This is a genomic window from Nitrosospira multiformis ATCC 25196 (assembly GCF_000196355.1).
Lineage (GTDB): Bacteria > Pseudomonadota > Gammaproteobacteria > Burkholderiales > Nitrosomonadaceae > Nitrosospira > Nitrosospira multiformis.
In genome coordinates this window covers 2,997,344-3,055,014 of record NC_007614.1, presented here as the reverse complement: position 1 = coordinate 3,055,014, position 57,671 = coordinate 2,997,344, and the positions used below count along the sequence as shown (strand labels likewise).

Sequence of the window (57,671 nt, the reverse complement as noted above, 5' to 3'; positions counted from 1 at the left end):
AAGCTCGAGGCCAAGCGCAAGGCAAGCCTGTTCGACCTTGACAGCAGCGAGAAGCTCTCGCTTGGCGGTCTGGGTGGCGGCATGCTGCTAGCTGGCACGCTTGCCCTGGCAGGCTGGCGCCGGCGCGAGAAAAGCGAGCGTCAGTAAGCACTATCAGCACTGAAGGTTAGATAACAAGTTTGACAGCCTCAACTTCCAGCCGCGCCGCTGCCCCCACCCCGGGGGCGCGGCCTGGCTCTAAACTCCTCCCCTCACTGGGCATTCTCCTGGTGGCGGGAGGAATTCTTTTGCTCCTGTGGTTTGCCTGGGCATGGTTCAATCCCGGGCCTGCCCCCTACCGCTACCAGCTGGCGGAAGAAGGCAGCGCAGACAAATTCCCGCAGCTTGGACTGGGCAAGTGGCCGGACCTTTCCATTGCCCGGTATGAAGTCTTTGCCGAAGACATTCCCCAGCCGCTGGCGGTGCTGCATGCGGCACGTCAGGCCAATGGCCCGCAGGTGAGGCTCGACTGGGAAAACCGCACGAGTGAGCTGCTGCTCACGACCGATCTCAAACTCAACGAACTGGCCACTCTGGCTGCCGCCATCGACAAGTACGCGGGCAAGGATGCGCTGGTGCTTGGCTGGTGGGACACCTCGCGCCAGCTCAAGCTTCTCTCGAAGCGCGACACCCTGTTCAGCGGACAGTTCTCCGATTACCTCGTCATACCGACGCCGTGGCAGAAGCAGGCTGACGCCATCCGCAAATACGAAGACGACTTCTGGGGCGGCAAGGCAGGACGGGAAGAAGAGCAGAAATTCGAGCGCTTTGCCGATGCCCTGATGGCCGAACCTCAAGCGGGGGCTGCCATCCTGCGCGAACTGGCGGGCGATCGCGAAGCCTATCTTGCCATTCATGTCACCGACCTGTACAAGCTTGGCGTCATGCGTCCGGGGCGGTTCGACGTTGCCTATCGCAACTTCCCCATGGAAGGCAACATGCATGGCATGGTCGACTATCTCAAGCGATGGGTGCTGGACAACAACTACAAGACCTACACCCTGCAATCCCTCTCGGACAGGCTGGTGCGCGGCTACTTCCTCAAGGATGACAAAAGCGACCAGACCCTGATTGCGCAGATGCTGCCCTTCACCCAGTCGATGCCGCTTGACCTGACCGCGGTGCAGCTCATCTACCAGACCGGGGGCTACTGGGTGTACAGGATACCGGGCGGCAAGGAACCTGCCTCAGCCGGCGCCACCCCGGAGGATGCCGCCTCCTTTCCGGCGCCCGTCCTGCCTCCGGCCGCCGAGTAAATCCGCTATCGCGGTTGACGCAAACGGCACAGGTTAATGACCACCCACTTCTGCCGACAACCGCATCTGTAGGGCCACCTCATCAAACGTAGCAACACAGCCCGGCTTTGCCCGGGCTGTTTTTATTTACCTGAAGCAGGCCAGGTTCTGCCTGACAGCTTGTTGAGTCCTGATTCAGAATGCGGAACAGGTCATGTCTGTTGCCCGCGTTTCTTCCATTCATCTGTAGCCCTTGTCCCCGACCGACGCTGAGCCTGTCGCAGATCCTCTGCGCATCTGCACCCGGCACGGCCGCGGTACTTCTCAAGGCGATCGAACTGCAAAGCGGCCTGCACGGGAACAAGGATTTTTGCTGTAGCAAGCCGAAACACGATACCGGATATAAGCTGCGGGAAGGGATCGCGCGTGGGAAAAAAGAATTCGGCGACGATACAGCCATGCATCCGTACACTTTGTATCAGGCGCGATCCCGGCGCCCCCCCGCTGCCCGATCCCGCTTTGCGGGCCCCTCGCGCCGCGCTCCGGGTCCCCCTGCCCGACCCCGCTTTGCGGGTCCCCCGTGCTGCGCTGGGGGTGCCACCGGTACCAGTGGTACCAGAAAGAGTGATGGTACTGGTGCTACCCGTCTGTATGAACCAGAGATACAGTATGGACACAATAAAAAGTGTGTCCTGACATTGCGATCATTGCAAGCGCATTACAATAACAGGGAAATACAGTAAAAAAGAACAAGAACAAGAACAAGCAGCAGGAAGCAATGAAAAACAGGATGCGGATCAGGTTGCAGTCGCATGGAGCTGGAAGAAATACAAGAATCGAATCCAGGGATATAACGGAAACAACGGATATATTTGCCGAAAGAAAAAAGGAGGAAGGATGAACCATCGCATGACACTCGCCCTGGCCGCAGCAGCCCTGTTTGCGGTCATGGCCGGCAGCGCCTCTGCCGAATCGTTTGAAGGCCGCAAGAAATGCAGTTCCTGTCACAAGAGCCAGGCCGAATCCTGGGGCAGCACGGCGCACGCCAAGGCCATGGACTCGCTGAAGCCCAACAACAAGGCCGAAGCCAAGAAGAAGGCCAAGCTCGATCCTGCCAAGGACTACACCAAGGACAAGGACTGCGTCGGCTGTCATGTGGATGGCTGGGGCAAGGAAGGCGGCTACACGATTGACGACCCGAGCAAGTTCCTGACCGGGGTAGGCTGCGAATCCTGCCATGGACCCGGCTCCAAGTACCGCGGCATCCACCGCAAATCCGGCGCCGCTTTCGAGAAATCGAAGAAGACCACCTCCCGCCAGGTGCTGGCCGATGCCGGGCAGGACTTCAGCTTCGAGGAAAGCTGCAATGCCTGCCACATGAACTACAAGGGCAGCCCGTGGAAAGGTGCCAAGGAACCCTACACCCCCTTCACCCCGGACGTGGACAAGAAATACACCTTCGACTTTGACAAGTACGTCAAGGACACCAAGGCCATGCACGAGCACTACAAGCTCGATGGGGTCTTCACGGGGGATCCGAAGTTCAAGTACCACGATGAATTCCAGTCCAGCGCCAAGGTAGGCGAGAAAGGTTCGGACGACTGACATGGCGATGAAGACAGGTAGTGCCCTCCTGGTGGGCACACTCTTGGGCGTGGTGATGGTGGCGGTGGTATTGGGCGGCGAAGCGGCCGTCTCCACCACCGAATTCTGCACCAGTTGCCACTCCATGACTTATCCGGCCGAGGAGTTGAAGGAATCCTCGCACTATGGCGCCCTGGGCGCCAACCCCGGTTGCAAGGACTGCCACATCCCGCAGGGATTGCAGAACTTCCACCTGGCGGTGGCGACCCATGTGGTGGACGGAGCGCGCGAGCTTTATCTGGAGATGGTCAATGACTACTCCACGCTGGAGAAATTCAACGAGCGCCGCCTGATCATGGCGCACGATGCGCGCATGAATCTCAAGAAGTGGGACAGCCGCACCTGCCGCGCCTGCCACAAGAATCCGCAGCCTCCCGGAGCCGATGCCAAGGCCGCGCACAAGAAGATGGAGACGGAAGGCGCCACCTGCATCGACTGCCACCAGAACCTGGTGCACAAGGAAGTTGCAGAAACCGACTTGAACGAGAGCATCAAGCAGGGCAAGATGGTGCTCAAGCCCGAAAAAAAGGATGACGACGACGAGGATGAGGAAGACGAGGAGTAATAATCAGCCGATTTGCTGGCGGTTGGTACCCCTATTCCTTCAAGACGCCTGACAACAATACGAGTAATTTTGCTGTTCAACCACTGTTTCCGGTAACAACCGGAAACAGTGGTTTTATTTCATGGAGGCCTTGATTTCGTCTTCCTGCCTATCTCCCCGCAGAAACGCCACAAAGAAATCCCGGATGTATGGTATGGTTCACACTTTATAGTTGTTAAGCCTCGTGCGGGTTAAATTATCCTACGGCCTCCGGGCAGCTGTCTCCAACACTAGATCCAAGAAATGTTACGCAACTTTCCCAAACCAGATACTCCCTATGCGCACAGGATGCGTGACTACTTTATCGCCACACTCACTTTTCTTTGTGTAGCGATCAGCCTGAATCTGGATGCAACTGGCAGTCTCGCGCAGCAAAACTTCATGGGATTGATTGCCTGGACGTTTCTGTTCGGACTGTTGATTGGCGAAAATAAAGAAGTGCGGATGCAAGTGATCATCGCGGTCGCTTTCGCTACTGCGGGTGAGCATTTTGCTTCCATTTACATGCAGGGCTACACCTATCGTTTTGGAAATGTGCCAGCCTACGTGCCCCCTGGGCATGGCATGGTTTACCTTACCGCAGTCGCCCTGGCCCGCTCCGGCCTCTTTCTGAGGCATTCCCGAAAAATAGCGGCTTTCGTGGTCCTGACCTGTGGTCTCTGGTCGCTCTGGGGGATCAGCGGATACCCTGAGCAGGGAGATCAGGTAGGGGCACTGCTATTTTGCGTGTTTCTGATATATCTGTTCAAGGGCCGCTCCCCAATGGTTTATCTGGCAGCCTTTTTTATTACCACCTGGCTGGAATTGATCGGCACCGCGGTCGGGACATGGAAGTGGGCTACGATAGAGCCTGTCCTCAGTTTGTCCCAGGGAAATCCGCCCAGCGGTGTAGCGGCGTGGTATTGCCTCGTCGATGCGGTAGCGATTGGTGGCGCACCGGTATTATTGCGTGTTTTCACGAAAAGCGGCGAATGGATCAGAGGAACCAAGCCCGAAAGTATTCGCCAGCAAGCGAGAAATGATTAGGAACGAATGAATTTTATAATTCACAGATAGTCTAAACTTTTGATTATCGGGCGACGTTAATACTGATACACCTTAATAAATTCGATGCGTCGCAAATAGACCAATGCTGTTCAACGCTCTACATCGCGTTTAGTCTCTTCATCTTCTACAACCAGTGTTGTACATCATTTCCTTATTTATAAATTATCCTCCTCCGACCGCGTCGACACCCCTTGTCATGCGGTCTCGAAGTATTGAATATGTCGTTTACCGAACTTAATTTAACGCCCGAGATTCTGCGCGCCATAGCAGATCAAGGCTATACCGACCCAACTCCGATTCAGACCCAGGCAATTCCCCATATCCTCGAAGGCAGGGATATCATGGGCGCAGCACAGACCGGTACCGGCAAGACTGCGAGTTTTACATTGCCGATGTTGAATCTCCTGCAATCCGGCGCCAACACCAGCGCCTCTCCCGCCCGGCACCCCATCCGTACGCTGATTCTCGTTCCCACGCGCGAACTCGCTATCCAGGTGCACGAGAGCGTAAAAACGTATGGCAAGTATCTTCCACTGAGATACGCTGCAGTTTACGGCGGGGTGGATATGGAACCGCAAACTCGAGAGTTGCGGGCGGGGGTAGAAATTCTGGTGGCTACGCCGGGACGGCTCCTGGATCACGTTCAGCAGAAGGCGATCAACTTATCCAAGGTAGAGATTCTCATACTGGATGAGGCAGACCGGATGCTCGACATGGGTTTTTTGCCGGATATCAAGCGCATTCTTGCATTGCTGCCATCCCAGCGCCAGAGCCTGATGTTTTCGGCCACATTTTCCGATGAAATCAAGAAACTTGCGGGGAAGCTTCTGAGAGAGCCGGTACTGGTCGAAGTCGCTAGGCGCAACACCATCACTGAATTGATAACTCATGTTGTACATCCTGTGGTTCGCGAGCGCAAGCGTGAATTGTTGGCGCACCTCATCAAATCGCAAGACCTGCAACAGGTTCTGGTATTTGCCCGGACCAAGCATGGAGCGAGCCGCCTGGCTCACCAGCTGGAACGGGACCATATCAGTGCAACGGCGATTCATGGGGACAAAACCCAGACGCAGCGTACCGAAGCGCTGGCAAAATTCAAACAGGGCGTGGTCCGCGTCCTGGTGGCGACCGACGTGGCTGCCCGGGGATTGGACATCGAGGAATTGCCGCACGTGGTCAATTTCGAGTTACCGACAAATCCCGAGGATTACGTACATCGCATTGGCCGCACGGGCCGGGCTGGAACCAAGGGCGATGCCGTATCACTCGTATGCGAGGATGAGGCGGAATTACTCAAAGGCATCGAGAAATTGCTCAAATTCAAGCTGGAATCGAAAGTCGTTCCAGGTTTCGAGCCGGAAACCCCGGTTGCTCAAGGGGAAGCTGCGATCTCGCACGGAAGAATCGATCAGAAATCTGCGGGGTCGCAGCCTCGCGGATCGCAGCCGCGGAAACTGGAGCAGGCAAATTCGGTTATGTCGCTTAACGGGACCAAGGGTAAAACTGCCAGGAGTTCCAAGGAGCATGCAGGCTCCCGCAGAACCGGCAAGTTGCCGGAGGACCCGCTCTTTACCCAGCCCTATACGCCGGGCACGTTTTCAGGAGAGCCTTCGGACAGAACCAGTGCCAAGTCCGAAACACCCCTGCCGGAAAAACGGTTCGACTATTTTGCCCATAAGCAGCAAAAAAAACCCATTCCCGCGTTATTCATGCCGCCACGCGGTCAAAGCAAGCAGGGGCAGGAAGGGTGAGGTCGTATTGCCCGGTTAACGAAAATCACTCCCCGAATTGACCTGACGACTGGCATGAGAAAGCGCCTGAGCAGGATCTATACGCGGACGGGTGATGACGGGACGACTGGACTGGGGGACGGTACCCGCTCTTCCAAGCACAGTCAGCGCGTCGAAGCCATGGGCATGGTTGATGAGCTCAACAGTTTCATTGGCCTGTTGCTTGCGGAAGCGCTGGATGGCGATATCAGGATAAAACTGGAAGATATCCAGCACGAGCTGTTCGATCTGGGCGGGGATCTGTGCATTCCCGGACGGGTCACTATCAATGTCGGACAGGCCAACCGCCTGGAGGCGCAACTGGACCATTACAACGAAGGGTTACCGGCGCTCGGGGAATTCATACTTCCCGGTGGCACCCGCGCCGCTTCATTATGCCACGTTGCCCGCGCAGTATGCCGTCGCGCCGAAAGGCGGCTCGTAGAGCTCTACCAGGCAGAAACGTTGATTCCTGCCCATCTTCAGTATCTCAACCGGCTGTCGGATTTTCTGTTCGTATTATGCCGCTTCCTGAATCGGCAGCAAGGTGTGGAAGACGTGATGTGGCAGCCCGGCAAGACCGCCGTCTGAAACCTCTTCTTGCGCTGGAATCACCTGCTCTTTGCGATATCGGCATCCTTTCGCCGAAAACCGTCGATCACCAGCAATACGGCTCCAAGCGAAATCGCTGAATCCGCGACGTTGAAGGCGGGCCAGTGATAGCCCGCTACATGGAAATCCAGAAAATCGACGACATGACCCAGGGTAGCCCGGTCCCATAAGTTCCCCAGGGCACCTCCGAGGATCAGGCTCAAAGCGATGCAGAAAAGTTTATCTGCCGCATGCCTGTACAGCAAAAAAACGATTAATACAGAAGCGCCTGCGGAAACGGTCGTGAAAAACCAGCGCTGCCACCCTCCCGCATCACTCAGGAAGCTGAACGCGGCTCCCGCGTTATATGCCAGCACCAGATTGAAAAAACCGGTCAGCGGCACATGCTCGCCATAATCCAATACGCCCTCTATCCAGCGCTTCGTGACGAAATCGAGCACCACTACAATCAGCGCAATAACCAGGCTTACCCACAGCTTCATATAAGCCTGTCCTCCCAAGAAACTTGTTCAAGCATATCGTCTAGCCTCGCCCGCCCCATACAGGTTGGATACGCATCGCCCGCAAATGGTCGGGTGCTCCCTGTCCACACCTACATCCTCCCGATAATGCCAGCACCGTTCGCATTTCGGGTGGACGCTGGGCGTTACGGCAATGCTTTCGCCCTCCAGTTTCTCAATGTGAACGGCCTGCGCTGCCGAGGTGATCATGACAAGCCGGAGATCATCGCCTAGCGACTCCAGCAGAGAAAAATCATCTCCAGAAACTCGAATCTGCACCTCGGCTGCAAGCGAAGAACCGATCTTCCCGGAGGCGCGCGACTCCTCCAGGGCTTTTTGAACCTGCGAGCGCAATTCGCGTATCCTGCTCCAGCGCGTCACGAGCGCTTCCTCATCCGGCTGCGGCGGTAGCCTGTGCCATGTATGCAGGAAAATGCTGTTCTCCGAATCGCCGTGGAGATATTGCCATACCTCTTCGGAAGTAAAGCTGAGGATGGGCGCAAACAAGCGCACGAGGCTATGGGCAATGTGATGCAGCGCGCTTTGGGCGGAACGGCGCGGAAGACCATTGGCGCTGGCTGTATATAGCCGGTCCTTGAGGACATCGAGGTAGAAACCGCCAAGATCCTCGGAACAGAAGTTATGCAAGCGATGCACGATCAAATGAAAGTCAAAGTTGCAGTAATCTTCCACCACCTTATCCTGGAGCCTTCTCGTAAAGGCCAGAATGTAGCGGTCTATTTCCAGCCACTGCTCGATGGGCACGGCATCGGTTGATGAATCAAAATCTGCAAGATTGGCAAGCAGAAAACGCAGCGTATTGCGTATCCGCCGGTAGCTCTCCACCACCCGCTTCAGGATTTCATCCGATATCGAAAGCTCTCCCGAATAATCCGTGGACCCCACCCATAATCGCAGGATATCCGCTCCCGACGTATCCATCACCTTCTGCGGCGCAATCACATTCCCCCTGGATTTGCTCATCTTATGGCCGTGCCCGTCCACCACGAAGCCATGCGTGAGCAGGGCATCGTAAGGAGCGCGCCCGTCAATCGCGCAACCGGTGAGCAGGGAGGACTGGAACCAGCCGCGGTGCTGGTCCGACCCCTCCAGGTAAAGGTCGGCCGGATACTTCAATTGCGGATCAGGCTTCAGAACCGTATCGTGCGTCGTACCCGAATCGAACCACACATCCAGCGTATCCGTAAGCTTCTTGTAATCTTTCGCTTCCTCTCCCAGGAGTTCCTTCGCATCCAAACGAAACCATGCTTCAATCCCTTCCTGCTCCACCCGTTGAGCAACCTGCTCCAGCAGTTCGCTCGTGCGCGGGTGCAGTTCATGGGTTTCCTTGTTGACGAAAAGCGCCATCGGCACACCCCAGTTGCGTTGGCGCGAAATGCACCAGTCCGGCCGGTTGTTGACCATCGCTTCCAGCCGGGCTTTTCCCCAGGACGGGTAAAAGGCGGTTGCCTCCACGGCGGCTGTCGCCGATTCGCGCAGCGATTGCGCAACTTCACCATGATTCTTACGCGAGACTTCCTTGTCCATGGATATAAACCACTGGGGGGTCGCGCGGAAGATGATCGGTGTCCGATGCCGCCAGCAGTGCGGGTAGCTGTGTTGAAGCTTTTCGTTCTTCAACAAAAGGCCGTTCTTCTCCAATGCCTGTATTACCACCTCGTTCGCCTTCCATATGGAAAGCCCGCCGACGAGCGGCACAGAATCGAAGAAGCGTCCGTCATTCCCCACCGGATTATCCACCGGCAAGCCGTACTTCTGGCCCACCACATAATCGTCCACCCCATGCGCGGGAGCGGTATGCACCGCACCTGTTCCCGCATCCATGGTGACATGTTCTCCCAGAATGATGGGCACCTGCCGGGAGTAAAACGGATGCTGCAGCAACATGTGTTCCAAGGCGGCACCCGTACATCTGCCCGCAATGCTTACATCGGCTTTTAAGATTCCATAGCGGGACAAGGCGCTGTCAGCAAGGGCATCGGCCAGAAGTAAGAACTCACTTCCGGTGTCGATCGCAACGTATTCTTCATCAGGGTTCAAACTCACCGCCTGGTTGGCCGGCAAGGTCCAGGGGGTGGTCGTCCAGATAACGACATAAACGGGTTTGTCATCATGGGTAACCGGAGGCAGCAAATCATCCGATGGTTTCAAGACCTTTTGCCAGAATGCGGCCGGATCAGCCACCCTGAATTTCACGTCTATCGCAGGTGAGGTCTTGTCTTCATATTCGACTTCCGCTTCAGCCAATGCCGAGCCGCAATCGATACACCAGTTGACCGGCTTTTGCCCCTGGTAGAGATAGCCGTTTTCATGGATTTTGCCCAACGCACGGATAATGCCCGCCTCCGTGCGGTAATTCATGGTGAGGTAAGGGTTATCCCAATCGCCCAGGACACCGAGGCGGATGAAATCGGCTTTCTGCCGCGCAACCTGCTCCTTTGCAAAAGCGCGGCATAGCTCGCGCACCTTATCCCCCGGCAAATTCTTGCCGTACTTCTTTTCGATCTGGTGCTCGATCGGCAGGCCATGGCAATCCCAGCCCGGCACATAGGGCGCATCGAAGCCAGCCAAGGTCTTCGACTTGATGATGATGTCTTTCAGTATCTTGTTGACCGCGTGGCCGATGTGTATATCCCCGTTGGCATACGGCGGTCCATCATGCAGCACGAACTTGGGGCGGCCTTTGCAGGCTTCCCGGATTCTCTGATAAAGATCCTTTTCTTCCCATGCCTTGAGCATCACAGGCTCTCGCTTCGCGAGATCGCCGCGCATCGGAAAAGGCGTATCGGGCAGGTTCAGCGTTTTCTTATAGTCGGTCATGAAATATCGAAAAAGTAGCGAATGGCAGCAATGGCAGCCTTATCCTTGCACAAGCTTCTTTTCAGAAAGAGCGGGCGCTGCGGATAACGAGGAGAAGTAATTCTTTGCATTGTCCACATCCCGGCCAATCTGTCTGGTCAGCGCCTCGAGGCCGGAATATTTTTCCTCATCACGCAGCTTGTGAAGAAAATGCACCCGCAAATGGCGGCCATAAATTTCCTGGTCGAAATCGAACAGGTGAACCTCCAGCACCGGCTTGCCATGCTCATGCACGGTAGGACGCACCCCCAGGCTTGCAACCCCCCGCAGTGTATCCAATGAAGGCACTTCCAATGACGGCGGCGTCTCGTTACCCGAAGCTTCCATTTCGACTTCAACGGCAAAGATTCCCGCCAGCGGCGGGCGATTATGCTTGAGCTGGATGTTCGCGGTAGGAAACCCGATCTTCTTGCCCAGCTTGTCGCCATCCACCACGCGCCCGCTGATGCTGTAGAAACGGCCCAGCAGGCGTTTGACCAGGTCGAGATCGCCGGCCGCCAATGCTTCGCGAACCGCCGTGCTTGAAACCCGCAGGCCGTTTACGGTAAAGCCCGGCATGTCCTCCACCTCGAAACCGCACTCTGCCGAAAATGCCTTGAGCATCTCATAATCACCGGCACGGCGTGCACCGAAGCGAAAGTCGTCTCCCACCAGGATCCAGCGCGCAGCCAGACCATGCTGAAGGATGCGGACAATAAAATCCTCCGCCGGAATTCTGGCAAAATCGAAATCGAAGCGGCATATCTGCACCCGCTCCACTCCGGCTGCCGCCAGCAACTCCAGCTTCTCCCGCAGGCTGGTGAGCCGCGTGGGCGCCTTATCCGGTGCGAAAAATTCACGCGGATGCGGTTCGAAAATCATGACACAGGATTCGACACCAAGCCGGTCAGCTGCCTTTTTCAGGCGCGCAAGCATCGCCTGGTGCCCCAGATGCACCCCATCGAAATTGCCGATGGTGAGGGCAACCGGCGCATCAGCCTGAACGGGAGTGCCGTGGGAAATGCGCATGCCTATTGCTGCTAAAATGCTGAATTGTAGCCTGTTTGGACGAGTTTCAGGCAGCTGATTTTCAGGCGGTTAATGCTCCGATGTGTGGGAGCAAGAAATTCCACTGTTTTTAAGAGGCTGGATACTCTGCCGTAACCGGCATGCCTGACTGCATTTCGTGTTTGCAAGAGACGGTCAAGAGGTGAAACAGAAACGTAGTTCGGCAAGAAAATCGTACCGTTTCTACGGTTGCTCCAGTTTTTAATCTTGCACGCTGGATTCCAACAGAATTGGCACTGTGCTACAATCTCGCCGGTTAAAAACCTGTACCTGAATCGACTGTTACAGGATAATCGTTTTAATAGGCCAAGTAGCTCAGTCGGTAGAGCAGAGGACTGAAAATCCTTGTGTCGGTGGTTCGATTCCGCCCTTGGCCACCAGTAATTCAAGTTAGAAGATTTAATATCGGAAAACCTTTTGCTTTGTGTAATTCTTGTGTAATTGCGAAGAGAATTACTACCTAATCTTCCGATAGCGGTCCCCAAGTTTATCCATTGCTGTCTTGATATGTTCGCCGTTCTGGTGAGCATAAGATATGTTTGCCGTTCTGGTGAGCATAACGTTCAACCATTATTAGGTCTTATGCCCTGAAATCCTTTTTACCGTAGGCAGATCCACTCCAGCTTGAACCAAGTGTGTGATAGCGGTATGGCGTAGCGTGTGCCGCACAACTCGTCAGGATCCATTCCGGCGGCGGCAACTACACGACGTGTGTCCTTTGCCTTCTCAGTAGATTTTCTTCTTTCTTGCGTCGTACCATGAAACCGATCAAGCCTAGGCCAGCAAGCATCAGAGCGTAGATTTCCGATTCCGGGATAGCCAGAACAATAACTTGTCCCTCATTATTTATACCCATAGCGGCGGTGAGGATGCCCCCCTCGGACAGGTGAACCAATGAATTGAGGTCTATCATGCCTTCTCCGTTAGGACCGGTAAAAAACGCATGCCGATCTCCATCCGACGTATTGGCCCATCCAACTACCTGTCCGATATCGTTAATTCCAAGAGCCTCGCTGCCAAAGCCTCCTAGTGCGCCGAGATCGGTCAGTTCCGTGGCACTCGCATTGGTTATGAAAGCATGGGAGACACCGTTAGCCTGGTAAGAACCTATTACCTGTCCTGCATCGTTAATCCCAACAGCCTCGCTATAGTAATTTCCAGTCAAGGCACCTATGTCAGTCCAGAATCCCGAGGGGGTATCGGAGAAGCCGAGAACAGCATGTACTCCGGATGCCTTTCCCACAATTTGTTCTAAGTTATTAATAGCCAGAAACTGATCGTAATTGTCGTAAGGTCCAAGCAAACCACTGACCTGATATTCTCTCCCGGCCCTGAATACTACAGCCGGATAAACGGAGGAGAGAAACTCGGTAGGGAAAGCGGAATCCCACCCCACTACTGTCCCCCTATCGTTAATTCCGGTGGCTTCAAATCCGAGTTCGGTTGTACCTACGCCATTGGGGCCAGTAATGAAAGAACGGTTCCAGGTAAAAAAGCCCTCTGGATCGGACGTAGTCGGATAATTTCCGATAACCTGTCCAGTATTGTTGATTCCGACAGCCCCACTAAAGGAGCTTAACAAGGGGTCAGTGGTTATGCCCACTCTATTCATTCCCATGCCGTTGGGCCCGGTTAGAAAGGCATGAGTCTCGCCTTGGGCTGTTGTCGAAGTGCCGACCACCTGTCCGGCATCATTGATGTCTCTAGCGATAGTGTTCCCTCCCCCCAGGCTTCCGAGGCTGGTTACTTGCTTACTGGCAAGATCAATAAGGAAGGAATGCTGTTCAGCGGTGGCATGCGTGACGAAACTGAGGGCGACAAAAAATGCTACAGCTGGGATAAAGCCGCTGGCTTTGAAGCAATGGCTGAATATTATGTCTCCTCCAACAAGTTGATATTAATAACCGCACGGTCACATCGTTCCACCTAACGGAAAGCAGCCAGATTCCCCAACTTACCGACCGAAGCGCTGAATTATGTCTCCAACGACCATTTCCGGGGTGTTTCATCCTTCGAGGAGGAGGGTTTTGGCAGCCTCTATACGGGGAATTTGGAAAACTCCATGCGTTATGGGACGGACGAGTAGTGTTAACATTAACAAGGCTTCTTCGCCTTCTTTTGCCGCGCTATAAATCCGACCAACCCTAACCCAGGGAGTATCAAGGCATAGATTTCCGGTTCAGGGATTAGTCCGATTGCAAGGACTTGCCCTGCGTTATTGATAGCAGTAGCCTGGAGTAGAACTTCTCCAGTCGGCATATCAACCAGTGAATTGAGGTCTGTCATGCCTTCGCCCTCGGGGCCGGTGATGAAAGCACGCCAAACATTTTCAGCCGTGAGAGAGCCCCCTATTACTTGCCCGGCCTCGTTGATGCCATACGCCTCGCTAGAAGTTCCGCCCAAGGTGCCCAAGTCCCTCATACCTATCCCATCCGCCCCGGTGACGAAAGCATGAGAGGCACCTCCAGCCGTGTCAGCGTTCCCCGCCACCTGCCCGATATCGCTGATGCCAACAGCACTGCTGCTAGTACCGCCCAGGGTGCCCAGGTCTTTCATACCCGTCCCGTCCGGGCCCGTAATGAAAGCATGCCAAACGTTTTGAGCCGTGAGAGAGTTCCCTATCACCTGCCCGGCCTCGTTGATGCCAGAAGCACGGCTGTTAGTACCACCCAAGGTGCCTAAGTCCCTCATACCTATCCCACCGGGGCCCGTGATGAAAGCATGATAAGAGGCACCAACAACCGAGCCACCAACTACCTGGCCAGCCTCATTGATGCCAGAAGCACGGCTGTTAGTACCACCCAAGGTGCCTAAGTCCCTCATACCTATCCCACCGGGGCCCGTGATGAAAGCATGATAAGAGGCACCAACAACCGAGCCACCAACTACCTGGCCAGCCTCATTGACGCCAGAAGCACTGCTGGAAGCAGCGGGGTGATTACCGGCCAAGGTGCCCAGACTCCTCATACCCATCCCATCAGGACCCGTGATGAAAGCATGGGACTCAAACTGAAGACGGTCACGAATCGAATCAGAAAATCCTGCCACCTGCCCTGAGTTGTTGATGGCAAAGGCAGATGAATTCGAACGTGCCGGATTATCCCCCAGGGTGCCTAAGTCTCTCATACCTATCCCGTTGGGGCCGGTGATGAAAGCATGGAAAGGAGCTTCCCCAAAATTGCCCACTAACTGCCCCGAATCGTTGATGTTACGATAAAAAACGTCGCCGAAAGGGGATTGATAAAGGCGGGTTGTTGTCCTGCTGCTGAGGTCGACGAGGTATTGATATTCACGTAGTAGTGTTTGAGCGAAGGCGCTGGTACCGAAACCCAAGCCGGTGAAAAATGTTGCAAGGAGGATAAAGCCACGGATTTTGAAATCAACGAAGGTTTTCACGATAAACTCCTCCTTAGTATTCGATATATAAGAATGGGACTTCCAAAAAACGGAATTACTAGAGCGTGTTCACAGTAGCCAGATGTAGGCGCAAGCCAGATGCAAGAAAGCATTGAAGCGGTTGGCGAGTTTGTCGTAGCGGGTCGCGAGGCGACGAAATTGTTTGAGCCGATTGAAGAATCGCTCCACCAGGTTACGCGCTTTGTACCGCTCCCGATCGAACTCGCGCGAGGCGCATCGGTTGCTCCGAGACGGGATGACGGCCTCAGCCCCCGTCTCGGTGATCACTGCGACGAACACGTGGCTGTCGTATCCCTTGTCGGCGACAACTGCATCAGTCTTGATGGAATTGATCAGTGCGGGCCCTTGTGTAATGTCGGCTACTTGGCCACCGGTGAGGATCAGGCGCAATGGATTGCCCAAGGCATCCACGCATGCATGGATCTTGGTAGTCAGCCCACCACGCGAGCGCCCGATCGCCTGATCGCTACCGTTTTTTTTGACGCGCCAGCCGAGTGCTGGTGCGCACGCACGACGGTTGAGTCGATGAATAGCTCTTCCAGATCGGCCTCGCCCTGGAGCGCTTCGGCAACACGCGACCACACGCCGTTGGCTTCCCAGCGCGCGAAGCGCACATACACCGAATGCCAGTTCCCAAACTTCGGCGGCAGGTCGCGCCAGGGGTTTCCAACCCGCGCCGTGTATAGCACCGCCTCAACGAACAACCGGTTATCCGCCGCTCGCCCTCCCTTGTCGGTTGGCTTGCCCGGCAATAGTCCCGAAATACGAGCCCACTGCGCATCGCTCAACATGTCCCGATCCATGACCCACATCCAAATTCCGGATGTAAACACAAATCAACTACTGTGAACAGGCCCTAGGCTGGGCAGGTATTCTTTAAATATAGATAAGGGATATAAATTATCAAATAGGGTTGAATGAGTTGCCTCGGCAATAACAGCAGGATCAAGTAGCAAGGGTGAATTTCTACCGCTGTTCCCTCATTAAATAAAGTCACTCGTGCGCGGATTGGTTTTCCAATCAGACCTTTGTTTTTCGAACACGCATCGCGCATCTCCCTCACAACGTGAAGTGCTCCTGATATAGGCATTTTATGCCGACAGACTCTTTCGCCGGACCATGAATCCGACTAGGATCAGGCCCGCGAGCATCAAAGCATAGGATCGAGGCTCAGGGATAAGGGCAGTGGCGAGGACCTGTCCCGCGTTATTGATGTCGCTGGCCCTCCTTAGAGCTATTCCCGCGGGAACTCATCTGAAGAACGGTGGTACGTCATACCCACGCCATGGGGACCGGTGAACGCGCCGGAGAAAGGGGCGCGCAATAGGGCGATCGCCAAGATCTGCTTCCTGTATTTGCGAATGCGCCGCTTCATCTCTGGACTCCCCCAAAACCGATTCCCCCCCAACCCCGCCACTGAAAAGCCAATCGGCAAAACCTCGAATAGAGCACCAATCAGCCCCTATTCCCGAGTCTTGAAGCGCTAACCACCTGTATATCCTCTTTGGCTCAGCCGTACCACGTCTCTTCCTCTTCAAGCAGGAATCACCTGTTTGATCCTCATCGCCAATCTCTCAGGGATATGCATAACATGAACAATAATCCGGATTTCAGCATCGGTTTTTCCACCAATCTCGTTCGCGGCCTTAACCCGAACTGGCAGCCGCAGAAGGGGGTGCTCAACATCCTCTATTCTGCTGAACACCAGGCGATGGATTTAAAGCCCGTGGAACCGGTCGAGCACCGGGGCTCGTGGTCTTACCCTGTGATTACGCTGCATGAAACGGCCCTGGAGTTGCTGGATGAGCTGATTCCGTATGAGATCGTCAAGCCTTCCAGCGACATCGATGCGCCTTCCTTTGGACCGGGGGCCTTGCTCGCGGGTGCTGCCGGCAGCCGGGCTTCCCTGGAAATACTTTCGAAAACCATCGGCGTGGATTTGACGAGGCCGGGATCAGGTTATGCGCTGGTCAAACTGGTAAGGGTGGATGGAGCGGACAACCATGCGTCGGAGGTGGGCGGCATTCTGGTACACGCGCGTCCCCGTCAGCCCGATCCCGAGTATGGGCTCACCCCTGCCTTCACTTCCGCTTCGACCAGGTTGCGGCACGCCGGGCGCAGCCGGCTGCAGGATTACGGCGATCAACTGACAAAGGATGATGCCAACAAGGTCCTCGATTCTTTCCGCGAATTTGGCACCCATTATGTTTCCGGTGTGGAGCTGGGCGATACCATCCTTCAGGTGTTTGCCTATCCGCCGGAACAGTTTGCGCGGATCACGTCGGCTTATGCGGACGGCAGCAATCCGCTGTCGGGTCATGGTTCTCAAAATTTTGTCCAGTTTACGACCGACCGCGCCGCCGGTATCTTCGGCTATGTGGAAGAGTATGGAAATGTCATTTGCCTGAGCAATTCCGCCGTCTTCAATTCGACGCTCAAGCGGGGCGATTGGCTGGATAAGCTGTGGTCAAAAAAGAACAGCGTGTTCTCGCTGTTCAACGTCAACTCCCTTTTGTCGCTTGCCGATCTCCAGCAGGAATTCGCCCAGCAGACGGTGATAGGTGTGCGGCTTGCCAGCCTGAGCGTGATGATCGAGCAGAAGCGTGGGCTGATCTGGCAGCGCATCTTCAAGGGCGCGATGGCGCAGAAGTACCGTACGACGATACAGCCGAATTTTTCCATTTATGACCCGCGCGATTTCGTCCGCATGCTGCCGCAGGATACCGCCGGGATCGTGTCATTCATTGCCACTCCAACTGTCAATGCGTACAAGGCGCGTCTGGATCTCGCAGACATGCAGCTCGTGGCTGCCGAAGAAGTGCAGGATTTCATCCTTCTTGCCAACGTATTGTCCGTGGGCAGCAATAAAACCATCGAAGTGCCCGGAAAAAAAGTGCGGCTGTTCGGGCAGGTGCTGGATATGCGGGTACAAGGCCAGCCCAGGGCGATCTCCCTGGCGGATGAAGCATTTGAATCGCTGCAGTTGGGATGTGACGAGTTTCTGGGTGCTTTGGCTATCAGAAACAGTTCCGGTTCACGCTACAGTGTCATCGTGGATGGACTCAGGTTCAACCTGGAAGGCGAGGGGCCGGAGGCAGTGCCTTTTGTCGCGGATGACGTGCGCGTTGTGCCTCCCGCCGAGGCGGTGCCGTTGCTTGTGAACAGCCTTCAGTTTTCCATGACATTTGCAGAGGCGGTCATCAGCGACCAGTCGGGCAAAGCCAATGGCTGTCTCCAGCAGTTCGTGCGCGATTATCTGAGCTGGTTGGCGGAATTTCTATCGGGCGCAAGCGGTAGCGAAGAACTGATTGCGTTGCGCATCCGTGCGATGGATCTCGCCAGCTACGCCATCAATCCGGAATATGGCAGCTTTGTTCCGATTCTGCCTTACACGGACTATGAGCAGTATGTGCAAAGCATACTCAGCTATCTGGACAGGATACAGCTGCAGGTGGCGCAAAACGAACAGCGCATGGCCGTCCGGCGCCTGGAAGAAAGGGTGATCGATGTCGGCAGGAGGCTTAATGAGAACATCATCAAGTCGGGCGAGCTGGTCAGCGATGTGATCAAGGCGAATGCCGAGCAGCAGAGAGACCTGGAAGGATTCTACGATTCGCTGATTGCCCAGAGCAAGGCCGAGGCCGACCAGCAGCAGAACAAGATCAACGATCTGCGCGCGTCACTGTTCGAAGCCCAGGGAGAAGTGAACCTGGCGGTACAGAAATATAAATCCGCGGTGCAGCAGTGGCAAACCATGGAGGCGATCAAGTTCGGCCTGGAAGTGGCCACCAATCTGTTCAGCCTTGGCACTTCCATTGCCATCCCGGCATCCTCCATTTCCGCAGTGAAAGATCTTGGCCTCACCGTGCAACGTATCCAGAAGACGCTGAATGTGCTCAACGCCCTGTCCAAGCTCTATACCGGCGCGAGCACCGGCGCCAAGGCTCTGGAAAACGCCCAGCACGCGCTGGATGATCTGGATGATGGGCAGTTCGGTAATCCCTCGATGCTTTCCTGGGACGAAATGTCGATCCAGTTCAACCAGATCATGGCATCGGGTCCGGACATCAAACCGGAAAAGGCGGGCCTGCAAGCGGCTTTTGCCACGATGGTGCTGCGCGGCAAGGCTGTAACCAGCGCTGAATCCGCATTGCACGTCCTGCAACGGGACATCTATACCAATCAGAAGCAGAAGGAGATCAACAGCCGCCAGGCAAAACGGCTGGAGGAATTGCAGCAGAAGCTGCATCCTGCCCAGGTGAAGGATCTGGACCGGTCCGCCATCGATCTGGTGGCGTTGACCGGGCACCTGACATTCATCCAGAACCAGATGCTCACGATTCTTGCCAAGGCATTCCTGATGCAGGACCTGGCGCTTCAATACGCCAACCTTCAGCCCGCCACACCCGTGCTGGCGTACAGCCTGCTGAAATTCAGCGCCGCGGTGGTTCAGCAGAAAGCCGCCACGCTGGAAGCCAAATCCCTCCTCGCGCAGTATCAGGTCACACGAACCCGGCCGATCGAATATGTCATCGAAGGGGTGAAGCCCGAGGAATTGACTGGTGGCAATATCTTTCGCACCACCATCTTCCTGGATGCGCCGGCGTTCTACCAGTACGTCAACGCCAGGATCGTTTCCGTGGTTGCTTCCGTGGAAGGTGTCAGGTCGACTGAAAGCGGCACTTATCTGCTGCGCCTGGCCTACGGCGGAACCCCCTTTCATGACCGCAACCTTCATCGCGATCCGCTGACATTCCGCACACCGTGGCGCGAGCGCATATACAACTATAACGCCCAGGACAACTCGCCCAGGTTTTCCGACGGGGGGCAATCCTGGTCTGAAGGTGTAAGCCGGGTGACGCCCTTTTCCATCTGGGAGGTTTCGCTGCCGAACACGAGCACGAACAAGGGCCTGCAGTTCAATGGCGATAGTTTGACGATCCGGTTGTCCTTCGTGCTGGAAGCAAGAATTGCAGATGCGCAGAAAGTCATGCAGCGCCGCGCATTGAATCGCCTGCTCGCATCCGGCTTGCCCCCGGTGCTTGCGGCCCCGGCGGCCGATGGTTTGGCTGAAGGTTTCCGCCCGCTGCTCGCTGCGGCTCCAGCTCCAACCTTGCCCTCCGCAGACACGTTGCTGAAGCAGATGTACGCTCAGGGAAGCTGCACCAACGGCTGGGATGTGGTATTCAACATGAATCTGGAAGAGATCAACAGAGCGCTGAAGAACCAGTACGAAGCCCTGAAAAAGGACACGGCCTACAAAAACAGAATCGTTGTCAACACCTCGGAGAAATACCCTGGCGACGTGACCGTGATCAACCGCTTTACCATCGAATACGGCTACCCCCTTCTGAGTTTCAGCATCAATAACAACAATACCGCGATGCTGAGAATGGAGGTTTTGAACGGTTCAGTGCAGCGTTGTTCGAAAGTGGGATCCTTTCCTGAGCAGTGCGATGCCCCCCAATCGATCGGCGGCGAAACCCTGGCGGCGGTGATTCAGCTGGCCAAGGTGGCAGGAACGGTCAAGATTGACAACAGCAATCACAACGTCTTGAAAGTGCAGCTCGACATGCAGGAGGGAACGTTCTCGATCAGCAACATCGATCTGAGCGATGCAACGAAGGTGGAATTCAACAAGGCGGTGAAGGAATACTTCGTCAATAACCCTGTGGTCTACCTGATCAATCAGCTCGACCTGACCGCTATTCCCACGCTGGAGTCACTCAAGCCAAGCGATTTTATCTTCAAGCCGCTTCAGACACCCGGCAATAACGAGATGCTGCAGCTCTTCATCATGACCGGGGGACGGGCAGCGCTGAATTACTCCCAGGCTTTTCTGAACAATATCCCTGAGCCGATTCCGCAGGGTCAGAGCAACAGCATGATCGTCCGCTCTGCGCTGATATTCAAGGATGTGCTTCCGCAAAGCTTGAGAAACAATGGCTGGGCACTGCAAGGGCTCGATCCAGGCAGTCCAGCCAAGGCGTGGTCGGCTAAATTCACCAGTGCCAGCGTCACCGGCAGCGTGGACTTGAGCAAACTCAACCACACCTCGTCCACCAGCAGCGGTCATGGCAGTGGATCGATGACCCAGTATACCTACTCGATTCCGGGCGGAAACGACGTTTCCTGGTCGCTGGCGGACACCGCCATTGTCGTGCAGGCAAACGGACAAATGTATTACAGCGGGTCGCGCGGGCAATCCCTGCAATACAACCAGCGTGCCTGCACGTCTTACTATCCCTGCCTGTGGAATTGCGACCCCCGCTGCAGCGATTCCAAGCTGGCAACGGACGTGACAATCGAGGTGAAAGCTGCGTTGCCACTGAATGTGGGTGGAAGCGGGCGCAACCAGACCATCGAGATCAAGACTTCCGGTCAGGGAGTTGTGGTCAGCGGTCACTTGTCGGGAGGAGGACCTAGCGGCTCTGACGATCTGGCCGCGCAGGTCAATCAGCAGATACAGAGCCAGGTGCCGGCGCAGATTGCGGAAAAGCTGTCCATCCAGTTCGATTCCATTTCGGTATTCGCGCTGAAAAACCTGTTGTTTCCATCGAACAACTACATCTCGTTCAGCAGTTGTGGTGTGCCGGGCGACCTGATTCTCCTGGGCAACTTCAACTCGGCAAAATCCTAGGAACGAGAAAAACTGTTCACATTTGAGCGTCCCGAGCGGGCGCTCTTTTTTGATATCAATATCCTCAAAGGAACCGGAGGATTTGTAAGGCTGTTTCTTCAGTCGCTTCCCCCTGGCTTTTAGCATAAAGCAGAAACCTTCAGGAAACCGGAGGGGAGGGAGGCGATTCGCCTCTATTTAGACAGGGCAGGCCGATGTATGATATGGAACCAATGCCAATGACCGGGAGGAGCATGGAAAGGAAAAGATTCTATGGGTGTGCAATGCGAGGCATCAGTTATGCTTCGTCTCGGCGAGCAGGAAACGACGATGGCAGGCTTTGACTATACTCTTGTTCAGAAGTGGTTTGGCAGAGCGCGCTTCCAGCTGCTCGATCTAATGAGAGGTACCCAATCCTTGACGCTGTTAAAAGAACTGGAGGCGGTCCAGTTTGAATCGCAGGAGGTTATCAGGTTCCGTCAAAAAAAAATGCTGGAAGCATACCTCGATTCGATGAGGGATGTGCCCTATTACAAGAAACATAAATCCATTACCGAATTTCCTGTCATTGACAAAAAATTCATAAATGAAAATAGAGAATCCCTTTTGAACAGAAGCTATGGAGGGAAGATTTTTCGTAAGAAAACGGGGGGTTCAACGGGAGAGCCTTTTGTTTACGTCACCGGGGTCAAATCCCAATCCTATCTCTGGGCCGGTATTCTGCTGAGCTGGCGAACCGCTGGCTATCATCTGGGGGAGCCCGTGGCTATCCTGGCAGGCTCATCTCTTTTTACCTCCGGAATCAAGCAGAATATCTATTATGGAATAATGAACGCGCGCCTTTTCTCAGCGTTCGAAATGAGCGCGAAGAGGCTGGATACTTATGCCAGAGAGATCGCGCGAGGTAAATACCGTCTTTTATATGGCTATGCATCAGCCGTTCAGGAACTCGCTGAATATTTGCTTTCAAGGCCTGACCGCCCGACCTTTTCTCTGAGAGGAATAGTAACTACTGCCGAAAATCTGACGCCCGGAATGCGCGAGACTATTGAACGCGCATTTGGCGTTCCCTGCTTCAGTCAATATGGATGTCACGATGCGGGGATATCGGCCTACGAATGCGAGCAGAGGAAAGGGTTTCACTTGATTACTGACCGCTGCTACCCTGAAGTGCTGGAAGACCGGCGTCTCGTTTCCACCGATATATCAAATGAAGCACTCTTTCTGCCCAGGTATGATACGGGCGACTTGATAACGATGTCGGATGAGCCCTGTGCGTGCGGCAGAGGGTTTCCTCTGATTGCTGCCGTAATAGGGCGATCGAATGACGTTATTTCTGACCAGGCGGGCAATACTGTCCATTCCGAGTTTTTTACTCACCTGTTTCGGGAAGTTCAGGCAATTACAGCTTTTCAAGTCGCGTATGACGGGCGCACGCTTGTTGTCAATCTCCATACTCGTGACACGGATACGGACTGGTCGCCCTATAAGGAGCGTATCCAAAAGAGTCTCGCAGTCGAGAGAATCGATTTCATTCAAAACCAGCCATTTATGAAATCAGCGAACGCGAAGCATAAATTCGTCTTGAAACTACCGGAGATTGGCTTGTATTACGAAACGGATGATTGCACGGCAAAGGAGAAGAGCGATAAAGACGAGAACCCGCATCAAGCATGAACCCGTGATCTGAATTGCCCTGTTTTGTGTTAATTCGTAAGCGGGACAACGAGATACGACGTGAAAGCAGCGGTTAAATTTATATAGCCACTTCTTTGGTCCCTCCGTATAGGCGGCATGTTTTCGCTTAACTGCTTCACAGTCTCTTCGGATTTAGCCTGAGCGGGCAGTCGAACCATCATCAGCATGAGTAAGAAAAGCGCGGGCATTCTGCCCTATCGCAGACGAAATGGCCGGCTGGAGGTTCTGCTTGTCCATCCTGGAGGTCCCTTCTGGAAAAACAAGGATCTCGGCGCATGGTCGATCGCAAAGGGCGAATACGAGGAGGATGAAGAACCGCTGCAGGCTGCGTTAAGAGAGTTTTTTGAGGAAACCGGGCATCATCCATCCGCACCCTTCCTTCCGCTCACGTCGCGCACCCAACCCAGCGGAAAGCAGGTGGATGCCTGGGCTACGGAAAGCGACTGGGACCCCTCCGGGTTGATCTCAAACGCCTTCAGCATGGAATGGCCGAAAGGCTCCGGCAGAATCCGGGAGTTCCCGGAGGTGGATCGGGCGGAGTGGTTTGACATTCCCGAAGGAAAGCGGCGCGTCCGTCCTGCGCAGCAAGGTTTTCTTGAAGAGCTCAGCGAAAAGCTATCTTCGAAGGAATAAACGCCTCCAGTCTAGGTACTGCCGGCATGTCGTCATCGCTTCGGTTTTACTGAAGGCTATTACCGGGCAGCAATGTAATCCGGACAGAGATGGAGTGGAGCCAGGCAACTGCTGGAACTGCTATCCGGGGAGTTGAAAATAGCGTAAGAGCTTCGTTCTATGTAGCCTTGTTCGGTTCTTACATAGGGAACACATTTGGCTATTTATCGGAACTCCTTGAAGTGAATGCAAGCACCGATTGTGTCGACGGGGCGTTACGGAATTTATAATGTGCATGGGACCTCCCGGCCGTGTTCCGTGACCTCTATCACGAGCGGGAGCGGGAAACTGAAAACGGCGAAGTGGATGGGCATTCTGCCCCGATCTCTTGATTCCTGACCCTTGACCTTCAGATATGTCGATTCCTTTTTATTGGAGACATTGAAGCCATAAGCCGAAAACTCTGGAAGTGATGCAGGCTTTCTTCAGAAAAAAAGAAGGGGAAGGCTGGCAGGCTGAATCAAATAACCAAAAACCCGCAAAGCGGGTTTTTGGTTGAGCGGGAGGGGATGTTTGGAAGTTAATTTAAAGCTTGTCTGCCGCATCCTTCACGGCTTCCTTGGCGTCCCCATATTTCTTCTGCGCCTTGCCGGCAACTTGTTTGCCAAGACCCTTGGCCTCATGTTCTTTACTTCCTGCTGCCCTTCCGGCCTCTTCCTGAATTTTTCCTGCGATGTCTTTTGCGGTTCCTTTCACTTGATCCTTATTCATAAACCAATCTCCTTTTTCTACGAAATTTAAGAGATGATGATTCGCCGTTGTTGAAATGATTTGCCGTTATTTCAGTAAATCGTTACGGCATTGGAAATCAGATTAACGTTTTTTGGCAGCTCATACTGTTCGGTAGGCCACATTTAAAAATTACCTTAAGTTGCTTAAACAGCTAAGCATGGGGCCCTGGCAGGGTCGCTATTGATTCATACATCGGCTCCATTAGGAGCCTCTTGCGCCTTTTCTTCGGGATTGCCCATTCGCAGATGTGAAAGTTAATTACTGTCCCAAAAGTTCACCGACCGGTTTAAGCGACTCGACTCGATCACAGATTACCTTGACAATAGCCAGTAAGGGGGCGCCGAGCAGTAAACCCGCAGCGCCCCACAGCCAGCCGAAGAATAACAGTGCGATGAACAGAACTGCGGGATTCACACGCGCAAATCTGCCCTGTAGCCATGTGGTAAGCATCATTCCCACCACACCCGAAATGAGCAAAAATACCGCTACCAGCAAGAATGCCTGGCTAAGCGAGCCAAATTGCAGCATCCCGGCAACGCCGCAGGCGAGCGCAACTCCAACAGTTCCCAAGTACGGAATAAAATGTAGCACTCCGGCAGCTACCCCCCATACGGCCGGATGCTTCAGTCCCAGCATTTCGAACGCCAGCCACGTCATGACGGCAATTAAAGCATTTGATATCAACATGACAAGGAGGTAGCGCTGGATTTGACTGTCCACTTCTTCAAGTATCCGCACCGCATCTTTCTTCTGAGAAAGCCGTGGCCCGACAAATCGTACAAGTTTGCGTCGGAAATGGCTTCCTGCGGCCAGCAAAAAATAAGTAAGCAGCAATACTACCGGGGCTTGTGCAGTAAACGTGACCAGCAGGGCTGACTGCGTGAGCATAAGATCGCGCAGCCATGCATTATTTTCCGATTCCTTGATTATGACTGCGCGGTCTGCTGATTCCAGACCGGCGTCGACAGCCACCCGCCCGAGCTCATCGGCGGCTTCCTGAAAATGACGCAGCGTGCTCCAGTTCCCATCGCGCAAAATGTTTAAGCTCTGCCGCAGCTTGCGCGCCGTCTCCGGAAGTTGTTCAGCCATTATCGCCGCATCGGCGCTTAAAGAGAGCGCCATCCAGGAAGTGCCCCCGACGAGCACTCCCAGTACACATATCGCCCCCAATGCCCGCGGAATACGATAACGTTCAAACCAATCTACCACCGGGCTTAATGTGTAACTTACCAGGATGCCAAACAATAGCGGAACAAGGAAAGCCCGGCCCAGATATAGCGCGGCAATGACGGCAATGAATGCAAGTATCCAAAGAGCCATTGCGCCTCTTTCCCTTGGTTCAGTATCAAGGAGGGTTATTTTTTCGGTAACAATCGGTGCGGCAACCTCAAGGACCGGTGCCTTCAATTCGATTGATGATTCATCGGAGGGGGAGTTCATGAGGTCCTTGGGCTAAATGATAGGGTCGTGCTTTCGTGCGCGCACCATCCTCTCTACTCGTCTTGGTGATTCCGCTGATATTGATCTCACCCGTGGTCAAGGTAATCTGAAGACAGGCTATTGCACACTAGTTTGTGGCAGCATATCAGTCACGGAGATTTTCTGGAAAAGATTCTTAATGTTGAGAATGATGTTCACCTTGAGCCCCGAGCAGGCCGCATTGAGGCAGCTTGCAGCTCTGCTTTTTTGATCCATCCTGAAGTTTTCCTCTGACGCGGGTTGATCCGCTTGACACTGTTCCCATATTTTTTTCTGGACCCGAAACTCTTCCAATTGTTGGTATTCAAATGCTTGTAATACTATAATCACGAAATTTTAAAATTCAGCCGGTACTGAGCCAACGTGTCCTCGACGCAGTTATTTGCCTTTGGCATCAACCATCAGACCGCGCCGCTCGATGTGCGCGAGCAGGTGTCGTTCCCCGCGGATGCGATGGAGCATGCGCTGCATGATCTGGTAAGCCATCGTCCGGTGAGAGAGGCGGCGATTGTTTCCACCTGCAATCGCACCGAGATTTATTGCAGTACCGATAAGCCGGACGAAGCCACCCATTGGCTGGCGGATTTTCACCGTTTGCCGACCCGCGAGCTTGAGCCGTATCTCTACAGGCTGCCGAGGGAAAAGGCCGTGAAGCACGCTTTCCGCGTTGCCAGCGGACTGGATTCCATGGTACTGGGCGAACCGCAGATACTTGGCCAGTTGAAGGATGCGGTGAAATCGGCTGAGCATGCGGGCACGCTCGGCATGCTGTTGCACAAGCTGTTCCAGCGCACCTTTTTTGTTGCGAAGGAGGTTCGCAGCTCCACCGAAATCGGGACAAATTCCGTTTCCATGGCAGCGGCCTCCACCCGGCTGGCGGAGCGCATTTTTGGAGACATCGGCGAGCAGCGCGTGTTATTCATCGGTGCGGGCGAGATGATCGAGCTCTGCGCGAGCCATTTCGCTGCCCGTCATCCGAAGCGCATTACCGTCGCCAATCGGACTGTCGAGCGGGCACAGGCCCTGGCGCACCGGTTGAACGGGCAAGTCATCACCCTGAATGAATTGCCCGACCAGTTGGCGCTTCATGATATTGTCGTCACCTGTACCGCGAGCACGCTCCCCATTCTCGGCAAGGGCATGCTGGAGCGGGCGATCAAGGCACGCAAGCACCGACCGATTTTCATGGTGGATCTTGCGGTGCCACGGGACGTGGAGCCCGAGGTGGCGGAACTGGATGACGTGTTCCTCTATTCTGTGGATGATCTTGCCGATATCGTCAAGGAAGGCCTGGATTCCCGGCAGGGGGCGGTGGCGCAGGCAGAGGCGATTATCGACTCGAATGTGGTCAATTTCATGCACTGGCTGGAATCGCGCCAGGTTGTGCCCACCATACGCGCCTTGCGCGACCAGGCGGAGCGTTACCGACGGCATGAACTGGAACGGGCAAAAAAACTGCTGGCCAAAGGGGAGGATCCGCGGAAAATCATCGAATCCCTGAGCAACGGGCTTACCAACAAGTTCCTCCATTTACCCTCCTATGCGCTCAACCACGCCGCTGAGGACGAGCGTGACGATCTGGTCGACCTGATCAGCCGCCTGTATCACCTTCATCCCTCAGAATGAACAAAAGTATGACTGCCAAGCTCACGCAACTCAGCGTGCGCCTGGAGGAGTTGAATCGTCTGCTGAGCAGCGAAAGCATCACGGTCAATCTCGATCAATACCGCAAGCTGACGCGCGAACGTGCGGAGATTGCCCCCGTGGTCGACCTGTATAACGCTTATCTGCAAAGCGAGCAGGATATTCATACCGCGCAGGAGATGGCTGCCGAGGCGGAAATGCGCGAGTTTGCCGATGCCGAGATACGGGATGCCAAAGAGAGGCTGGTGCGTTATGGCGCGGAATTGCAGAAGCAATTGCTGCCCAAAGACCCGAACGATGAGCGCAATATTTTTCTGGAGATCCGGGCCGGTACCGGAGGAGACGAGTCCGCGCTGTTTGCGGCGGACCTGTTCCGCATGTATGCACGCTTTGCTGAACGCCAGCGCTGGCAGGTGGAAATCATTTCGCAAAGCCCGTCCGACGTCGGCGGATATAAGGAAATCATTGCCAAGATCAGCGGTGAAGGCGCCTATTCCAAACTCAAGTTTGAATCGGGTGGGCACCGGGTGCAGCGCGTGCCAGCGACCGAAACGCAGGGACGTATCCATACTTCCGCTTGCACCGTCGCGGTGATGCCGGAGGCAGACGAGATCGAGGATGTCGCGCTCAATCCTGCCGAGCTGAGGATCGATACTTTCCGTGCTTCCGGGGCGGGAGGCCAGCATATCAACAAGACTGATTCTGCCGTGCGCATCACTCACCTGCCGACGGGAATCGTGGTCGAATGCCAGGATGGCCGTTCCCAACATAAAAACAAGGCGCAGGCGATGAGCGTGCTGGCTGCGCGCATCCGCGACAAGCAGATGCAGGAGCAGCAAAGCAAACAGGCGGCAACGCGCAAGTCGCTGGTAGGCACGGGTAATCGTTCAGGACGTATCCGCACTTACAATTTTCCCCAGGGGCGGATAACGGATCACCGCATCAATCTGACGCTGTACAAGATCGAGCAGATCATGGATGGGGATTTGAACGAGCTTTGCTCGGCCCTGCTGGCCGAGCATCAGGCCGAGCAGTTGGCGGCAATGGCGGAGTAGATTACCGGCCGGTGTCGTCCCTCACCATTTTCGAAGCGCTGGGACAAGCCCGCCGGAACATTGCCGATATCGACGCGCGGATGCTGTTGCAGTACGTGCTCGACGTAAATCATGCTTACCTTCTTGCTCATCCCGAGCAGAAACTGACCGCTGAGCAGGCGCAGGCGTTTTACCTGCTGACAGGCCGGCGCACCCTTGGTGAACCGGTTGCTTATCTGACGGGGAGGCGCGAGTTCTACAGTCTCGAGTTCAACGTCACGCCTGCGGTACTCGTTCCCCGACCCGAAACCGAATTATTGATCGATCTCGCGCTGGCGCGGATTCCTCCGCAGCGTCCCTGCAGGATACTTGATCTGGGGACGGGCAGCGGCGCTATCGCGCTGACCCTGGCCACACATCGACCGCTGGCAAAGGTTACCGCAGTCGATGTTTCAGCCGCCGCGGTCGCCGTTGCCAACGCCAACGCCGCCCGCTTCAGCCTGAATAATGTGCGTGTTATCGAGGCAGACTGGTTTGAGGGAGTGGCTGGCGAAAGCTTCGATCTGATCGTCTCCAACCCGCCTTATATAGCGGGGGACGATCCTCATCTGGCCCAGGGCGATCTGCGCTTCGAGCCCCAGATCGCGCTCGTGGCCCCAAGCGAAGGCCTTGGCTGTATCCGGTTGATCATTGATTCCGCTCCCGCTCATCTGGCGCCCGAGGGGTCACTGCTGCTGGAACACGGTTACGATCAGGCGGAAGCTTGCAGATGCCTCCTGAGGGAAGCGGGTTTCAGGGAGGTGTTCTCCCAGCCCGATCTCGCTGGAATAATGCGGGTAAGTGGTGGATGGTTTAGGAGTTTCCCGGGAGAAGCTGCTAAAATGCGATATTAATACGATATATCGAAGAATTGCCTCCTCCTGGAGGGCTTTCCCCCGATAATCCGAACCAACGTTTTTTGAGGAGTCAGATATGGATACGCAGGAAATCATCAAGCAACAAGTGACCACGCATCCCGTGGTGCTCTACATGAAAGGTTCGCCGGCAGCCCCGCAGTGCGGTTTTTCGGCCCATGCGGTAAAAATCCTCAATGCTTGCGGCGTGGATGATCTTTTCGCAGTGGATGTGCTCGCCGAACCGGAATTCCGCCAAGGCATCAAGGATTACTCAAACTGGCCTACCATCCCGCAGCTCTATGTCAATGGAGAGTTTATCGGCGGCTCGGACATTGTTTCCGAAATGTACCAGAGCGGTGAGCTGCAAAAGCTGCTGGAAAGTGCCGAAGCAAAGTAAATCCCGGTAATTGATCGATTGATTGGTATCGGCGGGGGGAATGCTGTCCGATGACCTCCCCTGAGTCCATCAACGAAGCTTGGAGCTCAGGAAGCGGGGCTGAAGCGACCATAGATCGTTCATAGATTGCCTACAGGCTGATCGCAGCCGCGATGACCCAGTATCGGGCAAACTTTCCCACGGCCATGAACAGCATGGTCGATATCCAGTTAATTCGAAGCCATCCCGCTGCCACGCATAGCACATCCCCGATGATAGGCACCCAGGCGAGCAGCAGGACCGGGCTGCCATATTTGCGCACCCAGATCAAACCCCGCGTGCTCCCCCCCAATCTTTTAAGCAGAGACTTCTCATCGGGCAGCAAGAGGCCTATCGCATAGGAACTCATGCCTCCCATGGTGTTGCCAATTGAAGCAAGTCCCAGAGCAGACCAATAAAGCTCGGGGTAGGCTGTCAGCACGCCAAATAGTACTGCTTCCGAGCCGCCCGGAAGTAACGTGGCAGCAAGAAAGCTGCTGGTGAACAGCGCCAGCAGACTCGATTGCTCATCCATGGCAACCCTGCTTGAGAAAATAAAGCCGCGTTTCAGCTAAGAAAAGCGTTGAATAAATCTTCAGCCCGATAAAGGCTTGCAAAGTGAAGGCGCGTAGCCTGAGTGAAAGGCGCGGAATCCTTATTACGACTCCTGCACCTGATAGCTCATCAGGATTGTACCAGCAACGCGCCTTGGCGCGCCATTCGGAAGCCCAACCGGGGATAACCGGCAAAATGCATCGATTCCTCGATGACATCCGGATCCAAGGATTTCTCAAAACATCTCGTCATCTCGAGGTTAGCGCAAGGTGTTGCAAGCGGGGAGGCCAAGTCTGACAATCCTGGCACAGTTCAACATAAGACGCGTATGCTCCGGGGAAACATTGAGAGCAATGATGGATCAAAAAGTAGCTTTTGCGGGTCTGGCGATAGTCGTGGCTCAGTTATCCACCAATCTGGGAGCGGCTTTGGGAAAGAGCCTCTTTCCGCTGGTTGGACCCGAGGGGGTTGCGGCGCTCAGGACGGGCATTTCGGCTTTGGTCCTGCTGGCGATATCACGGCCCTGGGGGATTGCCTTCACGAAGCGGCAAACCACCTTTCTTGCACTCTACGGGCTTGCCTTGGGAGGTATGAACCTCCTTATCTACTTGGCAATCGAGCGCCTCCCCATCGGAGTAGCCATCGCGATCGAGATTAGCGGCCCCCTTTCGGTTGTCCTGCTGACGTCGCGTTCGATCCGGGATTTCTTCTGGTTCGCGCTTGCTGTGATGAGCTTGTTAATGCTGATGCCCTGGCCCGGCAGTCAGGCCCGACTGGATCCCTTCGGGATCGCTTTTGCCTTCGGCGCGGCCGGGTGCTGGGCGCTTTACATCCTGTTTGGAAAACGGGCATCCGAACTGGGAAGCAAGACGGCGGTGGCCCTCGGGACGTCGATTGCCTGCACCGTAACGCTGCCTTTCGGGATAGTGATGGCGGGAGAGAAACTCCTTGTTAGCCCGGTACTATGGCTCGGCCTTGTGGTGGCATTGTTGTCGAGCGCAATTCCCTACATGCTGGAAATGAAGGCTTTGGAGAGACTAAGCAGTCGCATGTTCGGGGTCATCATCAGCAGCGCGCCTGCCATCGGCGCACTCGCTGGCTATCTCATTTTAGGAGAACAACTGACCCTGGTTCAGTGGCTGGCCGTGGCAACAATGATCTCGGCGAGTGTCGGCTGCACTCTCACCGCAGCACCGGCGGTCACTCGCCCTATCGGGAAGGCCCTGATCTAGCAGGAGTCCTGCCAGTCGCACTTGTTCGTGAAGATCAAATAGGCTGACGGGAATAAATACAGGTTATTACATGTAGCTCCTTGAATTAACCACATCAGTTTTGCTGATCAGCTTTTCTTAATCGCTCATATTCACTTTACTTTCGATTCCTTCTGAAGTATCGGGGCGCCACGCATTATTCAGGAATTTCCAGGAGCCACAGCCACGGAGCCGACACCTTGATCAAGCCATCATGCCCCATGCTGAGTAGGGGTATCACGCTCTTTCCGACGCCAAAAGACGGTAAAAATCGACGGATTCCAGTACGAGAAAGTGAACCGAATTTGACTTACGCGCGTTATTTGTAGATGATATGCAAACCGATTACTCCGGAAATTCTCTGAATTACCATCTCTGCTTTAGAGGAAAACCATGACAAGCCACTCATCTTTCAAGCAAAAAGTTGATTCTATCATTGATGCGAAGCACTTGTTGAAGCATCCTTTTTATCAGGCCTGGACGGCAGGCAAGCTCACCAAGGAGCAGCTGCGCGGTTATGCCGAACAATATTTTCACAACGTGCTGGCCGAACCGACTTATCTGAGCGCTGTACATTTCAACACACCGCATTTTCATAGCGAAGACAATAGCGGCGACATCAGTGTGCGCCAGGAAGTGCTCAACAACCTCATCAGCGAAGAGCATGGCGACAAGAACCATCCGGCCTTGTGGAAGAATTTCGCCCTTGCCTTGGGGTCGAGCGATAAGGATCTCGCACGCGCCTCGGCCCTGCCCGGAACCGCACGGCTGGTTTCCACCTTCCGCGACATCTGCCTGAACCAGCCGTTCTATGCAGGTCTTGCCGCGTTGCATGCCTTTGAATCGCAGGTGCCGTCCATCGCTTCGGTAAAAATTGATGGACTGGAGAAATATTATGGAATGAGCGATCCCTCAAGCTACGAGTTCTTCAGTGTTCATGAGGAAGCGGATGTATATCATTCCCAGGCTGAATGGATGCTGATCGAGCGGTTTGCCGACACCCCGGAGAAGCAGGCCGAGGTGCTCGCCGCGACCATGCGCGCATGCGAGGCGTTGTGGGGGTTCCTGGACGGTGTTTATGAGAAGTATTGCGCCGATCTCGCCTGCGAAGAAGAGGAGCCGGTCACGCTGCACTGAGGAAATTTCAGGGAAACTTCTGTCTGGCAGGCCCTTCGTCATTCGGGGCCTGCCAGTTTACCGGTCACTCCGAGGCAGTTTGTACTTGCCTGCCTATCCCGCCTCCTTCTCTTTATACCTCTTCTTCACTTCTTCTCTCCACTGTTTCTCCTGTCTGCTACCTGTTGGGCGCTTATTGCTCCGCCGACTTCAGGGGAATGATTCCATCCAGCGTTGCGAAGCACGTATTCCTTGCAGTAACCAGAAAATCGCGCAGATAGGGCCGGGTGGCGGTTTCCGCCAGCGTTGATACGTACAAGTCACTCCACAGTCCTTGCGGACCAATGCGTCGCGCGATTACATAATCGTGCTCGACATAGTTTTTAAGTCCCCAGCTGGGCAGCGCGGCAATACCCCGTCGGCTGGCGACCAGTTGCAGGATCGCCACGGTAAGCTCGGCTGTGCGCCGCTCGGGTTGAACGCCTGCCGGTTTCAGCACGTTGCGAATAAGATCGATACGCTCTTCCGGCACGGGATAGGTGATCAGCGTCTCGCCGGCGAAGTCGCGTGCATGCAGGATTTTCTTCGCGCGTAACGGGTGTTCCGGCGCCAGCACCGCAAGAATTTCGAAGCGGAAGAGCGGGTGGTGAACGATGCTGCGTCGCTCAGTCTGCTCCGATCCGATCACTACATCTGCCCCGCCTTCCTCCAGAAGCTGAAGGGGATCGCTGTGAAATCCCGAAACCAGATCGAGTTCGACCTCCGGCCAGTTCTGGCGGAATGCGTCCATCAGCGGCATCAGCCAGTCGAAGCAGGTGTGGCACTCCAGTACGATGCGCAAGCTACCTGAGGCATGCTCCGACATTTTGGCAAGATTTCGTTCAGTCGCCTGTATTTCCTCGAGTACCTTGCGCGCCAACGTGACCAGATGCTGTCCCGCTTCAGTCAGTTCGATGCTTTGCCCCTGGCGGCGCAATATCGGCAAGCCGTAATGGTTCTGCAACGCTTTGATTTGGTGCGACAATGCCGATTGGGTCAGGTGCACGCGTTTTGCCGCCCGCGAGACGCTGCCTGTTTCATCCAAGGCTGCGAGAGTGCGGAGGTGCCGAAGTTCAAGCAGGGAAGTCATCGTCACATAGAAATTTATGAATTTTATTCATTAATATTTTACAACATTTCATTTGATTCATAACCAAGTCTGCCACAAAATCGTCAGTCACTCCACAGAGCTGCAATTGAAGTGGGACCAAACGATAGAGGAGAATGACCAATGGCACTGACACATAACCTGGGATTTCCGCGTATTGGCGCGCAACGGGAACTGAAGCGCGCGCTTGAGGCATACTGGCGCGGCGATATCGGTGATGAGCAACTCAAAACCACGGCAGCGGAATTGAGGAAGCGGCACTGGCTTTTGCAGCGCGAGCAGGGTATTGATCTCATTCCCGCAGGCGATTTCGCCCTTTATGACCAGATGCTGAACATGACCGCACTGCTGAGTGCAATACCTGCACGCTTCGGAGCAGACAAGGGTAAAACAGAGCTGGACTTGTACTTCGCCATGGCGCGTGGCACTGTCGATCAGCCTGCGATGGAGATGACCAAATGGTTCGACACCAACTATCACTATATCGTCCCGGAATTCGATGCCCACACCTGCTTTCGTATAGGTTCCGAGCAGCTCTTCAGGGAGGTTGCCGAAGTGCAGGCGCTCGGCATCAAGCCTAAAGCCGTCTTGATCGGGCCGTTGACCTACCTGTATCTTGGAAAAGAGGTCACCCGGCAGAATGAGCAGGAATTCAGCCGCCTGGATTTGTTACCCCAACTGTTACCGGTATATCGCGATATTCTCGTCCGGCTTGCGTCGCTAGGCGTGGAATGGGTACAGATCGACGAACCTGTGCTGGCCCTCGACCTGGACGAGGACTGGCTGCGGGGTTTGGATCAGGCTTATGCCGGTTTGCGGGAACCGGCGGATGGACAGGCCCACGGCCCCTCGGCACTTGCCCGGCTCCCTAAAATTCTTTTAGCGACTTATTTCGATGGCGTGAACAATCATGCCGAGCGATTGAAGAAGCTACCCGTGGAAGGCCTCCATATCGATTTGTGCCGGGCGCCTGGTCAACTCGGTATTTTTCTGGAGGGCTACCCGGCCGGAAGAGTGCTGTCCCTGGGCATTATCGATGGGCGTAACATCTGGCGGGCAGACCTTGCTCCCACCTTGGCGGTTTTGTCGCATGCCCAGGCCCTCCTCGGGGAAAGACTGTGGATTGCGCCGAGTTGCTCGCTTCTGCATTGTCCGGTGGATCTGGAACTGGAAAGCAGTCTGGAGCCTGAAATAAGGAACTGGCTGGCTTTCTCGGTGCAGAAATTAAAAGAAGTCTCCATCCTGGGGCAAGGGCTGAATCAGGGGGAACATTCTATACGCCAGCAATTGGATGCTTCCACCGCAGCGAGGCAGGCTCGGCGGGAGTCATCGCGCATCCACAACCCGGTGGTGCAGGACCGTCTGAATCGCCTGACTGAACAGGATGGCCGGCGCAAGAGTCCGTTCAAGGTCAGGCAGAAACTGCAACGGGAGCGGCTACAGCTTCCGCTTTTGCCTACTACAACCATCGGGTCATTTCCTCAGACAGCGGAGATCCGCAAAGCGCGCGCGGCTTTCAGGAAAGGAGAGCTCGGCAATTTGCAATATCTTGAAGCGATGCGGGACGAGATACGAGTGGCGATCAGAAAGCAGGAAGAAATCGGGCTCGATGTACTGGTGCATGGCGAGGCCGAGCGCAACGATATGGTCGAGTATTTTGGCGAACAGCTATGGGGTTATGTCTTCACGGAGAATGGATGGGTGCAAAGCTACGGCTCGCGCTGCGTGAAACCGCCGATTCTCTACGGGGATATTTACCGTCCCGAGCCCATGACGGCTGACTGGATTCGATATGCGCAAAGCCAGACGGGAAAGCCGGTCAAGGGGATGCTGACCGGTCCCGTTACAATGTTGATGTGGTCGTTCGTGCGTGATGACCAGCCGCGCTCCGTCACCGCGCTGCAGCTCGCCCTTGCCATTCGGGACGAGGTTGTGGATCTGGAAGAGGCGGGCATTGCGATTATCCAGATCGACGAGCCCGCTTTCCGCGAGGGCCTGCCCTTGAAAAAGCGAGATTGGAATGCATACCTGGAATGGGCGGTGCATGCCTTCCGTGTCGCCAGCTCGGGCGTAAGGGATGACAGCCAGATACACACCCATATGTGCTACTCGGAATTCAATGACATCCTTCCCGCCATTGCCGATATGGATGCAGATGTAATCACGATCGAAACGTCACGTTCACGCATGGAGCTGCTGGACGGATTCGGCCATTTCAAATATCCCAACGAGATCGGGCCGGGCGTCTATGACATCCACTCCCCGCGGATTCCCCGTTCGCGGGAGATGCTGGAGTTGCTGGAGAAAGCCTGCGGGGTGATCGACCCTGACCAATTATGGGTCAACCCGGATTGCGGGCTGAAGACGCGGGGATGGGGGGAAGTCATGACTGCCTTGAAGCAAATGGTGGAAGCCGCACACCTGTTACGGGCCCGTCTCGGGTATCGGGAAGACGAGTCGCAGCTTGAGGCACCTGAATCCGATAAGGAACCCGCTCGAGTCAGCGCGGGATAATCCGGTCTCCGGCAGAAGGTTTTCCGGGGGCTTTTCCGGGTGTCTCCGGTTGCGGGGATGTGTGCAGCACCTTTATCAGGTTTGCTTCGAGCTGGATCACTGACCGGGAGTTGCTCAAAATGCTTCCTGTAACCAGGAAAGTATCCTCGGCACGTTCGCCCAATGTGTTTATCCTGGCGCTGTGGACGTTCAACCCAAACCGCACAAGCACTTGCGCAATGCGCGAGAGCAATCCGGACTGGTCGCCTGCCGTGATGGACAGCACATAATAGGCGCCGCTGTCGTCCGGCTCGATGCTGACTTGCGGCGTGATCGGAAAATGCCTGAGGTGGCGGCTCAGGCGCCCTTTCACGGGGGTCGCCATTAAAGCCTGCTGCTCCAATTGCTGTGTCAGCTCCTGCTCGATGAACTGAAACTCCCGCGGATCATGGTTTGCAACATTGAAGGGGTCCAGCACCAGAAAACTGTCGAGCGCATATCCCTCGCGGGTCGTGTGGATTTTTGCCTGGACGATATTGTAGTCGATACCGTCGAAAAAACTGCAGATGCGGGCAAACAGGTCCTTCTGGTCGGCCGTATAAACCAGTACCTCTACCCCTGCCCCGGTTTCGGCGGCGCGTGTTTTGACTATCGGTGCCGGTGATTTCATCCTCTGGCTCAGATGCTGCGTGTGCCAGGCAATTTCCCGGGGATCGTGCATCATCAGATAGCTGGAATCGAGCCCGGACCAGAACCGCTCATAGGCGCGCATTGCTGCATCATCCGGATGCAGCAGTTGCAGCACCTTGTTTTTGCGGTTTTCCAGAGAAATGTCAGTGAGCGCCGTTTCGCCGCAAAGATACTGTCGGGTGCGGTGGAACAGATCTTCAAGCAGCTTGCCTTTCCATGCGTTCCATACCTTGGGACTGGTCCCCCGGATATCCGAAACCGTGAGCAGGTAAAGCGCGATGAGATGCCGCTCATCCCGCATGCTTGCGGCGAAATCCGCAATGACCTCGGCATCCGCTATATCTTTTTTTTGTGCCGTGGCGGACATGTGCAAATGATTTTCCACCAGCCAGACGACCAGTTCGGTATCTTCTGCAGGCATTCGGTGCCGTTCACAGAAGCGCCTCGCGTCGACCTTGCCGAGCAAGGAATGATCCCCTTGCCGACCTTTGGCAATGTCGTGGAACAGTCCGGCAAGATAGAGTAACTCAGGCCGTTCGAATTCATTGATGAGTCTGCTGCAGAGCGGATATTCATAGGCGAATTCGGGTGCCATGAAGCGACGCAGGTTTCGCACGACCATCAGGATGTGCTCATCCACCGTATATACATGGAAGAGATCATGTTGCATCTGGCCGATAATCCGGCCGAAAGCAGGAATGTAGCGCCCGAGAATGCCGTAGCGGTTCATCAACCGGAGCTCGCGTGTCAGTCCGCGAGGTTGACGCAGTATTTCCATGAACATGGCGCAATGACGAGGCTCGCGGCGAAATGAAGCCGTAATGAGCGGCGCCGAACGCCACATCGCTCTCAGAGTGGCGAAGCTGCGGCCTTTAAGGTCCGGGTTCTGTTGCAGGAGCAGAACGCTTTCCAGTATCGCGCCGGGATCCCGCTCAAAAATATCCTCTTCGCATATCTCCAGCAGATCGCCGCGCTTCTGAAACCGCTCATTGATGATCGTCGTCACTGCCTCCTCATCCGGAAAAATTTCCGCATGCAGGGTAAGCAGCAAAATGGTATTGACCTGGGTCACCGATCTCGCGGCGCGGTAGTATCGTTGCATCAGCATTTCTCCGGGACGGCGCGGGGGCTTCGCAGCGATGCCAAGTTCTTCGGCCAGGGGATTCTGGTAATCGAATAACAGGCGGTCTTCGCGCCTGCCACCGAGGTAGTGCAGCCGGATGCGGAGGTCTTGCAGCACAGTCTGCTGACGCTGGATGAGCCTGGCCTCGCGGCGGATGATGAAGCCTTTTTTCGCCAGTTCCGACCAGGTCTTTCCGAATCCGGCAGCACGGCTGATCCACAACACGTTCTGCAGATCGCGCAGGCCGCCGGGGCTCTCCTTTATGTTCGGCTCGAGCTTGTAGGGCGCGTCCTGATATCGCTTATGACGCTGCTGCTGTTCGAGCTGCTTGTCGACGAAGAATTTCCGGGGTGCAAGCATGGTTTCCATTACCTGCAGGAACCGATCGAACAGATCGGAGTTGCCTCCAAGGAGGCGGGCCTCCAGCAGGCTGGTCTGCACGGTAATGTCGTTGGCTGCCTCTTCGCCACATTCCTTGACCGTGCGCACACTATGGCCGATATCCAGGCCGATATCCCACAGCAATCCTACCCAGTGCTCCAGGCGAGTCCCGAGCTCATTATCCATCGCCTCGGCAGCATCCCCTTTATCCGGTAGCAATACCACTAGATCGATATCGGAATAGGGAAAAAGCTGTCTTCGGCCGTATCCGCCCACGGCCAGCAGGGCGGTGGACCCGGGCATGTTCATTTCATGCCATACCTGGCGGAGAATACCGTCTACCAGGCGACTGTGATCCCGCAGCAGGGCTGCGCCGTTTCTGTTTTGGTGGTAGCGGCGCTGCAACGACTCGCGACCGCTCAGGAGCTTCTGCCTGACCGCTTCGTGGCTGAAAGGTTTTGCATTCAGCCCCTTCATTGTCGTCAGGAATGGAGGGTGGGCTGCGGCGGAGTGCCACCCGACTGTGTCAACACTTCGTATCCTGTTTCCGTGACGAGCACGGTATGTTCCCATTGCGCCGACAGACTATGATCCTTTGTGACAATGGTCCAGCCATCGGCCAGCTGGCGAATCTGCGGCTTGCCGGCGTTGATCATCGGCTCGACCGTGAAGATCATTCCGGCTTTGAGTTCGAGCCCTGTCCCGGCGCGACCGTAATGAAGCACCTGGGGTTCTTCATGGAATTTTGCTCCGATTCCATGACCGCAGAATTCCCGCACTACACTGTATCCATGGCCTTCCGCATACTGCTGAATGGCGTGGCCGATATCCCCCAACCGTTTTCCGGGCTTGATGATTTCAATACCATGCCACATTGCTTCATAGGTTACCTTGCACAGGCGCTTGGCCTGGATGCCGGGTTCGCCGATGAGATACATCCGGCTGGTATCACCGTGATATCCGTCTTTGATGACGGTTACATCGATATTGACGATATCCCCGGATTTGAGTCTCTTATGCCCCGGTATACCATGACAAACCTGATGGTTGACCGAGGTGCAGATCGATTTCGGGTAAGGCGAATAACCCGGAGGGGCATAATTGAGCGGTGCAGGAACGGTATCCTGCACATTCACCATGTAATCGTGACACAGCTTGTCAAGCTCGTCGGTCGTCACTCCCGGCTTGACGAACGGCGCGATGTAATCCAGCACTTCCGATGCAAGTCTGCCCGCTACCCGCATTTTCTCTATTTCATCAGGGGATTTGAGATGCACCGTCATACAGATTTCAGAGCCATGAGCCGATAAATTTGAATGAAAAGCTTATATGATGAGGATGGAAATATCTTATTGCAAGACTTGCTTGCCCGCAGCAAGGTCAGAAAAACCGCGGTGGAAGAATACTTCCCTGAAAATCACACATCCATGAGCATGACAGGGAGGAGAAGCAGGCGGAGAGGGAAAGGAGCATTCTGCATTCAAGGTTTTCCGGGTTCTTTATTGTGCTGCCGAGTTCGCCTTGCCATGCGTTTCTGCCCTTGGCTCGCAAGTGGTCCTGGTGATACGGCTATTCGGAAATTCCGCCTTTAATTTTTCCAGTTGCCCCTCCAGGTCCGCCGGGGAGTTCTCCGCGACAAACTTGACCTGCTCGACATTCCTTGCCCCGATAATGGCGGATACGACCCGTTTAGTCCTCAGGGTTGCCAGAAAGGCGCGGGCGTCCTCGATTTTTTCAAAAAATCCCAGTGAAATCGCATTGTTCCACTTGCTGTCGCCTTCCACGATCTGGTAAGTAGTAATATCGCGCCGCTTGAGCTCTCCTATCTTGCGTTCGGCGTGTTGCTTGTTCATGAGCGGGGGAATGTGCACCCAGTAATAGGGCGCCATGCCCATGGTGCGCGATTTCAATTTGCCCTCGAGATTATGCCGGGAAATGGCTGCTTCTACATGGGCGACATCCGGTTGGGGAAAGGCTTCCCATTCCAGACAAACAGATGGAGGTGGCGGAGCGGCCGCCGATGAAGGTCCGGTTTTCGTCTGAAGCTCCGCTGACAGGGAGGCTCTGCTGCTTTCGTCCGGTTCAAGCTGGATATATAGCGCGAAAGCGAGGTTGATAAACAACAATAGAAAAAATAATGCTTTCATTACGGATAAGGTTATTGTTGTTATATTGTTGTTATACGGCCTTTGCCTTAAAATGCGCAGTCAAATCAAAATACCAATTACTTTCTTCGGAGTCTCAGGAATGCAAGGCATCAAGCTAATTTCGATGATTACCGCATCGGCTGTATTGGCCCTGTCCAGCCATGTTTTTGCGGAAACGCCTCCCCAGCCTGTCAAAACGGCAGGAGATGCGGCTAAAGGCCAGCAAATCGCCTCCCAGGTTTGCGCCGCCTGTCATGGTGCGGATGGCAACAGTATGATTCCTGCAAATCCCAATCTGGCGGGGCAGCATGCCGAGTATATCATCAAGCAGCTCAATAATTTCAAGTCGCAGGACGGCAAGCCGGCAGAGCGCGATAGCGCGGTGATGTCAGCGATGGTTGCGCCGCTTTCCGACGAGGATGCAAGGAATCTCGCAGCTTACTACGCTCAGCAGAAGCCCAAGCCCGGGGTGGCCAACAACAAGGAACTCGCCGAGCTGGGGGAAAAAATATATCGCGGCGGAAATCTTGAAACCAATGTTCCCGCCTGCTCCAGTTGCCATTCCCCTAACGGCGCCGGCATTCCTCCCGTTTATCCCCAGCTCGCCGGGCAGCATGCAGAGTATTCTGCTACGCAGCTGCGTGCATTCCGGACCGAGCAGCGGGCAAACGATGCGAACAAGGTTATGCACGTGATCGCAACGCGGATGAGCGAAAAAGAAATGGAGGCGGTATCCGAGTTTATTTCGGGTCTGCGCAAGTAATAAAAAAAGTCGGGGATTCCGAAGTTATCGCGGAATTATCGCAGAGGGCGCTGCCGGTAAAATCGGGATGACCGGGATGGCTATAGGGCCCGGATACGGTCAGCGGAAGCAGTCCGTTCGCGCGATCTGTAGCTCGGCAGGGCCACGGAAAGGGAGCCGGGGTGGAACGAGGTCCAGTTCCAGCAGTCAGGCCTGACCCATTCGCAGCGCAGTATCTTTAGAGGAAGATACTGCCTCGCTATCAGCAGCAACTGCCCGCTGTTTTTATTCCCGCGCAAAGATTTTTTCAGCGGTGGCTAGTGTTTTGCTGATTTCAGCATCCCCGTGTGCCGCGGAAACAAATCCGGCTTCAAATGCTGATGGGGCGAAATAAATACCCTCCTCGAGCATGGCGTGGAAAAAACCATTGAAAGCCTCGCGGTCACAGCTCATCACCTCCGCGTAACTTTTCGGCGCGCTCTCCCGGAAATAGAGTCCGAACATGCCCCCTACAGCCTCCGCACAAAAAACCACACCCTGTTTTGCTGCGGCCGCGGCAAGACCTTCCGTAAGTTTGCGGGTACGCGCCGCGAGTTTGTCGTAGAACCCCGGTACCTGCACCAGCTTCAATGTAGCGAGGCCGGCAGCGACCGCAACCGGATTTCCCGAAAGCGTACCCGCTTGATAGACGGCTCCTACTGGTGCAAGGCATTGCATGATTTCTCGCCGGCCTCCAAACGCAGCCATTGGCATACCGCCGCCAATCACTTTGCCCAGTGTGGTGAGATCGGGTTTTATTCCGTAAAGCCCCTGGGCACACTCCAGTCCGACGCGAAAGCCTGTCATCACTTCATCGAAGATCAACACGCTGCCGTGGCGCGTGCACAATTCGCGCAAACCCGCCAGGAAGCCGGGCTGAGGCGCGATAAGATTCATGTTGCCCGCAACAGGCTCGACAATGACTGCCGCGATTTCGGCACCGAACTGGTTGAAAGCCTGTTCAACACCGGCGAGATCATTGTAATCGAGCACCACCGTGCTCGAAGCCGTTTCAACAGGGACGCCGGCAGAACTCGGATGGCCGAAAGTCAGAGCGCCAGAGCCTGCCTTCACCAGCAAGGCGTCGTCGTGGCCGTGATAACAGCCTTCAAACTTGATGATGCGATTCCGAGCGGTATAACCGCGCGCCAGCCGGATGGCGCTCATGGTCGCTTCGGTTCCGGAGCTTACCAGCCTGACTTGCTCGATTGACGGCACCAGTCGGCACAGCAGTTCCGCTATTTCCAGTTCCGCCTCGGTGGGCGCTCCAAAAGTCAAGCCGTTTTTTGCTGCCGCATAGACCGCATCAACCACTTCAGGATGGGCATGCCCGAGAATCAGAGGGCCCCAGGAACCGACATAATCTATGTAGGACTTGTCATCCGCATCCCAGGCATAGGCACCCTCACCTTTTCTGAAGAAAACCGGCGTGCCGCCTACCGATTTGAAGGCGCGAACCGGCGAGTTGACACCACCGGGAATGAATTTTTGCGACTGTTCGAACAATTGCTGGTTGCGTGACATTATTGACTGGTCCTTGACAATGAGGGGTGAAACGACTGACGCTTGAATAATCCGGAGAACTTGGCGGCCTCGGAACGGATATCTCGTGCGCCAAACAGGGCGTTGCTGACTGCTACAGCATCCGCGCCGGCGCTGATCAACTCCAGGGCATTATCGCTATTGATGCCGCCTATGGCGACAATGGGAATCCTGATCTCAAGATTTCCCTGCCGTAGCAGATCGATGGAAGCGGGCACGGTATCGGTCTTTGTTACGGAATTGAAAAAAGCCCCGAAAGCGACGTAATCCGCCCCATTGCACTCGGCTTCGATGGCAGATTCGAGTTCGTTGTAGCAGGAAATTCCGATGATCTTTTCATGACCCAGTTTAAGCCGGGCTTGAGAAATGGGTGCATCTTCCCGTCCCAGATGCACTCCATCCGCCCCGACCTCCAGAGCAAGATCGATATGATCGTTGATGAGGAGGGGAACGTCAAACCGGCGGCAGAGATGGGCGAGGGAGCGCGCCTGTTCCCGGTGCAGTTCCTCATTCAGCGTTTTGCTGCGGTATTGAACCAGTCGCGCACCTCCGGCAAGCGCCCTCCATGTCATCGCGACCAGATGCGATGTATCGCCTGTATCTGGTGTGATCGCATATAGACCGGTTATTTCTCGACGCGGAGCAGCGCTACATCGCTTGATTTCGTTCCTCGACACCGTTCTCATCACGCGCCCAGAATAGCCTGTCTGGCAGATGTTGCCCCATTCCAGGCCTGAACCCGGCTTTCAGCGATTGCCAGGTGTATTCCTGCGCTTCATATACACCCTCTGCAATAGGCAATCCATTGGCAAGCGTGGCGGCGATAGCAGAGGCGAGTGTGCACCCCGATCCATGATACGAGCCCGTCAGGCGATTCCATGCATCCGTGCGCACGATGCCGGTAGTTCCGTATAGCGTGTTCACCACTTGCGAAGTATTTTCATGGGTTCCGGTAACGAATACATATTCACATCCCAGGCGCAGCAATCGGCCTGCGCACTGGTGCAAATCCGGCATATCGGACTCATCCTCATAATCCTGCGCCAATCGCCGCGCTTCGAGGCTGTTGGGCGTGATGATGGTTGCCTGCGGCAGCAGCAATTCCCGCATGGCAGCCACCATTTCCTCATTGGCGAGTTCATCGCCCCGGCCCGAGGCAAGCACAGGGTCCAGCACGACTGGAATGTTGGGATAATCCGAAACCACTTCGGCGATCGCCGCAATAATTTCCACACTGCCCAGCAAACCCATTTTGAACACATGCACGGGCATGTCCTCAAGAACCGCGCGTGCCTGATCCGTCACCCATTCTGCATCCAGGGCCATTACATCATCTACTCCCGCCGTATCCTGCACCGTCACGGCGGTGATGACCGAAAGGGGGTGACATCCCATGCTGGCCAGAGTGAGAATATCAGCCTGGATACCGGCGCCCCCGGTAGAGTCGCTGGCAGCAAAAGAAAGTACGATGGGGGGTGGCTGAGACATGAACTAATACCGTAAAATGATATTTTAACCTAAATACCCCTACTCATCATGACTACCACCGAAACGACCGAAGTGCGTGTCTACCGTTGCTATATGTGCCTGATTTGCGGCTATGTATATGACGAGGCCGAAGGCTCTCCGCAGGAAGGTATTCCGCCCGGAACAAGGTGGGAGGATGTACCGATGAACTGGACATGTCCGGAATGTTCAGCGCGTAAGGAGGATTTTGAGATGGTGGAAATCTGAATGCGCATACTTCATGCCATGCTGCGCGTGGGCGATCTGGAAAAGTCGATTGCCTTTTATACGGACGTGCTGGGAATGAAAGTGCTGCGCCGGAAAGATTATCCCGAGGGCCGGTTTACCCTCGCATTTGTCGGTTATCAGGATGAGGCGGAGGGAACGGTATTGGAACTCACCCACAACTGGGATACCGGCAAATACGACCTGGGAACTGGTTACGGACATATTGCGATCGAAGTCGATAACGCCTATCAGGCGTGTGAGGAAGTGAAGAAACGGGGCGGCAAGGTTACACGCGAGGCAGGCCCGATGAAACACGGTGTTACCGTGATTGCGTTCGTGGAAGATCCTGACGGCTACAAGATCGAGTTCATCCAGAAAAAAACCGCGTAAAGCGGACAGGGGGATACAGCGCGAATGATATTCCTCTGCATCTCCTCGCCTGGCGGGCCACTGACTGCCAAAGCTTGCCGCCAAAGTCTATTCAAACCCGGAGGAGTCGGAGCATCATCTCGTGATACCCGGCGCTCTTTTGCTATGGAAGTCTTGATGGATAATCCGCAGGATACCAGGCGCCGATAACCTTTCGACCTTGTTTCCTTGATCAAGTTAAGGATGGATTTCAAGGAGCAGGTCACTCCAACCATATGGATGAGCCAGATAACTCTACCAAGGAAGCCGTTAAGTCAAATAATATTTCTGCTCGACTGCTGATTTCTGTTACGCGACGTCTTTTCATCGCACTGGTTATTCTTTATGGCCTCTCATTGACCGCTGCTGCTCTATTGAGGGAGTCCATCTATATAGTGCCGCTGCTCGTATTCGCCAGTGGCGTGATTGGCGGCTTTGTCGGTCTTCAACGCCGTCTGAAGGATCTGACTTTGTTGGATCTGGAGTTGATAGCGGAGTCCTGGGTTTACACTGCTCTTTCTCCCCTGGTTGGGGGTGTGTTGGCCTTTTTGCTTTTTATACTTTTTCTTTCCGGCTTGCTATCCGGCGATCTGTTTCCCGTTTTTCTGCCTGATAGCAATTCATCCTCCGAAAGTTTCCTGTCGATCTTCGAGCAACATGGAGAAGGACACAAAGAATATGCAAAGCTGATATTCTGGTCTTTTATGGCGGGCTTTTCCGAGCATTTTGTTACAGACGTGATCAGCAGATTTGAAGGAGCAGCAGTGAAAAGCTTGCCCTTAGCGGGGCAAGAAGAGTCAAGGCGAATTCAACGCTGAGACAACCGTGCAGATAACATCGTCTGCTCGCATCGCACACGCCTCAATAAAATCAACGTTCGTTATCCTGACGATCCTGCCAGTTGAGATAGAGGACAGCTATCGTAATGATGGCCAGAGGCAGGAGTACGTACAGACCGAGCGCAAAACCTGCTCCATCTCCATGATGAGGGGGCGGACTGCTGATGATCTTGTAGCCATGTGCTGTTCCAACCAGGAGAGCGAGAACCAGACCCCCCATGCGGCGGTTTACGATCAGTTTCCGGCCCGACAGTTCGTTCAACATGTGGGCGGCGTAATAGCCAAGGAAATAGATGACGGTATAAAAAACCAAGGCGCCCATAACAGTTCGGATATCACTGATTTTCTTCCGGAACAATATTACCATCCGCCTCAGGGTTCCGGACAGTTCCCGACCTGGCGGCGGAGGGGGCAGAAACTATAAACGGACCGTTGGGGCTGATGTGGTTGAAAAGCCCTCAGTCAACGCTTGATCCCGTTTTCTCCGAATGTCCGCCAGATATCGAGGTTGATATCGGACCGTAGCGCAGGCAGATTCTTCTCCGCTTCTTCCACCCATGCGACGAGTTCCAGAACGATCCCGCCATCGACGAATTCCTTGAGATACACTGCGGGAGCAGGCTCGGCCAATATCTGCTGGCGCCTCTTTGCCGCTTCCGACATGATTTTCATCGCGGCTTCGATCGGACTGTCGTAGCTGATACGCATCGGAAAGACAAGGCGCAATCGGCGATCGGAGAAGGGATGGTTGATGACAGCCGAAGTAATGAAAACGTCATTGGGAATGAGGATATTGGTACCTTCTTCGCTCTTGAGCACCACATACCGCGTGGTGAGCGAGGTCACCTCGCCTTTGCGGTTATCCACCGTGATTATATCGCCGAGATGGAGGGAATGGTCCAGGAGAATGATAAACCCGCTGATGTAGTTACTCGCGATCTTTTGCAATCCCAGTCCGAGCCCGACGCCGAGTGCACCTCCAAACACGGACAGAAACGTGATATCCACGCCGACCATGGGCAACGCAACCAACACTCCGATAATGATCAGAATGGTGCGGCTGATCTTCGACAAGATGACACGCTGATTGATATTCAGCGCTCTCGCCATCATGATGCGGGTTTCAACCGAACTTGCAAGCGAGGCGGCCACGAGCATGCTGACGGTGAACGCGATGAAACCCTGGGCGATCAGCAATATCGAAATACGCTGCTTGCCGACATGCAGTGAAATGTCGTCGAGAAGGGCCAGAATTTCGGGCAAAAGCCCTGTGATATAAAGCGCGAATCCTATCCACACCGTCCAGCCGATGAATCGTTCCCACGGGCGGAGCCACTCCTGGCGGCGAAATACCTTGCGCAGCATGTAGACCGCGGCACGGATCAGGACGAGCGCGAACAGAATCGGGATAATGATATTGAGCAGGTGCGTCGGGTACCAATAGTCCAGCGCTCCCTTGCCGACGACAGTAAAGACCAGCGCAAAAAATGGAAACAGGAGCCGGCTCAGGCTGCGTGCGCTGATGGTTAACTTCCCGCCGGCATTGACACGCGCCGGAGCGCGCCGGATGAACTGCCTTTGCAGCAACCACGCCATTCCCATGGCCGCAGTCAACACAGCAAGCTGCCACAGGACGGGGACTTGCTGCGCATGAGCAAGCAGTTTGTTCAGCAGGCTCTGGAATTCAATGTTGAAGTGCATCCGTTGAAACAGAAGAGGGGCAGTGGCGGAAATGGATGGGCAAATGGATAAATGGATGGGCGTGCCAGATTCTAGCACGCGTAAACTACTTTCCCCTCATGCCGCATTTCGGCTCAGGGAAGCACAGGCTCACACGCCTTGAATCAGCGGTAAGGCCGCGCATGACTGAAATGATCCAGCCAGTTTTCCCGGTAAAGGTCCACGAGCGCGGAATTCCCACGCATCACGAGCACGTTTTCCGCATTCTTGTGCTGTGCCGCATGGGTGAAATTGAAACTGCCGGTAATCAGCGTAGCCTGGGTGCTGCCTGCATCGATCAGCATCACCTTGTTGTGGGCACTGCTGTGATTCGAGTCCATGAATACCAGCACACCTTGTGACGCCATTCTCGCAATCAGACTGGTCGGAATTTTTTCGGTCTGCTCCCTGTCCGCAATGACTTTTACATCCACTCCGCGATGCCTGGCTGCGATTAAAGCATCGGCAATTCTGCGATGGGTAAAACTGAAAGCCTGGACCAGAACCTGGGTACGGGCGCCATCGATGGCATCCGCGATCAGTTTCCCCGCATCCTGCCCCGGCGTGAAAGCAACCTGCACAGTACCGGAAGCGGACAGGACTGGAGGTGGCTTGCGATAGGAAGGGGGTTCAAACGCTGCGGCAGAGGTTGTCAGGAGTACAGCAAGACAGACAGCCATATACTGCTTCACGGAGAGACTACGGCCTGGTGACATCATGTTTGAGCCTTCCCTGATTCCAGTGCGGCGGCAAAAAAACCATCCGTTCCGTGCAGCCTGGGCAGGAGTTGCATAAACACACCGGTGTCGAGCGGGATTTTTTGCTGGCGCAATAACTCGGCGCAATTCAACAGGGTGAAGCGGGGGTTATTCGCAATAAAATTCTCAACGATTTCCTGGTTTTCTTCCGGTAAAAAGCTGCAAGTGGCATAAACAAGCCTGCCACCCGGTTTAAGCAAGTTGGCCGCAGATGACAGGATAGCGGTTTGCTTGCACTTGAGTTCCTCGATGCTTTGCGGCGACTGGCGCCATTTCAGATCCGGGTTTCGTCGCAGGGTTCCAAGCCCGCTGCAAGGTGCATCCACCAATACCCGATCGATTTTTCCCGCCAGCCGTTTCACCTTTATGTCGTTTTCATTGGCGATGAGCTGAGGATGGAGGTTCGATAAGCCGGAACGCTTGAGGCGGGGCTTGAGATTGTTCAGCCGCTTTTCCGAATTATCGAAAGCATAGATGCGTCCCTGCGAACACATCAGCGCCCCCAGCATCAGCGACTTTCCTCCCGCTCCCGCGCAGAAATCCACTACCATGTCCCGGCGCCTGGGGGCAAGCAGATAACCCAGCAGCTGGCTGCTTTCATCCTGGACTTCGATCTTGCCGCTCATGAACGCTTCATGCCGGTTGATCGCCGGCTTTCCGGTAAGGCGGATACCGAGGGGCGAGTAGGGCGTCGGCATGCCTTCGATTCCATCTTTTCTCAACAGCTCGATAACTTCCTCGCGCGTCGCAAGCTGCGTATTGACACGCAGATCAAGGGGTGCGGGTGCTTGCAGCGAGCGGCCCAGGTCAAGAATGGCTCCATCGTCCATGAATTCCCGCAGTTTTTCCAACAGCCACTCCGGAAATTCTGCCTGGACGCCGAGGGGCTGCGATTCCAGCGACACTGCTTTCATTTCCGCAAGCCGTTTTGCTTCTGTTTCACTCACCAGGGGCGTCAGCTCGCGCAAGTTCATTCCCGAGAATTTCGCCAGATACGCCAGCAGGAGCGAACGAGGTGTGGCAATTTCCACCACGCGCTCCAGAAAAAAACGGTGGCGCAGAATACCGAATACGATTTCAGCGATGAACGCGCGATCGTGCACGCCGAGTTTCCGATTGTCCTGGAAAAAATGCCGCAACAAAGAATCAGCCGGACGTTGCAGTGGAAGTACAGTGCGCAGTGCAGCGGTTGCCATGTCGAGATGAGCAGGGGTAAGACGCATTGTCATGAATTATCGATACTGCTCGGCAGAAGCGGACGCAAAGCACGCCTTAGCAGGACAGGCAGGCGCAAAGGGAGGATTCGGGCAGACGGCACTCGCTGCCCGGCACAACCACTCTGACGTCCCAGTGATTTTACAGGTTTGCCGCAGCCGAGCCTATTGCAGGCGGCCCTGTTTTAGGCCGTTCATCGGCCCTCCATAACTTATTTTTGTCACCATCTGATCCGTCACGATGCCGATTTTTTCGGTAGCCACGACGCGCACCGGCAGCATATGGTGATCGACAGCAAGCCAGATTTTTTTATCCCGATCCCCTTCTTTTTCCAGTTGCTTCGTCAGCACGATCGTTTCCAGTTTGCCCATGGGAGTATCGAGGGTTTCCTTGCTCACAGCATAGCGTACCGACTCGAGGTGCTTCCCATCGGTTTCGTGCAGGTTTACCACCTTGCCGGAGACAGGAGTAAACATGAAGCTGTAGAGCAGGCTAAGCTTGTCCTGAGCATCGGCAGGCAGCGCTTTTTGCTCTTCCCCGCGTTTATGCTGAAGCGTGATCAGTTTCTTGCTCCAGTCGAAAATCGCCACTTTCGGCACCTTGTTTCCGTGCTGATCCGAAAACCGCTCCGGCCGCAGCGTCCCCTGGGTGGTGATGATGCCTTCACTGTCCCGCACCAGGGTGTCCGGTTGTGTCAGGGCTAGCAGGCCCTTGGCCTTGCCCTCGCTGGATAGGCTGTAGCGGCGCTCGCCGTTTTCCTGAGTGATTTTCAGCGTGTCATTCATGTCCGCTTCGAGGCTCCCAGACGTGACCGAATAGCTGATATCGACGCGCGACGGCACTTCTGTGCCGCAGGCAGCGCAAGCGGAAAAAGCGGGAAAAGCAAAAAAAACTGAGCCCGACAACAGAGCTAGAAATAAAAATTTCATTTGGATAGTCCGGGTGAATATAGAACAGAATTGTCGAAATCGGCATCGCTCACCTCAACACTGTTATCAGAGAGCTTCAACCGGTCTTTCATAAACCAGCGCACGGCTTCAGGATAAATGCGATGTTCCTGTCGCAGCACGCGCGCGGCCAGTGTTTCCTCAGTATCGTCCGGCATGACCTGAACAGCCGCCTGGATAATGATCGGACCTCGATCCGTTTCGGCGGTGACAAAATGCACTGTGCATCCATGCACCTTCACGCCTTCCTTCAATGCCTGCCGGTGAGGGTGCAGGCCGGGAAAAGCGGGCAGCAGCGAAGGATGAATGTTTATCAGCCTGCCTTTATATCGGCTGACAAAATTGTCCCCGAGCAGGCGCATGAAACCGGCCAGGGCGACGAGATCGGGGGCGTAGGCATCGATCGCCTCGGCAAGTTTCTGGTCAAACGCTTCGCGATCCGGGTATGACCGTGGGTCCAGCACAATGGTTTCATAACCGCGGCTGCGCGCGGTTTCGAGCCCTGGCGCTTCTGGCTTGTTGCTGATGACCGCGGCTATCCGGGCAGGGAGATTTGCTTCCATAAGAGCTTGCATATTGCTGCCGCGGCCGGAGATAAGGATCACGAGTGACTTCATGGATCAGCAGGGGATTCACGTTGCATGTGTGTAGTGCTCCACACTGCTCACTCGAGGATCGTCCGGGGTTCGTCCGCGCGCTGCTCGCGAATGGTGCCAATGCGCCATGCGATTTCTCCCTTTGATTGAAGCAATTGCGCGGCGGCATCGATATACTCCGGCGCCACGACGACGGCCATGCCAATGCCACAATTGAAAACGCGGTGCATTTCATTATCGGCCACATTGCCTTCCCGCTGCAGCCAGGCAAAAAGCGGAGGCATCTCCCAGGTTTCTTTCTTCAATACTGCCGTAACGCCTTCAGGCAGGATGCGCGGAATATTTTCCAGCAGGCCACCGCCCGTGATATGCGCCATGCCTTTAACCGGTACCTGCCTCATGAGCTCGAGCAGAGGCTTCACGTAAATCCGGGTAGGCGCCATGATTACATCTATTAACGCCCTGCCATGAAAATCGGCGGACAAATCCACATTATTTTTCTCGATGATCTTGCGGATCAGGGAATAGCCATTTGAATGGGCGCCGCTGGAAGCAAGTCCCAGTACTGCGTCGCCTGCCTTGATGGTTGTGCCCGTGATGATGCGATCCTTCTCGACCGCGCCGACAGCGAAACCGGCAAGATCATACTCGCCTTCCGGATACATCCCCGGCATCTCAGCGGTTTCTCCGCCTATCAAGGCGCATCCGGCTTGCTCGCATCCGGCTGCAATGCCCTTCACTACCAGGGTGGCAGTGTCCACGTCCAGCTTCCCACACGCGAAATAGTCCAGAAAAAACAGCGGCTCTGCCCCCTGCACCAGAATATCGTTCACACTCATTGCAACCAGGTCGATGCCGACCGTGTCGTGCCTGCCGGATTCGAACGCGAGCTTCAGTTTGGTACCTACCCCATCCGTACCTGCTACCAGTACCGGATTGTTGAATTTCCGGGAAATTTCGAAAAGTGCGCCAAAGCCGCCGATACCGGCCAGCACTTCGGGCCGCAGAGTGCGTTTTGCGTAGGGCCTTATGTTTTCCACCAGACGTTCGCCGGCGTCTATATCGACGCCGGCGGCGCGGTAAGAGAGAGGAGAGAGGTTTTCTTCGTGGGGTTTGGATGTGGTCAAGTTGAATTCTCGTCCTGTTACAGATAGAGTGGCGTTTGAAGCCGCAATTTTACCGCAAATGGCGCCAAGGAACCCTAACACGAAACCCTGACATCATTCGAGTTTGATGGCCGTTTTCGGACAATACTCCAGATCTACGTCTGCGTCCGTATCGCCTGTTTCTTATCCTGATATCCAGTAACAGCTCCCTCGTTGATGAAGCAATTGCCGCTGGACATAATCCCTCCGCCACCGACCTTATCCAATTTCGTGACGGGCCGCAACGCGGAGTTGTTGCAAACCCTGGATAACCTTCTAATGATGCGGAAGCACGAGCGTTTTGTTTATATATGGGGGGGAACGGGTTGCGGAAAAAGTCATCTGCTGCAAGGCGTTGCCAGTGCGTGCAAGCGCAATGACATGAACACGCTTTATTTCGCGTGTGGCGAGAGAACGTCTTTCGCGAATGGCAGCGAGGCCGATTGCGTGATGGTGGACGACGTGGATCGCCTTGGTGCCGATGCCCAGATCGGACTGTTTCATCTCTATAATCGTATCCGTGATGAAGGGCAAGCGTTCCTGCTGGTAAGCGGTTCCGTCGCTCCCACGCAGCTGAAGCTGCGCGCAGATCTGCTTACCCGCCTTGCATGGGGGCTGGTGTACGAGGTTCATGAATTGACTGATGAGGAAAAAATGGAAGCCATGAAAAGCCACGCCAGCAGCCGCGGCCTTGCTTTGCCACAGGAGGTATGTGACTACCTGCTGCGACATGAGCGGCGCGATTTGACTTCCCTGATGGCGAAGCTTAACGCGCTGGATAAATATTCGCTGGCGAGTCACCGGAAAATAACTGTTCCGCTGGTACGCGAGCTATTGCAGGCCGCCTCATGAATCTTGCTTTATTTGACCTCGATAATACCCTGCTTGCGGGCGATAGCGACTTCCAGTGGGGACAGCACCTCATCGAGCAGGGGGTGCTCGACCGCGAACTCCATGAAGCCCGCAATATCGAATTCTACGAGCAGTACAAGGCAGGTACTCTGGATATCCAGGAATTCCTGGATTTTCAGTTGAAACCCCTGTCGCGTCATTCTCGCAGCCAGCTGGATGCCTGGCACAAGGATTTCATGGAAAAAAGGATTCTGCCCCTGATCACGCTGCAGGCGCGCAAGCTCGTCAATCGCCACATGCTTGCGGGCGATTTGTGCGTCATCATTACGGCAACCAACAGTTTTGTAACAGGGCCGATTGCAAGGGCATTCGGCATAAATCATCTCATCGCTACCGAACCGGAGCAAAGGGATGGGGAATTCACGGGCAGGGTTTCCGGCCCTCCCTGTTTCCGCGACGGCAAGGTCGTGCGCCTGGAAAGCTGGCTGGACCATCATAACCTGACCTGGTTATCTTTTCTGGAAAGCTGGTTTTACAGTGATTCCTTAAATGATCTGCCGCTGCTTAAAAAAGTGACCCGCCCGGTGGCAGTGGATCCTGACGCAACACTCAGGGCACATGCGGAAAAAAACGGGTGGCCCATCATCAGCCTGCGATAGCGCAGAGGAGGGCACCGGGGAGGTGGGCGCTTAAGGCAGGCGAGAGGGCGGCAAAGAGCAGTCCCTGCTGCCTAATGCTGAAACGACCCGACGGAAACCGGCAGTTGTTCCTATTCACCGCTGCTTTCTCCCAGTCGCGAGCATTGAATATCTGCGTACTGGCATGACATCAGGCGCAGGCTTCAGACATTCGTATCCCCTGCTGCTGGTTCTCTTCGGCCTGCTGGCCATGGGCAGCCTTTTCATCGGTTTGCTGTTCGGCAGCGTCCATATTCCGGTTTTCGGCGTCGTTCAAGCACTGCTGTCTTCAACCGACAGCATCTCTCATCAGATTATCTGGCAACTTCGCCTGCCACGGGTACTGGCCGCCTTTGCCTGCGGCGGTCTTCTGGCGCTGGCGGGGGCATTGTTGCAGGTTTTATTGCGCAATCCTCTCGCCGATCCATATATCCTGGGGGTTTCGGGGGGCGCAGCCGTAGGCGCACTCCTTGCCATGCTCCTCGGGTGGGGAACTCTGCTGACGAATCTGACGTCCCTAGCGGGAGCTTTGACGATCGTTGCCATTGTATTCGGCCTGAGTTTTCGCGCGGGCAACTGGAATCTTTACCGGCTGCTTCTGACTGGTGTGGTGTTGTCCGCTGGTTGCGGGGCGCTCACAACGCTGATTCTTACCCTTGCGCCGGCGAGCGATGTCAAAGGCATGCTCTTCTGGTTGATGGGGGATGTTTCGCGTGCCGAAGAGCCATTGCCAGCCTGGGTAACGCTCATTCTCGTATCCGCCGTGAGCCTGCTTTTTTCCGGGAGCCTGAACGTTTTGTCACTGGGTCAAATGAAGGCAAGAACTTTAGGCGTGGCCGTGCTACCGTTGCAAATAGGAATTTATTTTTGCGCATCGCTTGCCACCGTGGCGGCGTTGATGCTCGCGGGAGTCATCGGCTTCGTGGGCCTGATCGTACCGCATGCGGTCCGCCTGCTGGGGGTCAGTAATTTTCGCTGGTTATTGCCTCTGGCGGTATTATTGGGGGGCAGCTTTCTCACGCTGGCCGATACCCTGGGGCGGACGCTATGGGCCCCCCAACAGTTACCTGTGGGCGTATTGACCGCTTTGCTGGGCGTACCGATGCTATTGCTGCTGCTTTCACGAAAACCCTGATCACTTCTGCCTCATGAACAGGCACCATCATGAGCCGATACCAGGCTATCATCACTAACGGCGTAAGGAATTTTCATCCTGCCTACTTCGCCATGGTGATGGCAACCGGCATCGTATCTCTTGCCTTTGAAGCGATGGGTTTTTCCGCCATAGCAAAGGCGCTCTTCCTGCTGAATTTGATTTTCTATCTGACCTTGTGCGCCGTCCTCGTCGCGAGGATGGCATTTTTCCTGCCGGATCTGAAGTCGGATTTCCTGACGCTGCGGCGCGCCTGGCTGTTTCTGACGTTCGTGGTGGGAACCAATACGGTTGGTATGCAGCTGTTTGTCTTCAAGCATGCCATTGTGCTGGCAGCGTCACTTTGGCTGGTGGCGTTGATTGGCTGGTTCATGTGCATTTATTCCATTGCCGTCAATCTTGTCTCTGCACGCTCGCAGCATATCCACGAAATCGTGACCGGTGCGACGCTGCTGGTTGCGGTGGGCACGGTTTCGGTTGCTCTGCTTGCGACTCATCTGCTCGAGGCAATAGCAACACCGCCCGGTTACGTTTACTTTGCAGTGGGTGCGTTCTGGGCTTTCGGATTTATCCTGTACCTGGTAATCGTGTCGCTGGTAACCCATTGCCTGTTTTTCAGAAGATTCGAACTCGCAGACTGGGACGCTCCTTACTGGATCTGCATGGGGGCCGCCGCGATCATTACATTGGCAGGCGCAGACTTTGTCACGCATTTGCCCCTCCTCCCGGCATGGAACGGTATACGGGAGTGTGCATTATGGATGACCCTGTTCGCCTGGGTTGTCGGCACATTGTGGATTCCCTATCAGGTGATCATGGATATCCGTAAATTCACGCGTGTCGGGATCGCTGGCCCCGTACCGTTGTGCGTTAAAGTTTTTCCCTGGTCCCGGCTGGCATTGGGCCGGCAATATCAGATTTATGATCCTCCGGCATGGAGCAGAGTCTTTCCGATGGGAATGTATACAGCCTGCACGCTTGCCCTGGCGAAAGCGGCGGGGGATGAATCCCTGGCGGTTATTTCGTACTATTGGGGTTGGTTCGCATTGCTGATATGGGCGCTGACATTGATGGGCACGCTACGTTCCCTTATTGGCGCATTTGCGCCCGAGTGAAACGGGATTGCATCAACCAGGGGTGCAAAGATGCCGCAAAATCCATCTGTGCTGTTAAGACCCCTGGTATAAGCCGGATTCCGCCTGAGTTGATCAAATACCCGTGTTCATACTGCTTTCTACAATTCTCAGGCCGGTTTGGTGAAATATCCGGGCTAAGGATTCAGCCGGGCTGGATTATGGGGCATAATTCACTCTTTTCAGCTCTTCCGGAATGAATGCTGCCCAGCTATCGGACTGGCATCCTGCACCTTCCTCCATATCGCCCCGCGCCCGGGGCTGGTTGCAAAATCGCGGCTCTCTTACCCAGCTTATTCAGCGCCGCTGCTGCAGTGAGTTCAGTGTCAAGCCAGTGTTCCAGTCGTTGGCAACGGTCTGCGACGATGAACTGGCCGTAATGAATTTACGGCGGGATGAACTGGCCCTGGTGCGGGAAGTGTATTTATATTGCGGCGAGACGCCGGTTGTCTTTGCCCATTCCGTGGTGGCGCGGAAACATTTGCGCGGCGCATGGCGCAGCCTGATCGGACTGGGCAACAAGTCGCTGGGGACAGTGTTATTTACCAATCCTGTCGTCAAGCGTACACCGCTCCGCTTCAAGAAGCTGACTGCGGCTCATCCGCTTTTCAGCCGCGCCTGCCGCAAGTTGCGGGTGCAGCCGGGGAATCTGTGGGCGCGTCGCTCCCTGTTCACGCTGCATGGCCAGTCCATACTGGTTACCGAAGTATTCCTTCCTTCCATCCTGGAGCTTGCGTGACACTCACTCAACGTCTCGTGCATTACGAAAAGCTGATGCGGCTGGACAAGCCCATCGGCATTCTGCTGCTGTTGTGGCCCACGCTATGGGGCTTGTGGCTGGCAGCGGAAGGTGTGCCGCGGTTGGATATCCTGTTGATATTCGTGCTGGGGACGGTGCTGATGCGCTCCGCCGGTTGTGTCGTCAACGACTATGCTGATCGCAATTTCGATGGACATGTCGAGCGTACCCGGACCCGCCCCCTGGCACTTGGAGCGGTGAGCACCAGGGAAGCGCTGCTGCTGGCTGCAGGGTTGAGCCTCGTGGCGTTCCTGCTGATCCAGCCGCTGAACCGGCTTACCATCGAGCTTTCGTTTGTCGCCCTGTTCCTGGCCGCAAGCTACCCTTTCACCAAGCGGTTTTTTGCCATGCCGCAGGCTTACCTCGGCATCGCCTTCAGCTTTGGCATCCCCATGGCATTCGCCGCCCAGACCGGGGAAGTGCCGTTTCCTGCCTGGTTCCTGATGGGTGCAAACCTGTTGTGGGTGATCGCCTACGATACCGAATAC

51 protein-coding genes, 1 tRNA gene and 1 pseudogene (2 of these 53 running past the window's edge) are annotated in these 57,671 nt (G+C 55.0%); 28 read left to right on the top strand and 25 right to left on the bottom strand.

Annotation, left to right across the window (positions count from 1 at the left end; all coding sequences use genetic code 11):
• From NMUL_RS13870 to NMUL_RS13835, 7 genes are all read left to right on the top strand, one after another.
• Nucleotides 1–147, top strand: the 3' end of a protein-coding gene (locus tag NMUL_RS13870; RefSeq protein ID WP_238529833.1) for a multiheme c-type cytochrome. It extends 1,659 nt beyond the left edge of the window; the window shows 147 of its 1,806 coding nt (coding positions 1,660–1,806); its start codon lies off the left edge, out of view; its stop codon occupies nucleotides 145–147.
• A 32-nt stretch (nucleotides 148–179) separates the two neighbouring features.
• Nucleotides 180–1,295 (top strand): hydroxylamine oxidation protein HaoB, encoded by a 1,116-nt coding sequence (gene haoB / locus NMUL_RS13865; protein WP_011380159.1) that lies wholly within the window; start codon nucleotides 180–182, stop codon nucleotides 1,293–1,295.
• An 876-nt stretch (nucleotides 1,296–2,171) separates the two neighbouring features.
• Nucleotides 2,172–2,879 (top strand): cytochrome c-550 CycA, encoded by a 708-nt coding sequence (cycA, locus tag NMUL_RS13855; protein WP_011380158.1) that lies wholly within the window; start codon nucleotides 2,172–2,174, stop codon nucleotides 2,877–2,879.
• 1 nt (nucleotide 2,880) lies between these two features.
• Nucleotides 2,881–3,483: a NapC/NirT family cytochrome c gene (locus NMUL_RS13850; protein ID WP_011380157.1), complete on the top strand. Its 603-nt coding sequence runs from the start codon at nucleotides 2,881–2,883 to the stop codon at nucleotides 3,481–3,483.
• Between the two features lie 282 nt (nucleotides 3,484–3,765).
• Nucleotides 3,766–4,548, top strand: a complete 783-nt coding sequence (locus tag NMUL_RS13845) for a hypothetical protein (protein WP_011381941.1) — start codon at nucleotides 3,766–3,768, stop codon at nucleotides 4,546–4,548.
• A gap of 239 nt (nucleotides 4,549–4,787) precedes the next feature.
• Nucleotides 4,788–6,320 (top strand): DEAD/DEAH box helicase, encoded by a 1,533-nt coding sequence (locus NMUL_RS13840; protein ID WP_011381940.1) that lies wholly within the window; start codon nucleotides 4,788–4,790, stop codon nucleotides 6,318–6,320.
• Nucleotides 6,321–6,374: 54 nt separating this feature from the next.
• Complete coding sequence (locus NMUL_RS13835; protein ID WP_011381939.1) at nucleotides 6,375–6,929, top strand: cob(I)yrinic acid a,c-diamide adenosyltransferase; 555 nt, start codon at nucleotides 6,375–6,377, stop codon at nucleotides 6,927–6,929.
• Nucleotides 6,930–6,949: 20 nt separating this feature from the next.
• Here the strand turns inward: NMUL_RS13835 and lspA are convergent, their stop codons facing one another.
• The 3 genes from lspA to NMUL_RS13820 are packed head-to-tail and all read right to left on the bottom strand — an operon-like array spanning nucleotide 6,950 to nucleotide 11,338.
• A complete protein-coding gene (gene lspA, locus NMUL_RS13830; RefSeq protein ID WP_011381938.1) occupies nucleotides 6,950–7,432 on the bottom strand; it encodes a signal peptidase II in 483 nt (160 codons plus the stop codon).
• A gap of 27 nt (nucleotides 7,433–7,459) precedes the next feature.
• Nucleotides 7,460–10,291, bottom strand: a complete 2,832-nt coding sequence (gene ileS / locus NMUL_RS13825) for an isoleucine--tRNA ligase (RefSeq protein WP_011381937.1) — start codon at nucleotides 10,289–10,291, stop codon at nucleotides 7,460–7,462.
• A gap of 39 nt (nucleotides 10,292–10,330) precedes the next feature.
• Nucleotides 10,331–11,338: a bifunctional riboflavin kinase/FAD synthetase gene (locus NMUL_RS13820; protein ID WP_011381936.1), complete on the bottom strand. Its 1,008-nt coding sequence runs from the start codon at nucleotides 11,336–11,338 to the stop codon at nucleotides 10,331–10,333.
• 343 nt (nucleotides 11,339–11,681) lie between these two features.
• Here NMUL_RS13820 and NMUL_RS13815 point away from each other — a divergent pair.
• Nucleotides 11,682–11,757 (top strand) — tRNA-Phe (locus NMUL_RS13815).
• Nucleotides 11,758–11,950: 193 nt separating this feature from the next.
• Here the strand turns inward: NMUL_RS13815 and NMUL_RS16650 are convergent.
• From NMUL_RS16650 to NMUL_RS16430, 5 genes and pseudogenes are all read right to left on the bottom strand, one after another.
• A complete protein-coding gene (locus NMUL_RS16650; protein WP_202944828.1) occupies nucleotides 11,951–12,046 on the bottom strand; it encodes a tyrosine-type recombinase/integrase in 96 nt (31 codons plus the stop codon).
• A gap of 31 nt (nucleotides 12,047–12,077) precedes the next feature.
• Entirely contained in the window at nucleotides 12,078–12,980 is a 903-nt protein-coding gene (locus NMUL_RS16050; protein ID WP_238529832.1) for a PEP-CTERM sorting domain-containing protein, read from the bottom strand.
• A gap of 491 nt (nucleotides 12,981–13,471) precedes the next feature.
• Nucleotides 13,472–14,773: a PEP-CTERM sorting domain-containing protein gene (locus NMUL_RS15060; protein ID WP_011381934.1), complete on the bottom strand. Its 1,302-nt coding sequence runs from the start codon at nucleotides 14,771–14,773 to the stop codon at nucleotides 13,472–13,474.
• Between the two features lie 69 nt (nucleotides 14,774–14,842).
• Nucleotides 14,843–15,585 (bottom strand): annotated as a pseudogene (locus tag NMUL_RS15505) (IS5 family transposase).
• Between the two features lie 300 nt (nucleotides 15,586–15,885).
• Nucleotides 15,886–15,945: a hypothetical protein gene (locus NMUL_RS16430; protein WP_080557725.1), complete on the bottom strand. Its 60-nt coding sequence runs from the start codon at nucleotides 15,943–15,945 to the stop codon at nucleotides 15,886–15,888.
• A 440-nt stretch (nucleotides 15,946–16,385) separates the two neighbouring features.
• Here NMUL_RS16430 and NMUL_RS13790 point away from each other — a divergent pair, with 440 nt between their 5' ends.
• From NMUL_RS13790 to NMUL_RS13780, 3 genes are all read left to right on the top strand, one after another.
• On the top strand, nucleotides 16,386–21,434 hold the full coding sequence (locus NMUL_RS13790) for a hypothetical protein (protein WP_011381932.1): 5,049 nt from the start codon (nucleotides 16,386–16,388) through the stop codon (nucleotides 21,432–21,434).
• Nucleotides 21,435–21,713: 279 nt separating this feature from the next.
• Nucleotides 21,714–23,090: a phenylacetate--CoA ligase family protein gene (locus NMUL_RS13785; protein ID WP_146063210.1), complete on the top strand. Its 1,377-nt coding sequence runs from the start codon at nucleotides 21,714–21,716 to the stop codon at nucleotides 23,088–23,090.
• Between the two features lie 186 nt (nucleotides 23,091–23,276).
• The gene (locus tag NMUL_RS13780) at nucleotides 23,277–23,744 is read left to right on the top strand and encodes an NUDIX hydrolase (protein WP_011381930.1); all 468 of its coding nucleotides are present in this window, start codon (nucleotides 23,277–23,279) and stop codon (nucleotides 23,742–23,744) included.
• A 564-nt stretch (nucleotides 23,745–24,308) separates the two neighbouring features.
• On the opposite strand, the gene NMUL_RS13775 is transcribed toward NMUL_RS13780, so the two are convergent.
• Both NMUL_RS13775 and NMUL_RS13770 read right to left on the bottom strand, forming a co-directional pair.
• The gene (locus NMUL_RS13775) at nucleotides 24,309–24,494 is read right to left on the bottom strand and encodes a CsbD family protein (protein ID WP_011381929.1); all 186 of its coding nucleotides are present in this window, start codon (nucleotides 24,492–24,494) and stop codon (nucleotides 24,309–24,311) included.
• Nucleotides 24,495–24,773: 279 nt separating this feature from the next.
• Nucleotides 24,774–25,835: an AI-2E family transporter gene (locus tag NMUL_RS13770; protein WP_238529831.1), complete on the bottom strand. Its 1,062-nt coding sequence runs from the start codon at nucleotides 25,833–25,835 to the stop codon at nucleotides 24,774–24,776.
• Nucleotides 25,836–26,357: 522 nt separating this feature from the next.
• Here NMUL_RS13770 and hemA point away from each other — a divergent pair.
• From hemA to grxD, 4 genes are all read left to right on the top strand, one after another.
• On the top strand, nucleotides 26,358–27,620 hold the full coding sequence (gene hemA / locus NMUL_RS13760) for a glutamyl-tRNA reductase (RefSeq protein WP_011381926.1): 1,263 nt from the start codon (nucleotides 26,358–26,360) through the stop codon (nucleotides 27,618–27,620).
• The gene (prfA, locus tag NMUL_RS13755; RefSeq protein WP_011381925.1) at nucleotides 27,617–28,693 is read left to right on the top strand and encodes a peptide chain release factor 1; all 1,077 of its coding nucleotides are present in this window, start codon (nucleotides 27,617–27,619) and stop codon (nucleotides 28,691–28,693) included. The genes hemA and prfA overlap by 4 nt, the downstream gene beginning before the upstream one ends.
• An 11-nt stretch (nucleotides 28,694–28,704) precedes the next feature.
• Entirely contained in the window at nucleotides 28,705–29,565 is an 861-nt protein-coding gene (gene prmC, locus NMUL_RS13750) for a peptide chain release factor N(5)-glutamine methyltransferase (protein ID WP_011381924.1), read from the top strand.
• Between the two features lie 79 nt (nucleotides 29,566–29,644).
• Entirely contained in the window at nucleotides 29,645–29,965 is a 321-nt protein-coding gene (grxD, locus tag NMUL_RS13745) for a Grx4 family monothiol glutaredoxin (RefSeq protein ID WP_011381923.1), read from the top strand.
• A 130-nt stretch (nucleotides 29,966–30,095) separates the two neighbouring features.
• Here the strand turns inward: grxD and NMUL_RS13740 are convergent, their stop codons facing one another.
• Nucleotides 30,096–30,518, bottom strand: coding sequence for a YqaA family protein (locus NMUL_RS13740; protein ID WP_011381922.1), 423 nt, complete (start codon nucleotides 30,516–30,518; stop codon nucleotides 30,096–30,098).
• Nucleotides 30,519–30,891: 373 nt separating this feature from the next.
• On the opposite strand from NMUL_RS13740, the gene NMUL_RS13735 reads away from it, so the two are divergent.
• Nucleotides 30,892–31,770 carry an EamA family transporter gene (locus NMUL_RS13735; RefSeq protein ID WP_202944827.1) on the top strand — a complete coding sequence of 293 codons (879 nt, stop codon included), beginning with the start codon at nucleotides 30,892–30,894 and terminating at the stop codon, nucleotides 31,768–31,770.
• A 411-nt stretch (nucleotides 31,771–32,181) separates the two neighbouring features.
• Nucleotides 32,182–32,925 (top strand): 4-aminobenzoate synthase, encoded by a 744-nt coding sequence (locus tag NMUL_RS13730; protein WP_011381920.1) that lies wholly within the window; start codon nucleotides 32,182–32,184, stop codon nucleotides 32,923–32,925.
• 172 nt (nucleotides 32,926–33,097) lie between these two features.
• On the opposite strand, the gene NMUL_RS13725 is transcribed toward NMUL_RS13730, so the two are convergent.
• Nucleotides 33,098–34,033: a LysR family transcriptional regulator gene (locus NMUL_RS13725; RefSeq protein WP_011381919.1), complete on the bottom strand. Its 936-nt coding sequence runs from the start codon at nucleotides 34,031–34,033 to the stop codon at nucleotides 33,098–33,100.
• Between the two features lie 141 nt (nucleotides 34,034–34,174).
• On the opposite strand from NMUL_RS13725, the gene metE reads away from it, so the two are divergent.
• Nucleotides 34,175–36,565, top strand: a complete 2,391-nt coding sequence (gene metE / locus NMUL_RS13720; protein WP_011381918.1) for a 5-methyltetrahydropteroyltriglutamate--homocysteine S-methyltransferase — start codon at nucleotides 34,175–34,177, stop codon at nucleotides 36,563–36,565.
• Here the strand turns inward: metE and NMUL_RS13715 are convergent.
• The 3 genes from NMUL_RS13715 to NMUL_RS13705 all read right to left on the bottom strand — a co-directional run bounded on the left by NMUL_RS13715 (nucleotide 36,552) and on the right by NMUL_RS13705 (nucleotide 40,885).
• Entirely contained in the window at nucleotides 36,552–39,215 is a 2,664-nt protein-coding gene (locus NMUL_RS13715) for a [protein-PII] uridylyltransferase (RefSeq protein ID WP_011381917.1), read from the bottom strand. The two genes, metE and NMUL_RS13715, sit on opposite strands and share 14 nt — an antisense overlap.
• A gap of 5 nt (nucleotides 39,216–39,220) precedes the next feature.
• On the bottom strand, nucleotides 39,221–40,021 hold the full coding sequence (gene map, locus NMUL_RS13710) for a type I methionyl aminopeptidase (protein ID WP_011381916.1): 801 nt from the start codon (nucleotides 40,019–40,021) through the stop codon (nucleotides 39,221–39,223).
• A 216-nt stretch (nucleotides 40,022–40,237) separates the two neighbouring features.
• The gene (locus NMUL_RS13705) at nucleotides 40,238–40,885 is read right to left on the bottom strand and encodes an SPOR domain-containing protein (protein ID WP_011381915.1); all 648 of its coding nucleotides are present in this window, start codon (nucleotides 40,883–40,885) and stop codon (nucleotides 40,238–40,240) included.
• Between the two features lie 100 nt (nucleotides 40,886–40,985).
• Here NMUL_RS13705 and NMUL_RS13700 point away from each other — a divergent pair, with 100 nt between their 5' ends.
• Nucleotides 40,986–41,648: a c-type cytochrome gene (locus NMUL_RS13700; protein WP_011381914.1), complete on the top strand. Its 663-nt coding sequence runs from the start codon at nucleotides 40,986–40,988 to the stop codon at nucleotides 41,646–41,648.
• A gap of 264 nt (nucleotides 41,649–41,912) precedes the next feature.
• Here NMUL_RS13700 and hemL read toward each other — a convergent pair whose 3' ends face one another.
• The 3 genes from hemL to thiD are packed head-to-tail and all read right to left on the bottom strand — an operon-like array spanning nucleotide 41,913 to nucleotide 44,696.
• Nucleotides 41,913–43,193, bottom strand: a complete 1,281-nt coding sequence (gene hemL / locus NMUL_RS13695; RefSeq protein ID WP_041352651.1) for a glutamate-1-semialdehyde 2,1-aminomutase — start codon at nucleotides 43,191–43,193, stop codon at nucleotides 41,913–41,915.
• The gene (gene thiE, locus NMUL_RS13690; RefSeq protein WP_011381912.1) at nucleotides 43,190–43,894 is read right to left on the bottom strand and encodes a thiamine phosphate synthase; all 705 of its coding nucleotides are present in this window, start codon (nucleotides 43,892–43,894) and stop codon (nucleotides 43,190–43,192) included. Before thiE ends, hemL begins: the two co-directional genes overlap by 4 nt.
• Nucleotides 43,857–44,696, bottom strand: a complete 840-nt coding sequence (gene thiD, locus NMUL_RS13685) for a bifunctional hydroxymethylpyrimidine kinase/phosphomethylpyrimidine kinase (RefSeq protein WP_011381911.1) — start codon at nucleotides 44,694–44,696, stop codon at nucleotides 43,857–43,859. The genes thiE and thiD overlap by 38 nt, the downstream gene beginning before the upstream one ends.
• Nucleotides 44,697–44,744: 48 nt before the next feature.
• Between thiD and NMUL_RS13680 the strand changes: the two genes are divergently transcribed.
• From NMUL_RS13680 to NMUL_RS13670, 3 genes are all read left to right on the top strand, one after another.
• Nucleotides 44,745–44,942, top strand: a complete 198-nt coding sequence (locus NMUL_RS13680) for a rubredoxin (protein ID WP_011381910.1) — start codon at nucleotides 44,745–44,747, stop codon at nucleotides 44,940–44,942.
• On the top strand, nucleotides 44,943–45,332 hold the full coding sequence (gloA, locus tag NMUL_RS13675; protein ID WP_011381909.1) for a lactoylglutathione lyase: 390 nt from the start codon (nucleotides 44,943–44,945) through the stop codon (nucleotides 45,330–45,332).
• Between the two features lie 254 nt (nucleotides 45,333–45,586).
• Complete coding sequence (locus NMUL_RS13670; RefSeq protein ID WP_011381908.1) at nucleotides 45,587–46,168, top strand: hypothetical protein; 582 nt, start codon at nucleotides 45,587–45,589, stop codon at nucleotides 46,166–46,168.
• Nucleotides 46,169–46,220: 52 nt separating this feature from the next.
• Here NMUL_RS13670 and NMUL_RS13665 read toward each other — a convergent pair whose 3' ends face one another.
• From NMUL_RS13665 to purM, 7 genes are all read right to left on the bottom strand, one after another.
• Nucleotides 46,221–46,511, bottom strand: coding sequence for a hypothetical protein (locus NMUL_RS13665; RefSeq protein WP_041353315.1), 291 nt, complete (start codon nucleotides 46,509–46,511; stop codon nucleotides 46,221–46,223).
• A gap of 140 nt (nucleotides 46,512–46,651) precedes the next feature.
• The gene (locus NMUL_RS13660; RefSeq protein WP_238529829.1) at nucleotides 46,652–47,968 is read right to left on the bottom strand and encodes a mechanosensitive ion channel family protein; all 1,317 of its coding nucleotides are present in this window, start codon (nucleotides 47,966–47,968) and stop codon (nucleotides 46,652–46,654) included.
• Nucleotides 47,969–48,033: 65 nt separating this feature from the next.
• On the bottom strand, nucleotides 48,034–48,627 hold the full coding sequence (locus tag NMUL_RS13655) for a phospholipase D family nuclease (protein ID WP_011381905.1): 594 nt from the start codon (nucleotides 48,625–48,627) through the stop codon (nucleotides 48,034–48,036).
• Entirely contained in the window at nucleotides 48,624–49,889 is a 1,266-nt protein-coding gene (locus tag NMUL_RS13650) for an RsmB/NOP family class I SAM-dependent RNA methyltransferase (RefSeq protein WP_041353314.1), read from the bottom strand. The genes NMUL_RS13655 and NMUL_RS13650 overlap by 4 nt, the downstream gene beginning before the upstream one ends.
• Nucleotides 49,890–50,045: 156 nt before the next feature.
• Entirely contained in the window at nucleotides 50,046–50,810 is a 765-nt protein-coding gene (locus NMUL_RS13645; protein WP_011381903.1) for a DUF3108 domain-containing protein, read from the bottom strand.
• Nucleotides 50,807–51,445, bottom strand: coding sequence for a phosphoribosylglycinamide formyltransferase (gene purN, locus NMUL_RS13640; RefSeq protein ID WP_011381902.1), 639 nt, complete (start codon nucleotides 51,443–51,445; stop codon nucleotides 50,807–50,809). The genes NMUL_RS13645 and purN overlap by 4 nt, the downstream gene beginning before the upstream one ends.
• 47 nt (nucleotides 51,446–51,492) lie before the next feature.
• Entirely contained in the window at nucleotides 51,493–52,551 is a 1,059-nt protein-coding gene (gene purM / locus NMUL_RS13635) for a phosphoribosylformylglycinamidine cyclo-ligase (protein ID WP_041352649.1), read from the bottom strand.
• 195 nt (nucleotides 52,552–52,746) lie between these two features.
• On the opposite strand from purM, the gene hda reads away from it, so the two are divergent.
• The 6 genes from hda to ubiA form a co-directional block, all read left to right on the top strand.
• Nucleotides 52,747–53,421 carry a DnaA regulatory inactivator Hda gene (hda, locus tag NMUL_RS13630; RefSeq protein ID WP_011381900.1) on the top strand — a complete coding sequence of 225 codons (675 nt, stop codon included), beginning with the start codon at nucleotides 52,747–52,749 and terminating at the stop codon, nucleotides 53,419–53,421.
• Nucleotides 53,418–54,080, top strand: coding sequence for a histidinol-phosphatase (locus tag NMUL_RS13625; RefSeq protein ID WP_011381899.1), 663 nt, complete (start codon nucleotides 53,418–53,420; stop codon nucleotides 54,078–54,080). The genes hda and NMUL_RS13625 overlap by 4 nt, the downstream gene beginning before the upstream one ends.
• A gap of 163 nt (nucleotides 54,081–54,243) precedes the next feature.
• Entirely contained in the window at nucleotides 54,244–55,233 is a 990-nt protein-coding gene (locus tag NMUL_RS13620) for a FecCD family ABC transporter permease (RefSeq protein WP_011381898.1), read from the top strand.
• 29 nt (nucleotides 55,234–55,262) lie between these two features.
• Entirely contained in the window at nucleotides 55,263–56,366 is a 1,104-nt protein-coding gene (locus NMUL_RS13615) for a tellurite resistance/C4-dicarboxylate transporter family protein (RefSeq protein ID WP_011381897.1), read from the top strand.
• 214 nt (nucleotides 56,367–56,580) lie between these two features.
• On the top strand, nucleotides 56,581–57,123 hold the full coding sequence (locus NMUL_RS13610) for a chorismate--pyruvate lyase family protein (protein WP_011381896.1): 543 nt from the start codon (nucleotides 56,581–56,583) through the stop codon (nucleotides 57,121–57,123).
• Nucleotides 57,120–57,671, top strand: partial view of a 4-hydroxybenzoate octaprenyltransferase gene (gene ubiA, locus NMUL_RS13605; RefSeq protein ID WP_011381895.1) — the 5' portion only. The gene runs 321 nt beyond the window's last position; the window shows 552 of its 873 coding nt (coding positions 1–552); it begins with the start codon at nucleotides 57,120–57,122; the stop codon falls past the right edge of the window. Before NMUL_RS13610 ends, ubiA begins: the two co-directional genes overlap by 4 nt.

Excerpts from the sequence above, each read along its gene's own strand:
- NMUL_RS13835 (WP_011381939.1), top strand. The coding sequence starts at position 6,375 with ATGAGAAAGCGCCTGAGCAGGATCTATACGCGGACGGGTGATGACGGG.
- NMUL_RS13625 (WP_011381899.1), top strand. The coding sequence starts at position 53,418 with ATGAATCTTGCTTTATTTGACCTCGATAATACCCTGCTTGCGGGCGAT.
- NMUL_RS13725 (WP_011381919.1), bottom strand. The coding sequence starts at position 34,033 with ATGACTTCCCTGCTTGAACTTCGGCACCTCCGCACTCTCGCAGCCTTG.
- NMUL_RS13850 (WP_011380157.1), top strand. The coding sequence starts at position 2,881 with ATGGCGATGAAGACAGGTAGTGCCCTCCTGGTGGGCACACTCTTGGGC.
- NMUL_RS13655 (WP_011381905.1), bottom strand. The coding sequence starts at position 48,627 with ATGATGTCACCAGGCCGTAGTCTCTCCGTGAAGCAGTATATGGCTGTC.
- NMUL_RS13790 (WP_011381932.1), top strand. The coding sequence starts at position 16,386 with ATGAACAATAATCCGGATTTCAGCATCGGTTTTTCCACCAATCTCGTT.
- prfA (WP_011381925.1), top strand. The coding sequence starts at position 27,617 with ATGAACAAAAGTATGACTGCCAAGCTCACGCAACTCAGCGTGCGCCTG.
- NMUL_RS13735 (WP_202944827.1), top strand. The coding sequence starts at position 30,892 with ATGATGGATCAAAAAGTAGCTTTTGCGGGTCTGGCGATAGTCGTGGCT.
- NMUL_RS13700 (WP_011381914.1), top strand. The coding sequence starts at position 40,986 with ATGCAAGGCATCAAGCTAATTTCGATGATTACCGCATCGGCTGTATTG.
- lspA (WP_011381938.1), bottom strand. The coding sequence starts at position 7,432 with ATGAAGCTGTGGGTAAGCCTGGTTATTGCGCTGATTGTAGTGGTGCTC.
- NMUL_RS13775 (WP_011381929.1), bottom strand. The coding sequence starts at position 24,494 with ATGAATAAGGATCAAGTGAAAGGAACCGCAAAAGACATCGCAGGAAAA.
- NMUL_RS13615 (WP_011381897.1), top strand. The coding sequence starts at position 55,263 with ATGAGCCGATACCAGGCTATCATCACTAACGGCGTAAGGAATTTTCAT.
- NMUL_RS13770 (WP_238529831.1), bottom strand. The coding sequence starts at position 25,835 with ATGGCTCTTTGGATACTTGCATTCATTGCCGTCATTGCCGCGCTATAT.
- gloA (WP_011381909.1), top strand. The coding sequence starts at position 44,943 with ATGCGCATACTTCATGCCATGCTGCGCGTGGGCGATCTGGAAAAGTCG.
- NMUL_RS13650 (WP_041353314.1), bottom strand. The coding sequence starts at position 49,889 with ATGCGTCTTACCCCTGCTCATCTCGACATGGCAACCGCTGCACTGCGC.
- NMUL_RS13730 (WP_011381920.1), top strand. The coding sequence starts at position 32,182 with ATGACAAGCCACTCATCTTTCAAGCAAAAAGTTGATTCTATCATTGAT.
- hda (WP_011381900.1), top strand. The coding sequence starts at position 52,747 with ATGAAGCAATTGCCGCTGGACATAATCCCTCCGCCACCGACCTTATCC.
- NMUL_RS13610 (WP_011381896.1), top strand. The coding sequence starts at position 56,581 with ATGAATGCTGCCCAGCTATCGGACTGGCATCCTGCACCTTCCTCCATA.
- NMUL_RS13785 (WP_146063210.1), top strand. The coding sequence starts at position 21,714 with ATGCTTCGTCTCGGCGAGCAGGAAACGACGATGGCAGGCTTTGACTAT.
- grxD (WP_011381923.1), top strand. The coding sequence starts at position 29,645 with ATGGATACGCAGGAAATCATCAAGCAACAAGTGACCACGCATCCCGTG.
- NMUL_RS13665 (WP_041353315.1), bottom strand. The coding sequence starts at position 46,511 with ATGGGCGCCTTGGTTTTTTATACCGTCATCTATTTCCTTGGCTATTAC.
- NMUL_RS13820 (WP_011381936.1), bottom strand. The coding sequence starts at position 11,338 with ATGCGCATTTCCCACGGCACTCCCGTTCAGGCTGATGCGCCGGTTGCC.
- NMUL_RS13780 (WP_011381930.1), top strand. The coding sequence starts at position 23,277 with ATGAGTAAGAAAAGCGCGGGCATTCTGCCCTATCGCAGACGAAATGGC.
- NMUL_RS13740 (WP_011381922.1), bottom strand. The coding sequence starts at position 30,518 with ATGGATGAGCAATCGAGTCTGCTGGCGCTGTTCACCAGCAGCTTTCTT.
- NMUL_RS13705 (WP_011381915.1), bottom strand. The coding sequence starts at position 40,885 with ATGAAAGCATTATTTTTTCTATTGTTGTTTATCAACCTCGCTTTCGCG.
- NMUL_RS13680 (WP_011381910.1), top strand. The coding sequence starts at position 44,745 with ATGACTACCACCGAAACGACCGAAGTGCGTGTCTACCGTTGCTATATG.
- thiE (WP_011381912.1), bottom strand. The coding sequence starts at position 43,894 with ATGAGAACGGTGTCGAGGAACGAAATCAAGCGATGTAGCGCTGCTCCG.
- NMUL_RS13840 (WP_011381940.1), top strand. The coding sequence starts at position 4,788 with ATGTCGTTTACCGAACTTAATTTAACGCCCGAGATTCTGCGCGCCATA.
- NMUL_RS13845 (WP_011381941.1), top strand. The coding sequence starts at position 3,766 with ATGTTACGCAACTTTCCCAAACCAGATACTCCCTATGCGCACAGGATG.
- NMUL_RS13670 (WP_011381908.1), top strand. The coding sequence starts at position 45,587 with ATGGATGAGCCAGATAACTCTACCAAGGAAGCCGTTAAGTCAAATAAT.
- NMUL_RS13645 (WP_011381903.1), bottom strand. The coding sequence starts at position 50,810 with ATGAAATTTTTATTTCTAGCTCTGTTGTCGGGCTCAGTTTTTTTTGCT.
- cycA (WP_011380158.1), top strand. The coding sequence starts at position 2,172 with ATGAACCATCGCATGACACTCGCCCTGGCCGCAGCAGCCCTGTTTGCG.
- NMUL_RS13715 (WP_011381917.1), bottom strand. The coding sequence starts at position 39,215 with ATGAAGGGGCTGAATGCAAAACCTTTCAGCCACGAAGCGGTCAGGCAG.
- purN (WP_011381902.1), bottom strand. The coding sequence starts at position 51,445 with ATGAAGTCACTCGTGATCCTTATCTCCGGCCGCGGCAGCAATATGCAA.
- thiD (WP_011381911.1), bottom strand. The coding sequence starts at position 44,696 with ATGTCTCAGCCACCCCCCATCGTACTTTCTTTTGCTGCCAGCGACTCT.
- ileS (WP_011381937.1), bottom strand. The coding sequence starts at position 10,291 with ATGACCGACTATAAGAAAACGCTGAACCTGCCCGATACGCCTTTTCCG.
- NMUL_RS13620 (WP_011381898.1), top strand. The coding sequence starts at position 54,244 with ATGACATCAGGCGCAGGCTTCAGACATTCGTATCCCCTGCTGCTGGTT.
- metE (WP_011381918.1), top strand. The coding sequence starts at position 34,175 with ATGGCACTGACACATAACCTGGGATTTCCGCGTATTGGCGCGCAACGG.
- map (WP_011381916.1), bottom strand. The coding sequence starts at position 40,021 with ATGACGGTGCATCTCAAATCCCCTGATGAAATAGAGAAAATGCGGGTA.